This window comes from Sporocytophaga myxococcoides DSM 11118, assembly GCF_000426725.1.
In the GTDB taxonomy this organism is placed as follows: Bacteria; Bacteroidota; Bacteroidia; order Cytophagales; family Cytophagaceae; genus Sporocytophaga; species Sporocytophaga myxococcoides.
The window spans coordinates 1,264,357-1,313,047 of the sequence record NZ_KE384560.1; the positions used below are offsets into that span (position 1 = coordinate 1,264,357).

The 48,691-nt window shown below is 36.3% G+C and carries 38 protein-coding genes, 1 tRNA gene and 2 pseudogenes (1 of these 41 cut by a window edge); 13 read left to right on the plus strand and 28 right to left on the minus strand.

Going from position 1 to position 48,691, the window contains the following annotated elements:
* Together K350_RS0123745 and K350_RS32150 are read right to left on the minus strand one after the other, a co-directional pair.
* Positions 1-568, minus strand: partial view of a hypothetical protein gene (locus tag K350_RS0123745; RefSeq protein WP_028982043.1) — the 5' portion only. The gene continues 122 nt to the left of window position 1, outside the view; the window shows 568 of its 690 coding nt (coding positions 1-568); its start codon is at positions 566-568; its stop codon lies off the left edge, out of view.
* 2 nt (positions 569-570) lie between these two features.
* Positions 571-2,898, minus strand: a complete 2,328-nt coding sequence (locus tag K350_RS32150) for an Rv1355c family protein (protein ID WP_037576729.1) — start codon at positions 2,896-2,898, stop codon at positions 571-573.
* 145 nt (positions 2,899-3,043) lie between these two features.
* On the opposite strand from K350_RS32150, the gene K350_RS0123755 reads away from it, so the two are divergent.
* Positions 3,044-3,505 carry a response regulator gene (locus K350_RS0123755; RefSeq protein ID WP_037576732.1) on the plus strand — a complete coding sequence of 154 codons (462 nt, stop codon included), beginning with the start codon at positions 3,044-3,046 and terminating at the stop codon, positions 3,503-3,505.
* A 14-nt stretch (positions 3,506-3,519) separates the two neighbouring features.
* Here the strand turns inward: K350_RS0123755 and smc are convergent, their stop codons facing one another.
* The 5 genes from smc to K350_RS0123780 all read right to left on the minus strand — a co-directional run bounded on the left by smc (position 3,520) and on the right by K350_RS0123780 (position 11,414).
* Positions 3,520-7,044 (minus strand): chromosome segregation protein SMC, encoded by a 3,525-nt coding sequence (smc, locus tag K350_RS0123760; RefSeq protein ID WP_028982046.1) that lies wholly within the window; start codon positions 7,042-7,044, stop codon positions 3,520-3,522.
* Positions 7,045-7,347: 303 nt separating this feature from the next.
* Entirely contained in the window at positions 7,348-8,088 is a 741-nt protein-coding gene (locus K350_RS0123765; RefSeq protein WP_028982047.1) for an acyl-CoA desaturase, read from the minus strand.
* Between the two features lie 161 nt (positions 8,089-8,249).
* Positions 8,250-8,921, minus strand: coding sequence for a DUF4159 domain-containing protein (locus tag K350_RS0123770; RefSeq protein WP_028982048.1), 672 nt, complete (start codon positions 8,919-8,921; stop codon positions 8,250-8,252).
* A 4-nt stretch (positions 8,922-8,925) separates the two neighbouring features.
* Positions 8,926-9,627 (minus strand): 16S rRNA (uracil(1498)-N(3))-methyltransferase, encoded by a 702-nt coding sequence (locus K350_RS0123775; RefSeq protein ID WP_028982049.1) that lies wholly within the window; start codon positions 9,625-9,627, stop codon positions 8,926-8,928.
* 2 nt (positions 9,628-9,629) lie between these two features.
* The gene (locus tag K350_RS0123780; protein ID WP_037576735.1) at positions 9,630-11,414 is read right to left on the minus strand and encodes a DEAD/DEAH box helicase; all 1,785 of its coding nucleotides are present in this window, start codon (positions 11,412-11,414) and stop codon (positions 9,630-9,632) included.
* A 290-nt stretch (positions 11,415-11,704) separates the two neighbouring features.
* Here K350_RS0123780 and K350_RS0123785 point away from each other — a divergent pair, with 290 nt between their 5' ends.
* The gene (locus tag K350_RS0123785) at positions 11,705-12,184 is read left to right on the plus strand and encodes a DUF892 family protein (RefSeq protein WP_028982051.1); all 480 of its coding nucleotides are present in this window, start codon (positions 11,705-11,707) and stop codon (positions 12,182-12,184) included.
* Between the two features lie 26 nt (positions 12,185-12,210).
* On the opposite strand, the gene K350_RS0123790 is transcribed toward K350_RS0123785, so the two are convergent.
* On the minus strand, positions 12,211-12,543 hold the full coding sequence (locus tag K350_RS0123790) for a phage holin family protein (protein ID WP_028982052.1): 333 nt from the start codon (positions 12,541-12,543) through the stop codon (positions 12,211-12,213).
* Positions 12,544-12,735: 192 nt separating this feature from the next.
* Here K350_RS0123790 and K350_RS0123795 point away from each other — a divergent pair, with 192 nt between their 5' ends.
* Positions 12,736-14,085 carry a POT family MFS transporter gene (locus tag K350_RS0123795; RefSeq protein WP_028982053.1) on the plus strand — a complete coding sequence of 450 codons (1,350 nt, stop codon included), beginning with the start codon at positions 12,736-12,738 and terminating at the stop codon, positions 14,083-14,085.
* Between the two features lie 245 nt (positions 14,086-14,330).
* Here K350_RS0123795 and K350_RS0123800 read toward each other — a convergent pair whose 3' ends face one another.
* The 3 genes from K350_RS0123800 to K350_RS0123810 all read right to left on the minus strand — a co-directional run bounded on the left by K350_RS0123800 (position 14,331) and on the right by K350_RS0123810 (position 16,785).
* Complete coding sequence (locus K350_RS0123800) at positions 14,331-14,705, minus strand: hypothetical protein (protein WP_028982054.1); 375 nt, start codon at positions 14,703-14,705, stop codon at positions 14,331-14,333.
* Between the two features lie 108 nt (positions 14,706-14,813).
* The gene (gene groL / locus K350_RS0123805; RefSeq protein ID WP_028982055.1) at positions 14,814-16,448 is read right to left on the minus strand and encodes a chaperonin GroEL; all 1,635 of its coding nucleotides are present in this window, start codon (positions 16,446-16,448) and stop codon (positions 14,814-14,816) included.
* Between the two features lie 55 nt (positions 16,449-16,503).
* Entirely contained in the window at positions 16,504-16,785 is a 282-nt protein-coding gene (locus K350_RS0123810; RefSeq protein WP_028982056.1) for a co-chaperone GroES, read from the minus strand.
* A gap of 255 nt (positions 16,786-17,040) precedes the next feature.
* Between K350_RS0123810 and K350_RS0123820 the strand changes: the two genes are divergently transcribed.
* Complete coding sequence (locus K350_RS0123820; protein ID WP_028982057.1) at positions 17,041-17,760, plus strand: hypothetical protein; 720 nt, start codon at positions 17,041-17,043, stop codon at positions 17,758-17,760.
* 80 nt (positions 17,761-17,840) lie between these two features.
* Here the strand turns inward: K350_RS0123820 and secG are convergent, their stop codons facing one another.
* The 7 genes from secG to K350_RS30175 all read right to left on the minus strand — a co-directional run bounded on the left by secG (position 17,841) and on the right by K350_RS30175 (position 26,222).
* A complete protein-coding gene (gene secG, locus K350_RS0123825) occupies positions 17,841-18,197 on the minus strand; it encodes a preprotein translocase subunit SecG (RefSeq protein ID WP_028982058.1) in 357 nt (118 codons plus the stop codon).
* Between the two features lie 6 nt (positions 18,198-18,203).
* Positions 18,204-19,412, minus strand: coding sequence for a hypothetical protein (locus tag K350_RS31665; protein WP_051313584.1), 1,209 nt, complete (start codon positions 19,410-19,412; stop codon positions 18,204-18,206).
* Positions 19,413-19,433: 21 nt separating this feature from the next.
* On the minus strand, positions 19,434-19,979 hold the full coding sequence (lptE, locus tag K350_RS0123835; protein WP_051313586.1) for an LPS assembly lipoprotein LptE: 546 nt from the start codon (positions 19,977-19,979) through the stop codon (positions 19,434-19,436).
* Between the two features lie 35 nt (positions 19,980-20,014).
* Complete coding sequence (locus K350_RS0123840) at positions 20,015-21,286, minus strand: sigma-54 interaction domain-containing protein (protein ID WP_028982060.1); 1,272 nt, start codon at positions 21,284-21,286, stop codon at positions 20,015-20,017.
* Between the two features lie 21 nt (positions 21,287-21,307).
* Positions 21,308-22,762, minus strand: a complete 1,455-nt coding sequence (gene miaB / locus K350_RS0123845; protein WP_028982061.1) for a tRNA (N6-isopentenyl adenosine(37)-C2)-methylthiotransferase MiaB — start codon at positions 22,760-22,762, stop codon at positions 21,308-21,310.
* Positions 22,763-22,848: 86 nt separating this feature from the next.
* The gene (locus K350_RS0123850; protein ID WP_156027169.1) at positions 22,849-24,507 is read right to left on the minus strand and encodes a L,D-transpeptidase family protein; all 1,659 of its coding nucleotides are present in this window, start codon (positions 24,505-24,507) and stop codon (positions 22,849-22,851) included.
* A gap of 44 nt (positions 24,508-24,551) precedes the next feature.
* A complete protein-coding gene (locus K350_RS30175) occupies positions 24,552-26,222 on the minus strand; it encodes a L,D-transpeptidase family protein (RefSeq protein ID WP_028982063.1) in 1,671 nt (556 codons plus the stop codon).
* Between the two features lie 304 nt (positions 26,223-26,526).
* Here K350_RS30175 and K350_RS0123860 point away from each other — a divergent pair, with 304 nt between their 5' ends.
* On the plus strand, positions 26,527-27,180 hold the full coding sequence (locus tag K350_RS0123860; RefSeq protein WP_028982064.1) for a PAS domain-containing protein: 654 nt from the start codon (positions 26,527-26,529) through the stop codon (positions 27,178-27,180).
* A 102-nt stretch (positions 27,181-27,282) separates the two neighbouring features.
* Here K350_RS0123860 and K350_RS0123865 read toward each other — a convergent pair whose 3' ends face one another.
* Complete coding sequence (locus K350_RS0123865) at positions 27,283-29,691, minus strand: aminotransferase class I/II-fold pyridoxal phosphate-dependent enzyme (protein ID WP_037576739.1); 2,409 nt, start codon at positions 29,689-29,691, stop codon at positions 27,283-27,285.
* Positions 29,692-29,761: 70 nt separating this feature from the next.
* Between K350_RS0123865 and K350_RS0123870 the strand changes: the two genes are divergently transcribed.
* Complete coding sequence (locus K350_RS0123870) at positions 29,762-30,151, plus strand: DUF7793 family protein (protein ID WP_156027170.1); 390 nt, start codon at positions 29,762-29,764, stop codon at positions 30,149-30,151.
* A gap of 262 nt (positions 30,152-30,413) precedes the next feature.
* Here the strand turns inward: K350_RS0123870 and K350_RS0123875 are convergent, their stop codons facing one another.
* From K350_RS0123875 to K350_RS0123895, 7 genes and pseudogenes are all read right to left on the minus strand, one after another.
* Positions 30,414-30,986 carry a DUF7010 family protein gene (locus K350_RS0123875; protein WP_028982067.1) on the minus strand — a complete coding sequence of 191 codons (573 nt, stop codon included), beginning with the start codon at positions 30,984-30,986 and terminating at the stop codon, positions 30,414-30,416.
* Between the two features lie 155 nt (positions 30,987-31,141).
* On the minus strand, positions 31,142-32,923 hold the full coding sequence (locus tag K350_RS0123880; protein ID WP_028982068.1) for a glycoside hydrolase family 9 protein: 1,782 nt from the start codon (positions 32,921-32,923) through the stop codon (positions 31,142-31,144).
* Positions 32,924-33,087: 164 nt separating this feature from the next.
* Positions 33,088-33,537 carry an ATP-binding cassette domain-containing protein gene (locus K350_RS33135; protein WP_425423921.1) on the minus strand — a complete coding sequence of 150 codons (450 nt, stop codon included), beginning with the start codon at positions 33,535-33,537 and terminating at the stop codon, positions 33,088-33,090.
* Positions 33,538-33,591: 54 nt separating this feature from the next.
* A pseudogene (locus tag K350_RS33140) lies at positions 33,592-34,110 on the minus strand (ATP-binding cassette domain-containing protein); the annotation flags it as partial.
* Positions 34,087-34,965, minus strand: a pseudogene (locus K350_RS33145) (ABC-F family ATP-binding cassette domain-containing protein); the annotation flags it as partial. The pseudogenes K350_RS33140 and K350_RS33145, both read right to left, overlap by 24 nt.
* An 85-nt stretch (positions 34,966-35,050) precedes the next feature.
* Positions 35,051-36,256 carry a glycoside hydrolase family 57 protein gene (locus tag K350_RS0123890; protein WP_028982070.1) on the minus strand — a complete coding sequence of 402 codons (1,206 nt, stop codon included), beginning with the start codon at positions 36,254-36,256 and terminating at the stop codon, positions 35,051-35,053.
* 24 nt (positions 36,257-36,280) lie between these two features.
* Positions 36,281-37,555: a glycosyltransferase family 4 protein gene (locus K350_RS0123895; RefSeq protein ID WP_028982071.1), complete on the minus strand. Its 1,275-nt coding sequence runs from the start codon at positions 37,553-37,555 to the stop codon at positions 36,281-36,283.
* Positions 37,556-37,909: 354 nt separating this feature from the next.
* Between K350_RS0123895 and K350_RS0123900 the strand changes: the two genes are divergently transcribed.
* The 6 genes from K350_RS0123900 (at position 37,910) to K350_RS0123925 (ending at position 45,401) form a co-directional block, all read left to right on the plus strand.
* The gene (locus K350_RS0123900; RefSeq protein WP_081671132.1) at positions 37,910-40,306 is read left to right on the plus strand and encodes a glycoside hydrolase family 31 protein; all 2,397 of its coding nucleotides are present in this window, start codon (positions 37,910-37,912) and stop codon (positions 40,304-40,306) included.
* Position 40,307: 1 nt separating this feature from the next.
* Positions 40,308-40,967, plus strand: coding sequence for a deoxyribose-phosphate aldolase (gene deoC, locus K350_RS0123905; protein WP_028982073.1), 660 nt, complete (start codon positions 40,308-40,310; stop codon positions 40,965-40,967).
* Between the two features lie 56 nt (positions 40,968-41,023).
* Complete coding sequence (locus tag K350_RS0123910; RefSeq protein WP_028982074.1) at positions 41,024-43,144, plus strand: hypothetical protein; 2,121 nt, start codon at positions 41,024-41,026, stop codon at positions 43,142-43,144.
* A 395-nt stretch (positions 43,145-43,539) separates the two neighbouring features.
* On the plus strand, positions 43,540-44,574 hold the full coding sequence (locus K350_RS0123915; RefSeq protein ID WP_028982075.1) for an aldo/keto reductase: 1,035 nt from the start codon (positions 43,540-43,542) through the stop codon (positions 44,572-44,574).
* Positions 44,575-44,637: 63 nt separating this feature from the next.
* Positions 44,638-44,719: transfer RNA gene (locus K350_RS0123920), tRNA-Leu, on the plus strand.
* Between the two features lie 214 nt (positions 44,720-44,933).
* Entirely contained in the window at positions 44,934-45,401 is a 468-nt protein-coding gene (locus tag K350_RS0123925; protein ID WP_037576747.1) for a DUF4265 domain-containing protein, read from the plus strand.
* 178 nt (positions 45,402-45,579) lie between these two features.
* On the opposite strand, the gene K350_RS30185 is transcribed toward K350_RS0123925, so the two are convergent.
* Both K350_RS30185 and K350_RS0123935 read right to left on the minus strand, forming a co-directional pair.
* Positions 45,580-46,842, minus strand: a complete 1,263-nt coding sequence (locus tag K350_RS30185; protein ID WP_051313588.1) for an alpha/beta hydrolase family protein — start codon at positions 46,840-46,842, stop codon at positions 45,580-45,582.
* 620 nt (positions 46,843-47,462) lie between these two features.
* A complete protein-coding gene (locus K350_RS0123935; protein WP_028982077.1) occupies positions 47,463-48,167 on the minus strand; it encodes a hypothetical protein in 705 nt (234 codons plus the stop codon).
* Positions 48,168-48,422: 255 nt separating this feature from the next.
* Here K350_RS0123935 and K350_RS0123940 point away from each other — a divergent pair.
* Positions 48,423-48,691: transposase (locus K350_RS0123940; RefSeq protein ID WP_028982078.1), on the plus strand; the 269-nt coding region annotated here is incomplete at its 3' end.

The following is a 48,691-nucleotide window of genomic DNA, read 5'->3' on the forward strand; positions in this document are numbered from 1 at the left end:
GAGCAGTATCCAATGTTATAGCGTTCATTCTTCTAAGCACTCGTGCAATATAGTTCTCATTGGGATAAATAAATTCACCTTTATTGCCGAGTTGGTCCTCAACAATGAAACCGACTCGGTTTACCATGGGCATTGTATAATCTGCACAAATGGTAAATAAGGAACTTAAATTAACTTGATTGACGATAGAAATACCAGCTCGTATTAGTAAAAGACTAATTCCTAGCCCTGCTACTGCTTTAGAATTCCACAAACCACATAATTCTCCAGTACCGCTAAGAGAGAATTCCCTAACCATGTCAAATATTTTAGGATCCATTTCGCCGATAGCTTCTTCAACAGGAAGTAAATGATCTTTGTCAGCTATATGAACTCTGATACCACCTTGTACCACCCCTTGATTGTCTTCAGCAACAATTGCATATACATTAGGGTTAAACATCCAGTCATCATTGTTGGTGGTAATGTTCGTTATTCCATAGTCACTTAGAACCTTTACATGACCCTCTCTAAATCTAACGCAAGTCTCGTGATCGTTTATCGCTCTAAATGCTCTAAAAATGAACATAATTAAATATTGTTAATCAAAAGCAATTTTTCCAGTGGTAATCTTAAAGACCTTGCAGAGGGCGGTTCTGCAAAAGCTAATCTAAATAAGAAAATTTCTGCAATATTTTCATCAATATTAAGAAGCTTTAAATATTTTTCTCTAGCATCACGGAGCTCCATCAGCAAATGTTCTGGCAAGCCCGCTAAATCTTTGTGCTTTAATTTTAAAAACATAAGTATTGGCGCCATTAATGGTTGTAAGGAAAGTTGGTGTTTAGTTGCTGATAACCATAGCCTTTCGACTAGCCTTCCACCTTGAAGGTAAGATGAAGCAGAATGTTTTGGAAGGGTTATGAAACCAATAGCAGAAGCGGCCTCCAGATTTTTGCCAGAAATCTTTTCAAACCCTTTTCCTTTTTTCCATTTATTTAGCAGGGTAATTGCTTCTACCTCTTTTGCCACTCTCATTCCTGCCTGTTCTGTTGCAGACAATTCCAGGGTTCTAATATCCATGCCATCCTTGCTTGATTCGACAGACTGGTTATTCCATCGAATTTCTTTTTCAAAAAAATCAGCATGTAGTTCGGGATGAAGGAATCTGATACGTTCACACGTTTTGATTACTTCATTTAATTCTTTAAGCTTAGTGGGATCATCAATGATTTTTATAATAGCTCCTGGAGTTGAATGTTGTAATGAAGTCAGATCGTCAATGACGGAGGGAGTTATCTTTTCTTTGTTCCCTCCATTACGATTCGAACATCTTACATCTATATATTTACTGAGGTCTTTGTAATCTCTGTTTTCGGCAGTATCGAGATGAGGAGTATAGAAATTGAATTTAGCAACAAGCGGACTACTTTTGCCTGATGGAAATTCATCTACACAAACATCCAACCCTTTTTCCTGTGCCTTTAAAATAAGGTTCTCCATAGAAGCTCCAAGGCTTATGAAGGAGAATAGATTATCAAAATCAGAACTTGCACTTGATTTCTTCTTATTTAAAAATAAATACAAGTTTCCCTTGTCATAATACCATTGCCAAGGTTGATTATTTCCTGGAGAAGGCGCCAGTAAAGCCGAAGAAACAATTTCCTTTATTTCCGATTCTTCGATAAATTTCTGTTTATTATTTAAAGAAAGGGGAGAAGAGGTGATAATTCCTATTATTTCATCTTTAGTTAAATATGCATCTTCAAATCCTTGGGATTCAATAAGAGTTGGCTTTTTCTTATCCTTATTTCCGACGATCTGCTCAACGTCCATATAATATCTTCCGGATTCTGAAAACTCATTGATGAAGATTCTTCTGCATACATCTGCTGTGAGGCCTCCACCTAAGGTAACAGCAGATGCTAATTGGGGCCATGTTGTAATAGTTTGTTCAATTTCAAACATAGATGCTTTCAATCTGCTTGAAATAGTATCTATCCCAATCATCGCAAGTAGGTATGGAACTTTCTCTTCATTTGTTCTAAGTGATTTTAATTTTTGGATATCTAATCCATCGATAAGTCCGTGTAACAGAGGTCTGTCTGGCTCAAGATCAAAACGTTCTACATCAAGCATGCATCTGTCGCTTGCTTCCATTACTACGGGTATTTTTAATTCTTTTGCTTTTATTCTGGCTAAAATTTTTATATCGAGTCCATCGCATTCGTCGATGAGCAGGTCAAGATTTCCTCCCTCGCAAAAAAAGCTATCCATGTTTCCTTCATGAAGACCATCGGGAAAACACTTAACATTGATATAGGGGTCAATCTCTGCAATCTCTCTTGCCACTGATATGGCTTTAGAAACTCCAAGATTGGATAATGGAGTTCTTATTCTGTTATAATTACTCAATTCCAGTATATCAAAGTCTGCAAGTCTTATTTCACCGAAACTTCTTTCCATGGCCATAGTAACTGAGACAGACTGCCCAACAGATAATCCAATAATTCCCACTTTTTTCTCAGCGAGTATATCTTTTTCTTCAGGAGTAATTTTATAAAAATTTCTATTCGTTCTTACTTCTACAAATTCCTCTTCATCAAGAAGATGTACTATTTTATTTGCCCATGGGTAATATGCCCAAACACCTAGTTTATCCGGATCTTTTTTATCGAAATAATTATTTATTTCACGATCCATCTCTGCCGCTGTCAGGTTCTTCTTAGGATTTCGTAACTTGATCAGCTCTTTTACCTGGCCACGCAACTCGTCAAATACTAACAGATTAGACTCGGATTTAAGGAGATCATTAAATTTAACAAACTCTTCTTCTTTTTTAAGTCTGAATAACAGAGGTTTATATGTAGCTCTCAGGTTCTCCGTTTTTTCAATCAGTATATTTAGTTTGTTATGCATCTGAGTATTTTTTAGCTAAGATTACGTTTACGATAAAAAGTTAATTATTGGTTATATTTTTACTTCGATTCAATTTAAGATATCTTTAATAAGGAAATTTTCAACAAATACGTTTGTTTTTGCGTAAAATCTTTTCAAAAAAATTATGGAAGATAAGATACGGATTCTATATATAGATGATGAAAAAAATAATCTGACAGCCTTCAAGGCTACATTCAGACCGTATTTTAAAATATTTATCGCTGAATCTGCGGAAGAGGGAAGGAAAATTCTTGAATCTGAAAAAGTTGAGATTATTATTACCGATCAGAGGATGCCGGTAATGACCGGTGTTGAATTTCTTTCATCAATAATTGAGACCTATCCTGACCCTATCAGAATTTTGTTAACAGGATATTCGGATCTTCAGGCTGTTATAGATGCGGTAAATAAAGGCCATATCTATCAATATATCAGCAAACCCTGGGAAGAGCAGCATTTGAAAATTATAATAGAGAAAGCTTACGAAGTATATCGTTTAAAAATGGAAAACAAGGAGTTGGTTAAAAGCCTTTTAAGAGCCAATCAGCAACTTGAATTTTACCTTCGTCAGAAGCTGATTTCTTAAAAGACTTTTACTGTTTAGGCTAAAGATCTCAAATCCACCGGTACTAGCCTTGATACGCCTTGCTCCACCATCGTAATTCCATAAATAATATCTGTACTTGACATTGTCCTCTTGTTGTGTGTCACAATTATAAACTGTGATTCTTGTGAGAACTTTCTGATGATATTGTTGAACTTGTCAATATTGGCATCATCCAAAGGTGCATCTACCTCATCGAAAATACAGAATGGTGCAGGTTTAATCAGGTAAATCGCAAACAATAGAGAAATTGCTGTAAGTGTTTTTTCCCCTCCAGACAATTGGTTGATTGTTAATGGTCTCTTACCTTTTGGTTTTGCTATAATATCTATAGATGATTCAAGCGGATTGTCAGGTTGCTCCAGCTTAAGATCGCAGCTGTCTTCTTCTGAAAATAAAGACCTGAATACGCGTACGAAGTTCTCTCTGATTTTATCGTAAGCTTCCATAAAAGTATCTTTTGCTACTGAATCAATTTCATTGATTGTTTGCAATAAAGAATCTTTAGCTTTTGTAAGATCGTCTTTCTGTTCACTAATAAACTTATGTCTCTCCTGAATTTCCTGATATGCTTCCATAGCCATAGGGTTTATTGGCCCCATTTTATCAAGAGAGTTTTTTATTTGTACAACTTTTTGTTTCAGCTCTTCTTCACTGGCTTCAACATTACTATCCTGAGAAAGAAGTTCATCTATATCTATGTTAAATTCAACAGACAGCCTTTCTTTGATTGAGCTCAAACTTAGTTTATTATCGTTTAATCTTGTCTGAAGTTCCAAAAGAAGAGCATCACAGTTGTCACGCAGTCTCCTTAAATCTCTGGATTCTTTTTCTAATTCGTCAATGAATGCTCTAGCTCCGTAATATTCTTTTTCAGCTTCATTAACGCCTTGTTCTATAGCTTCTTTTTCCTTGTAAAACTCAACAAGCTCATCATCGCTGACATCTGCTCTTTCAAGGAGTATACTTATCTCTTCTTCTGTTTTCTGGGCATCTTCAAGGTTTTTTTCTATCCTTTGTTTGCTATTATCGTAAGCAGCCTGCTTGTATTCAATTTCCTGAAGAAGGCTTGAAATTTTATTTTTTTGCTGATGGTAAATAATATTTTCCTGATTGAATATTGCACTCTTATTAGTGAGTTGTTCATTCTGGATAATCAAATCTTCATTCAGCTCTTGTTGCCTGCTTTCAAGGTCTCTCAGAAGCGATTTTTCTTCTTCTGCTCTTGGTTTTGCATCTTGTATATCATCTTCCAGTTTTTCTATTTTGTCAATAATATCATCTCTCTTCAGAGCATTGCTATTGATCATTTCTGTAAACTGTTCAAGCTTTGTTTTTACAGAGATATAATTCTGACTGGTAAGGTTAATTTCTTTTTTAAGCTCTTCTATACTTGCTTTTAAAGTACTTTCCTTGAATTTGAAAAGTTCTCTTTGCTTTTTCTCCAGACTAAGTTTTAAGTCATCCAATTCTGCAGAAAGCTCTTTGATTTCCTGTTGAAGTTTTTCAAGGTTTTTGGCACGTCCGATTCTTTTTCCTTCAAATAAACCTACAGAACCTCCGGAAATACTGAATTTTCTCTTGGTAAGTTTACCATTCTGAGTAATGAAGATTGCATCACTATCACTAGGAAGCTCTTCCTGATTATTTGTAATGATATAGACATTGTCCAGTATAAATGATACCAGGTGTTTGTATTTCGGATCAAATTCAATAATGTCTTTGGCAGCTTTGCAATGGTCAAAAGACTTGGCAGGAGCAGAGTTGAAATTTTCAAAAGTTGAAAGCACAAAGAAATTAGCTCTCCCTTTTGCCGAATCACTAAGAAGATTTACAGCTTGAACAGCCTGTGCTTCATTTTCAACTACATAGTAGTTCATGAACGGCTCCAGGTAGTTTTCTATAGAAACTCTGTATTGATCTTCACAGGTAAGAATATCAGAAAGGAGGGGAGCTTCTTTTCCCCAATGAGAGTTCTTCTTCAGGAACTTTATTGCTTCAGGAAAACCTTCAAGATTATCAACAAGAGATTTAGTAAGGCTATATTCGTTCTGCTTGGAATCCAGCTTCCTGTTGATCTGCGTGATTTGATCCTTTATGGTTTCAATTTCCTTTTCAAGTTGGGCGATTTCTTCCTGAAGCGTTTTTTCTTGATTTTCAAGTTTCTCCAGTTTCAGGTTTTTGGATTCAAGTTCCTCTGAAATCTCTTGAACTTTGCCTTCAAAATCTGCAAGGCTGGCGGAATGTGCCGATGAGTCAGAGGTAGTTTTCTCAAGTTCCTGCTTCAATGAACTTGCCTGAATCTGATATATCTCAATGTTTTTATTCAGATGAAATACCTCTTCTTGTTTTTTTCTTAGCTGTCCGCTCAATACAGAAAGCTCTTCCTGCAGTCGGCTTGTACTGGCCTTCTGGTTTTCATATTCTTCTTTATATGCCTGAACTTTAACCTCGATTTCAGCCATTATTTTCTCTGCTGTTTCGGCTTCTGCCTGCAGACTGGAAATGCTGAATTCTGCTCTTTCATTACTTTTCTTATCCTGCTCTATTTGCTCACGAAGGTTATTATTTTTGTCGTTCAGGAAAGAAAGTCTTTCATGTTTTATTTTTTTGTCGCTTTCGTAATTTCTAATTTTGTTCACATGCTCATTCAGTGTCTTTTGTCTGGAAGCAAGTGTTTTTTCTCTGTTTACAAGCTCAGCTTTTTCTTTTTCAACCCCACCTTCTTTTTCTGCTATTTGGGTATTGTATCCAATTCTCTTGTCTGTTTCTTCTTCAAGTTGTTTCTGAAGAGATAAGAAATCTTCTCTTTGGCCTTGAATGGTGACCTTTGCAAGATCGATACTAACTTGCTTATATTGTTCTTTTACTTGAAAGTACTTTTCCGTCTGTTTAGCCTGCTTTTCTAAAGATTTCAGGTTCTTATTGATCTCAAAAAGTAGATCTTCTACACGTTCAAGATCTTTGTCCGTATCTTCAAGTTTTTTAAGGCTTTGTTTTTTCCTTACTTTAAACTTTGATATACCCGCAGCTTCTTCAAATAATGTCCTTCTGGAGTTGTCTTTGTCATTAAGGATATCATCCACCATTTTTAGCTCAATGATGGCATAACTATCAGAACCGATACCAGTATCAAGGAAAAGGTTGGTAATATCTTTCAGGCGGCAGGTAACGCCATTCAGTAAATATTCGCTTTCACCGGATCTGTAATATCTTCTGGTAATAGTAACGTGAGAATATTCAGTAGGAAGGAGATTTTTTGTATTATTAAAAGTTAGGGAAACTTCAGCCATTTGCAGTGGCTTACGGGTTTTGGTGCCGTTAAAGATCACATTCTCCATTTTTTCAGAGCGGAGAGCTTTTGTCTTTTGTTCACCCAAAACCCATCTTATAGCATCAACAACATTGGATTTCCCACAGCCATTTGGCCCAACTATACCTGTAATACCTTCATCAAAATTGATGGTAACTTTATCACCAAAACTCTTGAATCCTTTGATCTCTAATTTGCTTAACTGCATGAATTAACCCCTTTTTTGGAATTATGGAAGTTTAAAATTACAGGATACTAACGGATATATAGTAGTGCGGAGAACCGTTTTTCTCAACAGGATTATCAACAAAAACGTTCATTGACTGGGGATAAGTAGTGAATATTTCTCCGTCAAAATGTCTTTGAAAATTTAGGCAAGATTATACTATTGTTAAATTTTGAGATAAAAATCTTGTTATTAAATAGTTAATGGAAGTCCTGTAAAATGTAAAAACTCCCGAAGTTATGAACTCCGGGAGTTTTTGCATTTATAACTTTTAAAAGATTAAGTTTAAGCCAATGCTGTTTTACTTAATTTTATTATTCTGCAGAAGGACAAGATTCTGATAACTGGATATGTAGGATCAAATTCAAACCATTTCATTGCAAAATTTGCTCTTCCTGCATATTTGTGGTGGTTATTCTGAAATAACTCGCCTCCAAGAAGGAAATCTATAAAAAGGCTGTTTTTTGATTTATCGTTGTTGTCAAAATTCGAGTAACCGTATTTGTGACCGCTCCAGTTTACAATAGCACCATGAACAGGGCCCATCAAAAAGTGAATTGGCAATAAAAGGAACATGAACCATGGAGGAGAAATCCAGATATAAAATAATGCATAAGCAACTCCCCAGCCAATTCTAGAGGCCCACATGTCACCTAAAGTATCTATGAAGTTCCATGTAGGTACATCTTTCTGAAATTTTTCTTCAATGTTGCCTCTATGATTAAGGACGTCATTGTAAGTATCTTTAGTCTTAACCATCATAGTCAAAAGGTTTTTGGTATGATGTGGAGAGTGAGGATCTTGCGGAGTGTCACTATATGCATGATGCATACGGTGTAACACTGCATATGCTCTTGGGTTCAGGTAAGAAGAACCTTGAGATAGATAAGTTAGAAAATAGAAGAATTTCTCCCAGAAAGCTGACATGGTAAACATCTTATGTGCACTATATCTGTGCAGGAAGAATGTCTGGCTAAACAAAGAAAGATACCAGTGAATGATAAAGAATGTGAGAACTATATACATTATCGAATTGAATTGTTTTGTAAATCACTATTTAATAAGATCCCATTAGTAAAATGGGAGTTATTGAATACAGTGCAAGTTAAGCAAAAAATCTATAAAGAAGGATAATTTGTTTGCCTAATTATGCGATGAATTCGTTTTGGGTATAATTAACTAATTAATTAAAAGGTTGTTAATGCAAATGAGATAATATTTGCTCCCATTTGAAGTGCTTTTTGCCTTTTTTCTTCCGGATCATTGTAAATAGTTTGGTCTTCCCAACCATTGCCAAGATCTGTTTCATAGGTATAAAAGCAGACAAGTTTTCCTTCAAAAATTATACCGTAGCCTTTGGGAGGCTTGTTGTCATGCTCATGGATTTTGGGCAGACCGTTATTGAATTCAAACTTCTGATGATAAATAGGATGATTAAAAGGTAATTCCACAAAATCCAGCTCTGGAAATACTTTTTTCATTTCCAGTCTTATAAATTTATCCATACCATAATTGTCATCAATGTGAAGAAAACCTCCTCCAGTGAGATAGGTTCTGAGGTTTTCAGCTTCCTGTCTTGAAAAGACTACGTTGCCGTGTCCCGTCATGTGTATAAAAGGGTAGGAGAAAAGCTCTGGACTCCCTACTTCAACTACATCTTCTTCCTGGTAAAGATTTAATTTTAACTGCTGATTACAAAATTTTATAAGATTTGGCAGAGAAGTTTTGTTGGCATACCAATCGCCACCTCCGTTATACTTAAGTTTTGCTATTTTAAATGATGGCTGTTGGGCGAAAGTATAATTGAAAAAGAGTGTGAATGAAAGGAGTATAATTGAGAATTGAAATATCTTTTTCATTGTGTTAGCTGTTGATGATGTTAAAAATGTGACAAGCTGCAATTCCTGCTGTTTCTGTTCTTAACCTGCTGTTTCCTAAAGATGCAGGTTTAAAATTATTTTTAAAAGCAAGTGCGACTTCATCGTTTGTAAAATCGCCTTCTGGTCCAATTAAAACGCAGTACCTTGAACTGGCCGGAGCTGCTTTTTGAAGGAGTTCTTTGTGCTCTTCAGAAAGGTATCCTATAAACTTATAATCTTCTTTGCAATTTTCAATAAAGGATTTAATAGAAGTCAAAGGATTCAATACCGGAAATAATGTTGTCTGTGACTGTTTCATGGCACTGACTGCAATTTTTTCAATTCTATCCAGATTGATATTTTTTCTTTCAGAACGGGAACATTGAATAAAGCTTATTTCATCTATGCCTATTTCTATACATTTTTCTACAAACCACTCTATCCTGTCTGCATTCTTGGTGGGAGCAATTGCCACGTGGATATAAAAGTCTTTGGGTTTGCTGGTGGTTTGTGAAAGGATTTTAAAGCGACACGCTTTATTTCCAGGATTTGTAACCTCGGCAAGGTATAATGTGCCCTTACCGTCAGTTACTTCAATCTTATCACCGGAAGATAGTCGCAATACTTTTAAAGCATGTTTTGACTCATCTTCCGGTAATTCATTTATTTCTCCGGGGATAAATCCGGGCAAATAAAATAAATGCATTATTAAGCTCTCCTTTTACTTGCTAGTTCAAGGTTTACTGTTTTGCCTTTGATTTTATTGTTGTCCATTGAACTCATCACAACGTCAACTTTAGCTTCTGGAACTTCAATAAAAGAATAACTATCATAGATATCGATACTTCCTATTGATTTTCCCTGAATAGATGAGTTTGAGGCAAAGGCGCCTACGATATCACCAGGACTGATTCTGTCTTTTTTTCCAAGATTGATGAAAAGTCTTACCATTTTCTCTCCGTTATTTCTATCTTCTCTTGGACCTCTTTCAGATCTTTCGCCTCTAGAGCCTCTTTCGAATCTATCTCTTGAACCTCTTTCAAATCTGTCTCCTCTAGAACCTCTGTCTCTGTCTCTATCACCTCTTGGTCCTCTATCTCTATCTCTATCACCTCTGAAACCTCTGTCAGATCTATCTCTATCACCTCTTGAGTTTCTGTCTGATCGACCATCTCTTCTGCGATCGTCTTTTAGTTCTTCAACAGTTCCTAAAGCAATTCTCACAAGAGCTGCTGAAAGCATTTCGTTTGAAATACCAGTTCCATTAAACTCTTCAGCTACTGATGAATAAAAATCAGGAACACCTTGAGTTAATAGGGAAGAGATCTGATCGAACAAATTCTGTTTTTTCAATTTCAGAATTTCTTCTCCTGTAGGAAGTGCACCTCTTGCTATTTTAACTTTACAGTAGTTCTGAATGTCTTTTAGCCTTAAAAAGTCTTTACCACTGGATACAAAAGTGAATGACTTGCCGGTGTTACCGGCTCTACCAGTTCTCCCTATTCTGTGAACATAAAATTCATTATCAAGAGGAACGTCATAGTTAAATACAGCATCAACACCATTAACATCTATACCTCTAGCTGCAACGTCTGTAGCTACAAGGAGATTTAGTGTGTAATTTCTGAATTTTCCCATTACATGGTTACGCTGATTCTGGCTAAGGTCGCCGTGAAGTCCTTCAGCTTTCAGACCATGTTTCTGCATTTCTTCAACCAATTCATCAACAGCTCTCTTCGTATTGCAGAAAACAAGAGCAAGTTTTACCTGGTGGATTTCTACAAGATGCTTAAGCAATAATACTTTTTGATTGTCAGAGATATCGTAGAAAAATTGCTCAATAGAATCGACAGTAAGTTCTTTTCCAACAACTTTTACAAGTTCAGGATTAGTCTGATACTTTCTTGTCAGTTTCATGATAGGTTCTGCCATTGTAGCAGAGAACAGGATTGTTTGTCTTTCTTTTGGAATAGAAGATAAGATTCTTTCCAAATCTTCAACAAAACCCATGTTTAGCATTTCATCAGCTTCGTCAAGGATTACTTGCTTAACATTCTGAAGTGACAATGTTTTTCTTGTTAAGTGGTCGATCACTCTACCTGGAGTTCCGACTACAATCTGTACGCCTCTTTTTAGAGCAGTAGCCTGTCTTTCAAAAGACTCTCCGCCGAAAATCGGCAATACGTTAATACCTTTCTTGAACTTGGCAATTTTCTTTAACTCATTGCTAACCTGTACGGCAAGTTCACGTGTAGGACATAGGACGATTGTCTGTGGGGTTTTAATTGCAGGGTCGCAAAGCTCGATGGCCGGTATGCCGAAAGCTGCTGTTTTCCCTGTCCCCGTTTGCGCCTGCCCGATTACGTCTTTTCCCTGAAGTACGACTGGAATAGCAAGCGATTGGATTGGTGATGCCTCTTCAAAGCCCATTTCTGTTAATGCCTTGAGTGTCTCTTCTGAAAGAGGCAGCGAATCAAATTTGATTTTTGTCATTGAAAATTGAAACAAAATAAAAGAAAGAAATATTCAAAATATCCCAAAGAAATTTGGAATAACTGCAAAGATACAATTAAAAATCGGATTTTAACGATTATTCTTTTAATTGAAAGGGCCGCTATCCTGTAACTACTGATGATCTGACTGTTACCTTTAGATGATTCTCAGTAGATTAATTGGAGGGTATTTGAATAAGCTAAATAAAACATGAATATATTACAAATAACAAAAACCTTCTCTCAATGGTTTAATTGTTAATTCTAGATAAACGGAATTGGATTGGTACCATGGAAAAAGGATTGGAGAAAGTTTACTTGACTCGTCTCACTGAGCTGTATGCAATGGAAAAAAAACAGTCTCAGCTATTACCGGTTCTTCTCAAACATACCACTCATAAAGAATTAAGAGAAGCCATAAAGGAACACTTGTACTATACTCAAAAGCATTTTTCCAGGTGTATAGAGATCATGAGAAGATTTGGGAAATCAAAAGTAGTAGCTTCTGTTTCCGAACCAATGGAAAAACTTTTTGAAGAAGCATGTGCTTTGGTCATGCAGAAGAAAGAAGATAATGCCGCAAACCTCACAATGATTTTACAAAAAATTGAACATCTTGAGATTGCTTCATATTCAAGTGCTCTTACCTGTGCTAAGATTCTGGATTATAAAAACGATTGTGAAACTCTTCAAAAATGCCTGGATGAGGAATATGATCAGGACAACAGACTTGATAAAATCTCAGAGGAAATATTTATGGCACTTGTTTAAAGTGCCATTTTTGTTTTTTGCTTAATTCAGAAGATCCAGAATATAATATTATTCACAACTGAGATCAGAATGGCGAATATTACGGCCCACCAAAAGCTTTTGATTTCAAAACCCTTAACGAGTTTGTCTACGAGCATAATCATAAATACGCTAATGATAAAATTGACAAGACCTAATGTCAGCCAGTTGAGTGGAAAGGCAAGAATTTTGAGAATCCAGCCCAATGTAGCATTGATGATGCCTATCAATATAGCTACCCAAATAGCAGTGCTGAAACTTTTTACCGATACGCCTGGCAATATTGCAGAAACTAGCCAGACAGCAAATGAATCTACTAAAAGATGTATGATGAATTTCATGAGTGTATTGTTTTATGCAAATTAAACAAGCAGGATAATCAAATGTTAAAAGAGGATAAACTTAATAATAGAGACTCGGTAAGAGTGATTTTTAAATTCTTTAAAGTTTGTATATTTAAATCTTTAAGTATAAAATACAATTAAAAAATCATACATCACATTAAACATAGTTTTTGAACTATTCGATTTTTTATGAGCAGTAAAGAAGTTAGAAGGAAAGGAATGCCAGCGAGTATACCTTACATTATAGGTAATGAGTTGGCTGAGAGATTTAGTTATTATGGTATGAAAACCATTCTTACTGTTTTCATGACCAAATACTTAATGGATAGTACAGGAAACCTTGATGTGATGTCTGGGGAGGAAAGTAAATTTTGGTATCACATGTTTGTGAGTGCTAACTATTTTTTTCCAATTCTTGGAGCTTTACTTTCTGATATTTTATGGGGAAAGTATAAAACCATCATCTCTCTTTCCATCATATACTGCTTAGGTCATTTAGCCTTATCTCTGGATGAAACGAGGCTTGGACTTTCTTTTGGTTTGACAATGATTGCAATTGGTTCTGGAGGAATTAAGCCATGTGTATCAGCGAATGTTGGAGATCAATTTACAGAGGAGAATAAAGACTTATTGCCCAAAATATTTAACTATTTTTATTTATCAGTAAATATGGGTGCCTTTGTTTCAACTATTTTTACACCCATCCTTCTGAGAAGATTTGGTCCTTCCGTAGCCTTCGGTGTTCCTGGGGCTTTAATGCTTTTAGCTACTATTATATTCTGGTTAGGTAGATCAAAATATGCAGTTATTCCACCAGTTGGCTGGAAAAAATATAAAGAAGAAATACTTAGTAAAGAAGGGATGAAGGCTTTGGGTGGACTTGTAATTATATATCTCTTTATTGCGGTCTTTTGGTCTCTATATGAGCAGACTGGCTCTTCATGGGTGATTCAGGCTATGAATCCACATATGATAAAATCATTTGATGTATTTGGATTTAAATTTGAAATTCTACCTGATCAGGTTCAGGCTTTAAACCCGATTTTCGTTTTAATTCTGGTTCCTTTATTTGATTTGGTTGTATACCCTTTTCTTGGAAAGTTTATGAATTTAACTTCTTTAAGAAAAATTACGATCGGAATGTTTGTGTGCGCATCCTCTTTTGCTATTGTGGCTTATATGGAAACAAGTCTTTATGCTGGGAAGGATATTTCGATTTTGTGGCAGTGTTTTGCTTATCTGATACTGACAATATCAGAAGTAATGATTTACGGAACCGGGCTGGAATTTTCGTATACTCAAGCTCCAAATGATATGAAATCACTTATCATGGGCTTTTTTCTTCTTTCGGTTTCTCTGGGAAGTTTGTTTACAGCTTTAATAAATTGGTTTATTCAAAATCCTGATAAAACTTCAAAATTAGCAGGTCCTGCATACTTCTGGTTTTTTTCCGGACTTATGCTGATTACAGCTGTTGTATTTATTTTTGTGGGCCTTAAGTATAAAGAACAATCACACGTTCGAAAAGCGATGAGTTAGAATAAGAAAAAGATATTTTAATTTTAAGCTTACAATAAGTTTACATTACCATTCTACCTTTGTGATACTAAAAACAAAGTGGAAAAGGAATGAACTTTAATTTCTTAAAATCAAATTTACCCGATTTTGATCTGCTGACACTATTAATGGTTGTCAGTGCGGTAATACTTTTAAGTATCAGATCACTATAATAAACCTTTACTCCCAAATAGGAGGGGTTACTTTAATTGAATAGGGAGAGTGATTTATTTACAATTGTTGATCACCTTCCTGATATATCTGAACATGATATATTCTTCACTTTCCTCGTCTTTTTGATGGACGGCGTCTTCTAAATCGACTATTACTCTGTTTTTTATGGAATCTGTGCGGAGAAATTTGGAGACATTTTCCCTGATATAAGCCCTCTTTTCTTCTTCTGTGTGAGAAAGAAATTCTATATAGACCTCTTTTACAAGCTTTAAGCCTCTGTCTGGGCTTAGATTTTTAAGAAGAGTGAAACATGAAAGGTTGTTCAGCTCTTTTTGGGATACGATACAATCACAGTCCGCAATGCTTAAATGCAAATAAGCAAGGAAGTGTTCGTAAACCCAATTCATCGTCACATTTTGATGAACCATAAACTTAAAAGGTTTAACATTGTAAATTTAATCCTTTTGTAAATAACAAAAAAATACCTCTGTTAATTTAACAGAGGTATTTTTGTTATTGTTTTGTAAAACAGGCTATTACATCATTCCACCCATTCCTCCGCCCATTGGAGGCATATGGCTGTGAGCAGCTTTTTCTTCTGGCTGATCTGCAACTACACATTCCGTAGTAAGAAGAAGAGCAGCAATAGAAGCAGCATTTTCAAGAGCTAGTCTTGTAACTTTTGTAGGATCTAAGATACCAGCGGCAAACATGTTTTCATATCTGTCATCACGCGCATTGTATCCATAATCACCTTGTCCTTCTTTTACTTTCTGAACGATTACAGAACCTTCAAGACCTGCGTTGAATACGATAGTTCTCAATGGAGCTTCGATAGCAGTTCTGATGATTTGTACACCTGTGATTTGATCTTCGTGAGATAGTTTTAAATTATCAAGTGCTGCACTAGCTCTGATAAGAGCTACACCGCCACCAGGGATAACACCTTCTTCAACAGCAGCTCTTGTTGCATGTAATGCATCATCAACTCTGTCTTTTTTCTCTTTCATTTCAACTTCAGTAGCAGCGCCAACATAAAGGATAGCTACACCACCTGAAAGCTTAGCTAGTCTTTCCTGAAGTTTTTCTTTATCGTAGTCAGAAGTAGTAGATTCAATCTGAGCTTTGATCTGATTAATTCTCGCTTTAATTTCTTCTTTTTGACCAGCACCGTTAACAATAGTAGTGTTGTCTTTGTCAACAATGATTTTTTCAGCAGTACCTAAGAAATCAAGGGTAGCGTTGTCAAGTTTGAATCCTCTTTCTTCAGAGATTACAGTTCCGCCAGTTAATGCAGCGATATCTTCAAGCATTGCTTTTCTTCTGTCTCCGAAGCCTGGAGCTTTTACAGCAGCAATTTTCAAAGCACCTCTTATTTTGTTTACAACAAGAGTAGCAAGAGCTTCGCCATCTAGATCCTCAGAAATGATCAACAATGGTTTTCCTGTTTGAACTACTTGCTCCAATACTGGAAGAAGTTCTTTCATTGAAGAGATCTTCTTGTCATAGATAAGGATGAAAGGATTGTCAAGATCAGCTTCCATTTTATCTGCATTGGTTACAAAGTAAGGAGAAAGGTATCCTCTATCGAATTGCATACCTTCAACGATCTTTACTTCAGTCTCAGTTCCTTTTGCTTCTTCTACAGTGATTACACCATCTTTACCAACTTTGTCCATAGCATTGGCAATCATTTTACCAATTTCCTCATCGTTGTTGGCAGAGATTGTAGCAACCTGAGCTACTTCCTGAGAGCTCTCGATTTTTTTAGATTGTCTTTTAAGATCAGCAACGATAGCTTCTACAGCTTTATCGATACCTCTCTTAAGGTCCATCGGGTTTGCACCTGCCGCAACGTTTTTAATACCAGCATTGAAAATAGCCTGAGCAAGAACAGTAGCAGTAGTAGTACCATCACCGGCAGCATCAGCGGTTTTAGATGCAACTTCTTTTACAAGTTGTGCACCCATATTTTCGATTGGTTCTTTTAATTCAATGTCTTTCGCAACAGAAACACCGTCTTTAGTAACTGTTGGAGCACCGAATTTTTTGTCAAGGATTACATTTCTTCCTTTTGGTCCTAATGTCACCTTTACAGCATCAGCCAATGCATCTACACCTTTTTTCAGTTTTTCTCTGGCTTCTGTATCGAAAAATATATTTTTTGCCATGGTATTTTTAATTTTTTTTGTTTTGTAATTGATTTGCTTTTAGACAATTAAGTTATTAAAGAACTGCGAATATATCAGCTTCGCGCATCATAAGATACTCTTTCCCATCAATGGTGATCTCAGTGCCTGAGTATTTACCATAAAGAACAGTGTCGCCTACTTTTACAGTCAGAGGCTCATCTTTTTTTCCTGTTCCAATTGCAACAACAGATCCTCTTTGAGGTTTTTCTTTAGCTGTATCAGGAATAATGATACCAGAAGCGGTTCTTTCTTCAGCAGGAGCAGGTTGGATCAAAACTCTGTCTGCTAGTGGTCTGATATGTAGATTGTTACTCATTTTGTTAAAGCGTTTAATTTTATAAGGTTAAAAGTTTTTAATTTTCTTCGATACTGCAGCTCTGCATTTCCTGTGCCAGAGGTAAAAAGCTGAAGATTTGTCAGTGAACGGTGAGGCATAGAAACCCAGATCTGCCTTTTTTGTTTTAAAACCTGTCATTTTTTCATTTGTTTTTTTAGGGTGAATTGGATAAATTATGTGAGGGCTAACAAAATGGCATTGAAATCGTATATCTAGTATAACTTTTTTGAGATTATGAAAGAGTTAAATAAAAACTGGCTGACAGAAGGACTTATAGATTTTGAGTATAAAAAATATATGCTCCTCGCTTACCTTCACGATGTAAAGGGAAGCTTTAATGAAAAGAAACTTTATCCATTTCTTTCCGATTTACTTTTTCACTATCAGAATCTTGTGCGTTTAAAGGAAAATAAACAGCTTCTGAAAGAACATTTCCCTAAACAAATTTCCAGTGCTGATTTCGAAAAGTTAGAAGTCATCTATGAGGAATTGGTCAATGATGACAAGGTTATGCGGGAACTGGAGGAAATAGTAATGTTCGCATTGCCTAAACTTAAAGATCAGTTGGTGGAGGGAAAAGAGATTTATGAAGAGATAGAAGACAAGCTGTCAATAAGTCCGATAGGACTGTCTCCTCTTAATTTAGATGCGGGATACCTTTTATTTCATACTAATAACAGAACTGAAACACAGGTTTATGAATATCAGGTGACTTTATTTCAAACAGCAGAAGCTAAATACAGAGGAATTCATACACACTTTGTCGAAAGTATAAGTAAGACCATAGGGAATACTTTTGAAAACATAAAATTGGAGTTGATTAAGAAGTATAAAAAGTTACCAAATCCTGCTACTTTTTTGGTGAATTCAAAAATAAACTATCCTTTTGAAGAAACTGTAATGCCTATAACCAAGAGGTTGCTGGTGAAAAAGCTTTATTCAGAAACTCAATAGACTATAGTAAATACTATTACGGTAGGGATAAAAAAAACGCCTCTAATTAGAGGCGTTTTTTTTTATCTTTTATAACAACATTATTCAGCTGTATCATTTTTAGCAGGAGCTTTTTCCTGACCTTCACCTGGAGCTTTAGGCATCAGCTTATTTCCTTCCTGAGCTCTTTCAACGTTCACACTGTTTATACCTGCGTCATTATCTTCAACATTGTTTTTATAAAGAAGATTAATGCCAAGGCAAAGAACAACTAGAGCAATTGCAAATCCCCAGGTTAATTTTTCTAGTAAATCTCCGGTTTTTTTCACACCCATGAATTGAGTAGAACCACCTGCAAAGTTTCCGGAAAGACCACCACCTTTAGAATTTTGCGCAAGTACCAGAACAACAAGGAAAAAACAGGCTATAAATATTAAAACCGTGACTAAAATTTCCATTATAAATTATTTTTCGTTTTTTAATTCATTAATAAGGCCTGCAAAGTAAGTACTTTTTTCAGGATTTTTCAAACTTAATTGTGTGTAAATATCAATAGCTTTCTGAATTTTACCTTGTTTTATCAAAATCTTAGCAAAGTTTTCAGATACCAATCCTTTGGATTCTACACCGGATTTTGCAGAAAGGTCTTCTTGGTCCTCGGCAACAGTCCTTGGATTTAATGGAGGAATTGTTGGATCCTCTTTTATAAATTTGTCTATTATATTTTCAACTTGCTTTTTATCAAGCTGTTTTCTTCCTCTATCAAGGAATTCTAGGTATTGAATGTGCAAATCAGCATCATTATTACTGATTTCCTCGTTGTCAATATTTTTTTCTATGATTTTTTTCTCGAGAAAAGCGTTTTTCTCTTCTTCTTTCTTTAAAAAGATTTCAACCTTTTCCCAAGGAAATTTTTCAATATTGATTTTGTTTTTGCCCTTAAATGCTTCTTTCTGAGAAAGTTCTTCTAGTATTTTATCTTCAGGAAAAGCGTATTTTTTTTCCGGCATTACCGCCGGTAGGATGACTGGAGGAGGAACAGTAGAAGGATTTTCTGCGTCGGATTCTGGATCGGTAATTTTATCTTTGGCTGCTTCTTCTTTCAGTTTTCTGAGTTCTTGCAGGTTTTTCTGAAGATCTTCAAAAAATTCTTTTGAATTGGTTATGACCTGCCCAGTAGGAGGGGAATATTTTTCAGCTTCTGACGGATCATCTTTTTGAGGAAGAATTTCTTTTTCCTCCTGAACTTTAATTTCGTCTCTTTTTTCTGGTTCAGAAATTAGCTTAGTATTTTTCTCTTCAGCAATGCTGGCAGTTTCACTTATGGCAATGTTTTCTTCTTCAATTTCTTCAATGAGAACTTTTTCTTCAAGAAGATTTTCAGGAGCAGGAGCCTGTATTAAATGATTGATTGATTTATTTTCTGATTTAAAAGAATACCTCGAATGGTGGATTATCTTTTTAAGATTTTTCCTGTCAAAAGAATAGGCTGCTGCTTTTCGTATTCTTTTTTCAGCAAGCATATTATCTGTTTCATAGGAAGCCTTGGCAAACAGGATATGTGCTGCCTGGCAGTAAGGGAAAATCTTCACGACTTCTTCCAGATCTTTAAGATCTGTAGAAGAAACTTCCGCGGAGTTTGTAATTAAGTCTATGAAACGTTGCTTATTCAATATTTATCCGGTTTTTAGGATTTACCAGTTGGAAGTTGTTTTTGTAAAGATATCCAAAACCATCTGGTCCAGCATCTTATTTACTAAGGTCCCTTCTACTTGTGATAAAGCCTGATTGGCAGGGAAGTCACCGCTTGTAGGCGGACTGGTAAAGACATTGGTAAAGCTGGCTTTTTCATCGAGTGTATTAATAAATTTTACTTCAATCTTTATGACCAATCTGTTGATACCAGCAATCTCATTGGCTTGAACACCCGTACTCGTTATATTATAACCAACTATTCTTCCCTCAAGTTGCCAGTCTCCATTACTTTTTACTAGTACCAGGTTGGAGTTTTGCTGGTAGTAACTTCTTAGTTTTTCAGTGAAATTCTGCGAAAGGGTAGGAGGGCCATTACCTGCGTCATTAGGAAAATTGAGAATAGAAATGTTTTTTACTTCCGGAGGAATTCTTCCATCGGTAAATGAATATACACCACATCCTGTTAGGAAAGAAAGAATAAATACCAGAATAAGTGCATTAATGCTTAATCTAAACAAGTTTCTGGCGGGGCTAAATTTATTCATGATACTATATTCAAAATTCTTTTATTAAATCAAAATTATTCTTCGATTTCATACTGCTTTAATTTCCTGTACAGTGTACGTTCAGAAATGCCAAGGTCGCGAGCAGCATTTTTTCTTTTATTATGATTTCTCTTCAGGGCCTTTAAAATCATTTCTTTTTCCTTGTCTTCAAGAGAAAGCGATTCTTCTTCGGGCTCCTGAATTGCATCCTCTATTTTTTCTATTTCAATAGGGGCATGTTCGTGTATATGCTCTTCGGAAGGAGGAGGCAGCAAAAACTTAGCCGGACGTTGGTCTCTGGGATAAATTTCTTCGGTAATTCCAGTAAAAAGGTCAGGATGATCTTTGATCATCTGTGAGCCATAATTTTCGTTTTGAAGAAGGTCAAAAACGAGTTTTTTTAACTCTGTCATATCTTTCTTCATGTCAAAAAGAATTTTATACAGAATATCTCTTTCTGAAAAATCTTCTGTTTTGTTCTTGTCTTTATTAAAGACAGCCGGAATGCCACTGTGAGGCTCAGGAAGGTATTTTAATAAAGTCTCTTTAGTGATATCTCTGTTGGTTTCCAGAACAGAGACCTGCTCAACGATATTTTTAAGCTGACGAATATTTCCAGGAAAACGAAAATTGTTTAGACTAACCTTTGCTTCGTCATTGAGTCTAATCGGCTGTACTTTGTATTTATCAGCAAAATCGGCAGCGAATTTTCTAAAAAGTAATTCTTTGTCGCCTTCACGATCTCTCAGCGGAGGCACGAAGATAGGCACGGTATTCAATCTGTAATAAAGATCTTCACGAAACTTCCCTTTCTCAACTGCCTGGTAAAGATCTACGTTAGTTGCAGCTACAACTCTTACATTTGTCTTTTGAACTTTGGAAGAGCCAACCTTTATAAATTCTCCGTTTTCAAGTACTCTTAAGAGTCTGGCCTGTGTTCCTATCGGCATTTCACCTATTTCATCAAGAAATATTGTCCCACCATTAGTCACTTCGAAATATCCTTTTCTCGCTTCATGCGCTCCTGTAAATGAGCCTTTCTCATGACCAAACAGTTCAGAGTCTATAGTTCCCTCTGGAATTGCACCGCAGTTAATAGCAATAAATTGCCCATGTTTACGGGAGCTTAAAGAATGTATTATTTTGGAAAAGGATTCTTTTCCGCTACCGCTTTCTCCGGTAATTAAAACTGTCATATCAGTCGGTGCTACCTGAATAGCAACCTGAATTGCATGATTTAAAACAGGAGCATTGCCAATAATCCCAAATCTTTGCTTTACGCTTTGTATTTCTTCATTCAGATTCACGGATTCTCCCTTCGATTTTAATTAACTGATTTTTGTTGAAGAAGGAATTATTTCAATAATCTCTCCAAAAAGAGTGGCAAGCGAACAGTCTGTCACAAGTACATTCACATAATCCCCAATTTTGCTGTTCCCTTTAGGAAATACTACAACTGTATTTTCTGAGTTTCTGCCTTTATATTCCTGATCTGATTTTTTAGATTCTCCTTCAACAAGCACTTTATGTACTTTGCCCAACGCTTCCTTATTTCTGTATAGGGAATGCTCTTGCTGAAGGTTGATTACCTCAGTAAGGCGTCTCATTTTGGTCTCTTCCGGAATATCATCAGCATACTTTTTCTGTGCAAGAGTTCCCGGTCTTTCAGAGTAGGCAAACATATATGCAAAGTGGAACTTTGCCTCTTCCATGAGAGACAGGGTCTCCTGATGCTCTTCTTCTGTTTCGGTGCAGAAGCCTGTGATCATATCTGATGATATACCACAGTCTTCCCCAATAATATTTCTTATAGCCTTTACTCTGTCCAGGTACCACTCTCTTGTGTAAGTTCGGTTCATCAAGTCCAGTATTCTGCTGTTGCCGCTTTGAACAGGTAGGTGTATGTAGTTACAGATGTTCTCATACTTTTTGATTGTGTAAAGGACCTCATCTGTAATGTCTTTTGGATGTGAGGTTGAGAACCTGACTCTCAGGTCAGGGCTGACAAGTGCTACTTTTTCAAGTAACTGAGCGAAATTTACTTTTTCGCTTCCGTCTTCTGATTGCCACTTATAAGAATCTACATTCTGACCAAGAAGGGTTACTTCTTTATAACCCTGTTCTACAAGTTCTAGGGTTTCTTTTAGAATAGACTGAGGGTCTCTGCTACGTTCGCGGCCTCTCGTAAAAGGAACAACACAAAATGAACACATGTTGTCACAGCCCCTCATAATGGATACGAACGCACTGACTCCATTTGAATTTAACCTTACCGGACTGATATCCGCATATGTTTCTTCTTTGGATAAAAAGACATTAACGGCTTTATTTCCTTCATCTGCTTCAGCCATTAGATTTGGCAGGTCTCTATAGGCATCAGGTCCTATTACGAGGTCAACAATTTTCTCCTCTTCAAGAAATTTTGCTTTTAACCTTTCTGCCATGCACCCTAAAACTCCGATGGTTAGAGAGCGCTTTCTTTTTTTCAAAGTGTTAAACTGAGCAAGGCGGTTTCTTACCTTTTGTTCGGCATTTTCCCTGATCGAACAGGTATTGATAAAAATTACATCAGCAAGTTCCATGCTGTTAGTTGTGTCAAAACCATTCTTATGCATAATAGAAGTCACGATTTCGCTGTCAGAAAAATTCATCTGACAACCGTAGCTCTCTATATATAATTTTCTCTTATTACCTGTATTTTGTTCAGTGCTAATTCTAGGTAAATCACAGGCGGCTTTTTCCTCTGCTGTCATTGATTCCTTATGATTGATCCTGTCTTCCATTTAATAAATTCTTTTTGCAAAGATAAGAAATTTATTTAAAACTGACAGATTGGCAGATTTAATATTTATTAACCTAAAAATCAGGTTTAAAAGTTCAATTCGTCAATAAGTTTTTGGTCCAGCCCATAAATGTCCCTTCTAAAATGAAGATTTTCTTTGCTATCCATCCAGGTTGTGAAGTACACAATGTAAACCGGTACTTTTTTCTTGAGTTTCATAAATACTTCCTTCTCCATTCCCAGTAGTTTGTTAATTTCTTTTTCTTTCCACATACCTTGCTGCTCTAAAAGATATTGAGCAAGTTTCATAGGTTCTTCCAAACGAATACATCCATGGCTAAATCCTCTTTCTTTCTGTGTGAAAAGGTGCTTGGAAGGAGTATCATGAAGGTAAACATCGAAGGTATTAGGGAATAAAAATTTCACTTTGCCTAATGGGTTTTCAGGACCAGGTGTTTGTATGAAGGTTAAATTGAAGTTTTGTTCGTTGATAGAATGCCATACAATGCTATCAGGATGTACAGGGTTGTTCAGTTTATTGCCAAGGAAGATCTGCATGTGATGGCTCGATAAATAAGCAGGATCCTTCTTTTGCATTGGAAGTAACTCCTTAACGGCAATACTTTTCGGTACATTCCAGGAAGGGTTAAATACGAGAAATTGAATTTCATTTGAAAATATTGGAGTATGCGATAAGGTCTTTCCTACGATGACATTCATCTGCCAGGCATGCTTATTATTTTCATATACATGCAGTGCATATTCCGGAATATTAATGGCCAGATAAAGATCTCCGCCTTTTTCCGGAAGCCATCTCCATCTCTCCATATTTGCAGAAATTTGTAAGATCCTTTTTTCAACTGGAATATTCAGTTCATCTGTTGTTAGAGGGTCTAGAATTCCAGTTGTATCAAGACCATGGCAGAACTGAAATTTTTTTAGAGCAGCAACAAGAGTTGAATCAAAATAAGCACTAGTATCTGTTTTTAATGTTTTACTTTCAAATGAAAGGCGATGTCTTAGTTGTTTGATAATCTCAGAAGTGTCACCGGATTTTATGTTAATGGTTCCCTTGTCTACATTTCCCCATCCGCCTTGCTTGGCAATTTTCCTGTATTGAATAAGGGTTTTCTTTAATAAATTATATTGCCTATGTAAAGGATGGAATTTAGATGCAGAAAAGGTGCTGTCCAAATTCGCTTTAAGAATTGAGGCTAGCAGCTCTCTTTCGTTGATTGTTTTTTTAGTGATAAACCAATCATACTTTTCCGGATTATTGATACCTGCCCAGATTTTCCGCGCATATTTAAAAAAAGTTATGGAAAGAAAAATATCAAATTCTTCTCTGGCCTTTATGTGTTCAGGATGTGTAGACTTCTGGTAGTCGGAGAGCTGAATGTAGTGATGCCATATATCATTAGTAGGAAAGCATTCCATAGAGAATCCTTCCTCATCAATATGTTTGATCATATTGATAGTATAATTAGCCTGTGGGATGAACTTCCCTTTATATGACCAGGCAAGTTTATAATTTCGTTTTTTATAAAAAGAAAGAACATCTTCCTTCCATATACTGTCTTCTGGTTGGTTGTGAAAATAGACATTTATAAGATTTTCATCTGTTTTTTCAATTCCCGGAAGTTTTACGGTATGGGCTTTTTTTTGAGAATTTACTTTTCCTTTACAGGAAAATAAAATGATACTATATAAAGAGACAAGTAGAAGAAGGAGGTGCTTTGATTTCACAAATGTCAATAGGTTAATGAATTTTCCGGCATCAATTTATGAAATTATTCTTTTGATTCCAGAATAGATTTGAGTTGTTTGTCATGGTCATAGATATCTTTAAGGAAGTGGATAGCTCCTTTTTCATCAACCCATGTAGTAAAGTAAAGGATGAAGACCGGTAGTTTTTTCTTTAACAAAATTGTTTTTTCCTCCTGTCTGTATATTGCCTGATATAGTTTCTTTTTATTCCAATCGGGTTCATCTTTCAAAAGGTAAGATGCAAGCCAAACAGGATCTTCAATTCGAATGCATCCATGACTAAAGTTTCTTTCACTTTCTTCAAAAAGATAATCCGATGGAGTATCATGCAGGTATATATCGTATTCGTTAGGAAATAAAAACTTGATGTTACCTAATGGATTATAGTAGTTTGGTTTTTGTTTTAATACATAATTAAATTTGCGGCTGTCAAGATTGAGCCAGTCTATGGTGTCAGGCCTGACCATTGTGTTGAACGAATAATCTGTAAATATTTCTATATTTTGTTTAGAAAGTATGCTAGTATCTCTTTTGATCATTGGAACAAGCTCTGTTACCGCGATATTAGCAGGAACAATCCAGGATGGATTGATAACTATTTTTTCTATCTGATCACTGAAAATCGGAGTGTAAGCTCCACTTTTTCCGACGATCACTTTCATATTAAAAATTTCAGAGTCTTTTTCGAAAACATGCATTTTAAATTCAGGTATGTTTACTAGTATGTATTTTTCCGAAGGTTCTTCAGGTACCCATCTCCAGCGTTCCATATTGATCGTGATCTGCTCTATTCTATCTTCAATCGGGACATTCATTTCTTTGAGAGTTTCACCTTTGACAATGCCATCTTCTTTCAGTTTGTGTCTATATTGAAAGTGCATAACAGCCTGTTCAAGTTCCTGATCAAATGTTTGGTTATCCTCAAAATGACTAAGATCTGAAGAGAGATAAAGCCGTTTTCTCAAAGTTATAATTTCAGGATCAATATCCCCCTTGATTAACACCTTGCCTTTTGGGTTAATAGTGGGCCATCCGCCTTTTCTGGCAATTTCTGTGTATTTATTTAATACAACCTTGAGTTCTTTATAATCTTTATGTAGTGGTTCGAATTCAGAGAAAGGGTCCTTGGTTCCAGAAGACAGAATGGAATCAAGGGTTTTTCCATACTTAACTTTTTTGTGTTTGATTTTCCATAAGTTTTCCAAGTCGTCATTTTTGAAGTGGCCTCTCCAGATTTTTTTAGAGTCTTTGAAAAAAGAAGCCGAAAGCAGGATATCCGTATAGGTAAAGATTTCCTGCTTTTCTTTCAATCTGAACCATTGCGTGTCATTACTTTTTTTAATGGCCTCTTTTAAAGCAATCACATTGGTACTGTCCGTTGGTAATCCATGTTTATTCATATGGTAAAGGTAATTTACCAGCATTTGAGCTTGAGGTATGAATTCGTAATCTTTTGACCAGGCCAGCTGGAAGTTTCTTCTTATATAGAACTTCTCCAGTTTGTTTTGAACCTGTTGGTATTCGGGATGTTTTTTTATGAATTTTTTTATTTCAGCATCAGAGATTTTGACCTGTTCAGGCATTATAATGTTGAAATTCACGCTATCATTGTATTCCCTTTGAAAAGTATTTGTTTTTTTAGAATCACATGAATTCAAAAAAAGTAACAGAAATGCAATTAATAATACCTTCATCAGAAATATATATTCTAGTCAACACAGATACCATGGACAGCTGAATAAATGCCCTTCAAATAAATAACTGCAATAGGGGAAAATGAGTTTTCAATAAGTAAGGAGAATAAATGGTAAAATCTAAATGAATAAAAATACCATATATTTTTACTCTGTTTTTTTCAGTGAATTTTAATCGGATATTTGGTGTAAAATAGTGGGAATCGTTTGGTTTTAAGGAATTAACGTTTTATACTTGTCTTTTAAAAGGGCCCTGTTTATCTTCTAGTTTATATTTTTAATCAGTACTTAACTATTAATTGAAATGAAGGATAACATTTTTGATTCGGACAAAGCATTTACAATTGAAACTTTAAAAGAGTTAAAAAAGCTGATCCTTGAAGAACAAAACATCAAACCAGAGAATAAAACAAAAATTTTTGAAATGCTTCAGGAAGTAGATTTTATTCTGGGGAAATATGATACTATTTATGAGGAAATGGTAGATGTGTTTGCTTCTATGGCTTTACATGATTTCAGTAAACGACTTCCTACTGATATTGGCTTTAAACATGATTTTTTAAGCTTCCTGACTTTAGGGATAAATATGATTAATGAGCAGCTTGCTGAAAATTCCCTATCAAAACAAGGAGTTCACAAGGTTATTGATGTAATGGAAAATAAAGACAGGGTTATTTTCATTACAGGAATAAATGGAAACATATTTTTTGCCAATTCAACTGCAAAGGATCTGAATGATTTTAAAGAGGAGACTTTGATAGGACAAAAGATTGAGACTTTAATTGAAAATTATTGCAATATAGAAGAGTTGATGTTATGGGATGGAAGCCTTAATAATATTCCAATTCAGTTTCGCTGGAATGGAAGTTTAATATCTTCTGTATTGAATGTTTCTTTGATTATGCATTCAGGGAAAGTTGAGAATATTATTTATTTGATAAAGTTAAATCAGCGATAAGCATAAAGCGAAAAGCTAAAAGATGCCAATCTAAAAATTAAAAGCTAAAAGTTGAAAAATCCCTTTCGAGACTTTCAACTTTTAGCTTTAAGCTTTCCGCATTTAAGCTGCTTTTCCGCCACCTGCGAGTGTATTAATGAATGATACAGAGAAACTGTCTTTCATCTGAACAAAACCAATTTTTTCAATCACATTAGCGTTAAATTTCCTTTTATTCTGTGAAGCAGTAAATCCAAGAGAAACACTAGGAACATTCAGCTCACCAGCTCTTTTAACTATTTGCCAAAGTATCTGTGGATATAAATTATGGGTGTCAACAAACTCATAGTTCATTCCTGTAAGCAAGAAGCAGTACTCTGAAGCCGATTTATGGCAAATTGCTATACCTGAAGGATGATTTGTTCCTTTAATGGACAATTCGATAAATTCCCAAGAATTTTTCTTTGCTATATTCAGGAATAGTTTTTTAGGGAGTAAAAAAGTATTTAAAACGAAACTTTTAGCGGCTACATTTTTATACAGCTCATAGTATTCGTCAATCTTATTTTCAGAAGGATTAGTAATAATATTTACATCGTATAAAGATTCAAAATTTTGGGCCCTTTTCTTAATATAGTAACGTTTCTCACTGGTTACCTGCTCAATAAAATTATCAGCGGATTTCCAATTGAAATTTTCAATAACATGTGTGTCGGGAAGAGGAACAGGAATAAATCCCTGGTCTTTAAAGAAATTATATAGATCTGTATTTTTTTTGTAAAAATCTCTTAAGTTTAAAACCACGGCTTTCTCTGTGTCCTGAAGCTTCCAAACGGTGTCGAGCAACAACATTAATGCTTTCTGCCATTCATTATGATTTTGATTAAGGTACATATGTTTACCTTCCGTAAGCAGTGTGCCCATAATCAAAGATTTTGAGGTCAGGAAATATTTATTTTTTTGCCTTCCTGACTCAATAATTTTTGATGATTCAGGGGGAGCAAGCATATCATCTTTAGTGAGAGCAGTTGTAAAAAAAGTTGCAAGTACTGGTATGCCTATCTTGTCTCTTATGATATAATAGTGGAAGTTCCAATTGTTTTCAGGTTCAAAGTTTTGAGAAAAACTTTTTTCCATTATTTCAAGACTCTCATGATCTATAATTCCCTCTGTACCTAAAAGTTTATTCCAAAGATTTTTGTCAATTTTAGAGATGGATTGCTCATATTGAATTGAAAACCCTGAGGTTGATGTAGGAATTGAAATTTCATCTTTCTCTTTAAAATTAGCTATTCTTCTAAATGCCCTGTAGACATCATTTACAGTTCTGCCTTCCTCTTCTAGGGCCTTTGGGAAATGGTATGCCAGTCCTTTTACTAGTTTTTCTATATCTTCTTTAGTATGGTGTAATGTAATAGTGAATCTAACTCCAGTGCAGGTTTCTGGTACCGCAGGAAAGGCCGAGATATTTACAAAACAACCTTCTCCCAGCATTCTCTTTACCAAATTGTAGCCTACTCTAACCAATCCTAATCCTATAAAGAATATTGGAGTATTCGGGTTGGATACTACAGGTAAGTTGTGAGCCTCCAAAAGTTCATGACAGTATGCAATCTTCTCAGCAAGTGCAGCTTGTTTTTCGTAAATTTCATCTGAGAGCAAAATTTTAGCAGATGCTATTCCTGCTCCCAAAACCGGAATCTGGTGCGGTCCTGAAAAAATAAACGCACCTCCACAGTTTCTCACTTTCTGGCAGAGTTCTTCATCCGGAATTACAAATGCACCTCCTCCAGCTGCAAATGCTTTATTAAGAGAAGTAGCAACAATCATTTTAGGGTGTAGGAGCATCTGATTGAGCACATATCCGCGTCCATGTTGCCCCATCCAACCTAATCCATGAGCATCATCTGCATAAATATGGAATTTTTTGTGGTTCTTTAACATCTCCGAGATCTGATCCATGGGAGCGAAGTCGCCATACATACTATAAACTCCATCCATCATATACCAAACCTTATTATATGATTGGCTAAGTTCGGTTACTTTTTTTCTCAATTCATCCATGTCATTATGCCTAACAATTGTGACAAAGACTCCTTTCGCTTTCATTTTAATAGCTGCATCTTGAACACTCGCATGAACCTGTTGGTCCATTATTATAGCGTCATTTTCTCCTACTACTACAGGAATCACTGCATGATGTCCGAGAGAAACAGAAGTTGATAGCACTACAGGGGCATCAAAAATCTTTCTGACCAGACTTTCAAGTTCTCTATAAAGTGTACATGACATATATGTACGGGAACATGAAAATTGTACACCAAATTTTTTTATCGCTTCAATAGCTCCGTCTTTAAGTCTTTGATCTAGTTCAAGACCAAGGTAACTACAAGAACCAAAGTTAATTAGCTTATTTCCCTCAACGGTTATAATTCTTCCGTCATAAAATTCATCTTCTGTAGTAAATTGCCCAACCCCACGATTTTTTCCATTTGTTACAATCTCATTAATGAGTTCTAGAACATTTTTCATAATTTAGATTTTAGTTTTAGTTAGGTGTAAGGTTTTATCAAAAGTTTATACGGATATGGTTGAAAAAAAGATGATTAAAAATTCATATTTTGAAAATGAATTTGCAGAATTCTGGATTGAGGATGGAATATTAATGGAAGTTTTTAAACCCGACATTACATCTCTTACACCACAAGTAGCTAAGAGGGTAATAGAAGATAGGTTGAAAGTTTCCAATGGCGTTACAATGCCTTTATTTGTTGACTTTGCAAATCTTAAGTCTGTAGATAATGAGACAAGGAGATTGTTTTCAAGTCCTCATTCCTTACAGTTTATAAGCGCTTCAGCATTTTTAATGCATAGTTATGTGGCATTTTATGGTGGACGTCTGTATTTATTGCTTGATAAACCAAAGGTTAGAACTGAGTTATTTAGAACAAAGTCAAGAGCGATAGAATGGTTGAATAGCTATAAAAAATAGCGTTTGTGTGATAAATACTACATTTGGTCTGTAGTATTGAAGTGTTCAGGCTTTTTGGGAAGCATTATATGTTAAATTTCTGACAATTAGTTAATTGTGTTTTATTTAGATTGTCTTGAGTTATTCAGGGATTATTTTAGGTTTTAGTGTATTTTTTGAAGTAATATTGGTGGGCTTTTTTAATGATTTTAATTAGACTATAGCTAGCGGTAGGATTTTTATGCCTTTTTGATACTATAAAAAAAGCCCTTTCGGGCCCTTTTTAATTTCCCTGAGGGATTTTAATTTTCTTCTTTAATGAAATAAATCTCAAGTCAATTTCTCCATATATTTTGCCTGCGCTTGCAGTTGCCAGGAGTAAAATACCTGTAAACAGGCCGGCAAAGGCAAAGTGGTCAAAATAGAAGTGAGAAATGTAGACATTTCCGGCCATGTTGGTTAATCCAAGAATGATAAATGATTTTATCTTATATATATATCCGATAATACCAAAGATCATTGCAAATAGCAGGCTGAAAGCCGGAAAAAACAAGTTCATGTTTTCTTTGAAAGGGAAAAAACCGACAGTTACTCCAAGTGGCATTCCTATAGCCAGAAGGGTTGTGAGCATCCTTAAAGGATGGTCTGTTTTAGTTTGTTTTATTCCAAAGGCCTTCCGTACAACTCTATATATTGGCTGAAATAATGTAGCACCACCCAGCAATGCAAGCATAGCCAAATGAGGGTAGTTATATGCACCTAAACATCCTGCTAAAAGCCACACGAGTCCCATTGTTGAGAAAAGCAGGTAATAGTTATTGTAATTGTTTCTAACATCCGCTGTAAATCTATCCATACCCAAAAAAGATTAAATTTGAAGAATATACACCTATTCAAAAAAGTAACAGATAAATTGGATTGGTTGTTGAAGGATTAAAAAAATAAGAGGCTAAAGATTTGATCTTTAGCCTCTTATGTGGTTTGTTGAACCTTTGGTAATATTTGAAGTATCTATTTGCCTCTTAAAGCTTCTAATGCAAAGCTTAAATAGACAAATGGAGCATTCCAATTAATTGCAATCTCATTAGAAGCATAGCTGCATTTATGATCGATATAAGATTTTGCGTGAGCTGTGGATGTATATACAGATCCGGGACAGTCAGCCTTATCTTCCTGACCTGGATTTGGACCACCAGCAAGAAGACCTGGAACCGGATCTTCTATACCGTCAGCTTCTGAAGGTCTTGTGTGAGGATGCATAACTTTTTTGCTTCCAAATCCTGTTAGGAAGCAATAGCCAGTTGCATTTCTTCCAAGCAGATAGTCCATGTTAGATTGAGCTGCATCCAAATAGTTTTTGTCTTTAGTAAGAAGGTAAGCCTGGATTAGAAGGACCCCCTGATTAGCTGCAATACTGTTGCTTCCCCATCTAAAATCACCTCCTGAAGTTCCCATTGCAGTTCCATATGCAGATTTTTCTGCGTTTTCTTTGTATTTATTTGCAAGGCTTACGATTTTTCCAGTAATAACATCGGGGTTAATGTTTTCAAATTCAGCAAGCTTGGATTTGTTTTGCGCGATTGTGTAAAGACCTAAAGTTGAGACACTAGCCCAGTCAGGTATTGATGGGGTCTGAGCAAGTGAGTATTCTAATTTAGACTCTTCGAAATACGCACCTTTACCTGTAGTTACAAAGAGCTCAATTGCAGCCCACTGAAATTCATCTTCAAATTTGGTGTCGCCATATTCACCTGTTCTAATACCTGGCTGAAATTTTTGATTTAATGTAGTTTGTCTGTATTCAATGTTTGGATTCTTTTTAGCCCAAGCATATGCTTTAACAGCTGCATTTTTAAGAGAGTCAGAAAGACCAGGGAACTCTTTTTTGTATTTGGCAAATACTCTTGATGCTTGCGCGGTTACTGCAGCAAAATCAAGAGAAGCAGCGGTTCCTTTCTGCACGACATATCGAGGAGCTTTTGCATCTGCTGGCATGATGTAACCGTCAAAGCTTGGGTTAGTAAGTTTATGGTAAACACCACCGTCTTCATCTTGCATAGTAAGCATCCATCTTACGTTCCACAAAATTTCGTCAAGAAGGTCAGGAACATTGTTCTTGCTTTCCGGGATGTTAAGCTTTACAGTATCTGCGAATTTTGGAAATTGCTCATAAATGAAAAGCAATGTATAAGTACTGATACCTGAGTTTACAATATATTTATTATAATCACCTGCATCGTACCAACCTCTAGGAGAAGAGATTTCAAATTTTTCAGGACGTGTAGCTGTAGCTGCAGATCCGTGAACCATTACTTTATTGTCAGGATGTCCTGCTGGTCTTGCCCATTTTCCTGCATGTTCAGGAGTCAGGTCAATAGAAGCTCTTTGATAGTAGTAACCTCTGATACTTCCTTTGGCCACGGGAAGTAAAACCTTTTCTTGAATTTCAAAAGGGAATGAATATCCCAATTTGGGCACAAAAACGCGGTAAGTTCCCGGAGTTTTAAATTTGGAAAAATCAGCCTTGCTAACATTTTCTTTTGAATGTTCCCATATAACCCCAGGGGTTAACTGTCCTGTGAAGACTGTATCTTTCAGATTTTCTTTTATTACATAAAATTTATCTGAAGGTGCATCAACAACGACTGCCGTTTTAGGGCCAGATGGATAAAATCCTACCTGATTCAGGCGGATATCCTCCGTAAGTTTTGATTGAGATTGCGCTTCCGGAGTAAGTAATAGAATTGGAAGAGAAAAAAGTGCTAACTTTTTGATATTTACCAATTTAATCATAGTTTTTTACCGTGTTTGGATAAAATATTTAATAATTTATAAATATAGTTCAAAAATTTCTGTCTTTTACCTTTAAAAGTACTTTTGTAAGGGAAAAAATATACTAATTTTCAACTCTTTCCTGTAAATGTACAAATTCAAAAACAAATCTTAAATTCTGAATGTTAAGCTTTTTCAGATAGTTCTAACCAACGTAAAGTTTTTTCTTCCAAGGTGGAATTTACATTTTCAAACTCCTTGGAAAGTTTAGTAAGCTCATCATGACTTATAGAGGAAGAAGATAACTTATCTGTCAATTCGGTCTTTTTCTTTTCTAGCTTTTCTATTTCTTTCTCTAAAGTCTCAAATTCTTGTTTCTCTTTAAAAGATAGTTTTTTCTTTTCCTCTACAGGTTTGGAAGGCGCTGTTTGCTCTATCGGTTTTTCTTTCGGTTTTTCTTTTGATTTACCATCTGACTGCTTTTCCAACTCTTCCACATGATTACGATAGTCAGTATAGTTTCCTGGGAAATCTTTGATAGTGGCCGAACCATCAAAGATGAAAACATGGTCTATCAGTTTATCCATGAAGTATCTATCGTGTGAAACAATTACCAAAGATCCTTCATAGCCCATCAAGAAAGATTCGAGCACATTGAGAGTAGGGATGTCAAGATCGTTGGTCGGTTCATCAAGAATCAGGAAATTAGGATTGCTGATCAAAACTCTTAGCAACTGAAGTCGTTTTTTCTCTCCTCCGCTAAGTTTATTGACGTAGGTGTATTGAACAGCAGGAGGGAAGAGGAATTTCTGAAGAAACTGAGAAGCGCTGAGAGTTTCTCCATTTCCGATAGGTATATGTTCTGCAACCTCTTTTACAATATCTATCACACGCTGATCTTCTTTAAAATCAAGACCTGTTTGTGAAAAGTACCCAATCTTGGTTGTTGATCCAGGATCAATTTTTCCGCTGTCCGGTTGTATTTTTCCAGTAATGATATTCAGGAATGTAGATTTTCCTGATCCGTTTTTACCTATGATCCCGATTCTGTCTTTCTTTTTAAAGACATAAGAAAAATCATTGATAATAGGCTTGGCAAATGATTTACTTATATGGTCAATTTCGATAACCTTATTTCCTTGTCTGGAAGTCTCAACCTTTAATTCAAGAGCCTGATCGTTTCTGGTTTTGCCAGCCTTTTCTTCCAGTTCATAAAAAGCATCTACTCTGGATTTAGCTTTAGTCCCTCTGGCTTTTGGCTGTCTGCGCATCCATTCAAGCTCTTTACGTAAAAGGTTATTGGCTTTGTCTGTCTCTGCCTGTTCTATGGAAAGACGCTCAGCCTTTTTCTCCAGGAAGAAGCTATAATTACCTTTGTACCGGTATATTTTACCTCCATCCAGTTCCACGATTTCATTGGTTACTCTGTCGAGGAAATATCTGTCGTGGGTTACAAGCAGGAGTGTTGTATTGCTGGTGGAAAGAAATCCTTCTAGCCATTCAACAGTATCAAGGTCAAGGTGGTTGGTAGGTTCATCGAGAATCAACAAGTCAGGACTTTCTATTAATAACCTTGCAAGGGCAATTCTTTTCTTCTGACCTCCTGAAAGGTCCTTTATTTTCTGGTCAAGAATGGTGATGCCCATTTTGCCGATGATCTGCTTTACTTTACTTTCATAATCCCAGGCATTCAGAGCATCCATCTTTTCCATTGCCTTTTGCAGGGCATTCGAATCTTCACTATTGTTTAGGGCATCTTCATATTCTTTGATAGCTAGTAAAGACGCACTTTCTGAGGAGAATAATGCTTCCATCACATTAATGCCTTCTGGGAATTCAGGGTCCTGATCAAGGAAGCCCACGGTTATTCCAGAAGAAACAGCGACATGGCCGCGGTCAGGACTTAATTTGCCCGATAAAATCTGAAACAGAGTAGATTTTCCAGCACCATTTGCACCGACCAGTCCTATTTTTTCACCTTTACTAATACCAAAGTTTAAATCCTGGAATAACCATTTTTCATTGTATGATTTTCCGAGAGATTCGCCTGAAAGATAATTCATTGAGTTGATTTCTTGTAAAATAAAAAGCCTTATTGCATACTTAGAAAGCTTGCAATAAGGCAAAGTAAATGAATATAAGGCAAACTTAAAACACTCTTGCTGTAGCTAGTGAATGTTTATTTACCTCCACTTCCAGATCTGCAAGTGCATTAATGAAGTAAATGTATGAATCGTAAGGGGAGTTATAAGGACTGAAGTATTTATGTACTACTCCATCTGACCAATATTTTGTACACATATAATAGAAAAGATCTGAGGTTTGTAGTCTCGCCCATCTTTCTATCAGGTCTTTATCTCCGGAGTTTTTTACATCCTCTTCCATAGCATATAATTTGGAAAGAGATTCAGATTGCATTGAGTTGCTCAACCAGGCGCTAAGATCTCTTTCTGAATCTGCCCAGGATGTAGTTGCATGTGCATCATAAACATCTTTGATTTGATAATCATCAGCAACTTCTCCAACAGTTTTGAATGAAAAATCTTTATTCTTTAAAATTTCTTCCGGCAGGTGCGCCATAAATTCAAAAATGCCAGTTTCTTTCCATTGGTGTTCACCAAAGGTTTCATAATCCATAAACAGATTAATAGTATCTGCAGATTGAGCATTGTGAAGCCATGAAGCAAATTTTTGCGCAGTAAGCGGATATTCAGGCCAGTCGCTGTTTGAAAATCTGAAAGCAATGTCATCTGATAGTCTGAAGTTTTTAAGAAGACATTTAATTTTCTTGTTGTTGGGAGCAGTATAAACCTGATTGGGTGTTCTACCTTGAAGAAGGCCATCAACACCTTCACAGAGTATTGCTTTGTAGCCCATCTTCTGAATAAAATCAGCCAGATCGTTGTTGTAAATCAATTCTGTGTTTCTGAAAACAACTGGCTCCTGATTAAAGTAATGTTTGATTTTCTTTTCATGAAGTTCTATCTGTCTCACAAATTCATCTTTGGAATAAAGATAGCTTAGTGAGTGGTGATAAGTTTCTCCAAGAAACTCCACACAGCCCGTTCTAGCAAGGTCAATAAAAGACTCCAATACATCAGGTCTGTATTTTTCGAATTGTTCCAGAGCTATTCCACTGATGGAATATGATATTCTGAACTGCTTATTGAACTTTTTGATAAGTTCAAGCATCAGCTTGTTTGCTGGTAAATAGCATTTATCTGATACTTTATTCAGAATTTCTTTGTTTAGTCTTTCGTCCGAGTAATTATGATCATTACCTATATTGAAGAACGAATACTGTTTTAGCCGGTATGGTTGATGTACCTGAAAATAAAAACAAACTGCTGGCATAATCCGAATGATTTTTAAATATTTTTAAAGTACTCTTTTATAAACATCTGCTACTTTATCAGCAGCTTTATCCCATGTTAGATTTTCCAGATCACGGAATGCATCTTTAACTACGGATTCTCTTAGGGAATCGTTCTGAAGCAAAGATATTATATGTCCTGCCATTTTATCAACATCCCAGAAATCAGCTTTCAGTGCCCCGTACAATACTTCTGATACTCCTGACTGCTTAGATATCACGCAGGGAATTCCAAACTGAGCGGCTTCCAAAGCAGATAGTCCGAAAGGCTCTGATACTGATGGCATCACATATACATCAGCAATTGAAAGCAGCTTATGAACTTTCTCTTTATTTAAGAACCCTGTGAAATGGAATTTATTTCCAATTTGTCTGTAAGCACCTGATTCTATGAGTCCTCTTAGTTTATCTCCTGTTCCTGCCATTACAAATCTTGAATTGGGTGCATGCTCTATTACTTTAGAAGCTATGTCAAGAAAATACTCAGGTCCTTTTTGACCTGTAACTCTTCCTAAAAACAGAACAAGTTTTTCAGGAAAATCCTTCGTATCATGAAATACATGAACAGGATCTGCTCCATTGTGAACAGGGTAGATTTTTCTTTCATCTACATCATAATGGTTCTTAGCAATAGAACCTGTGTAACGGCTTACTGGAATTATGGCATCTGCATAGTGCATACCCCATCTTTCGATATCGTAAACCCAGCCTCTGCTATCAGGTCCACCTCTGTCATAGTCCAAAGAATGAACATGAAGCACCAACGGTTTCCCTGACAGGGCTTTGATCTCAATGCCTGCAAGAAAAGTCATCCAATCATGACAATGAATAATATCAAAATCTTTTGTCATTGCAAGACGAGCGCAAAACTTAGCGTATTCAATCACTTTGTTGATAACATCATCTCCGTAAAGGTCGCCTACTTTGAAGACATTCACATTGGTATCCAACTTGAAGTCTATAGACTTTCCTCTAATGATATCAAAATCTGATTCAGCAGTTTCGTAAGGAAAAATATTGGCCTCTACAGTAGTGACATGGGCAAATTCTTTATAGTATTTGCTGGTGCGGATCTTTTTAAGATTCTCTACTTCGACGTTATTCAGCCCTATCAGTTCCACATTGTTAACCATGTAATTAGGATCTGATTTTGGGATGATCATGGACAGCTCTACATGTTGGGATAAAGCTTTGCACAACCCGAGACAGGCAACCCCAAGGCCGCCATTTATAATGGGAGGGAACTCCCATCCGAGCATTAGTACTCTTGGTTTTCTCATATTAGTCTTTCCTTGAAAAATCTACTTTATAACCAGATAATCAGCGTAGTGTTTTTCTTTTTTTTAAATAAACTTAATTGAACAAAATCAGTTTATCAATAACTCAACATTATAAAAATAGTTTTAGTTGAGACTTTTGAAACCATTGGAAAGTTGCTCAAAGAGAGTATAAACGAATAAAAAAAAAGAGATGTTTTCTATCTTTCTTTTTTAATTGTTAAAAAAAGTTTTTACTCTTAGTAAAGCAAGAAGAACTTTATAGGAAAGTGTTAATAAACGAATTTAAAATTGTACTATGTCTTTTTTATGCAACCTTTTGCCAGGTTTTGCATAAAGGGCTTTAAAATTGTTCTTATGGAAAGTTACATGAATCTAGGGCAGAATCAGATATCTGTTCAACAGTTTCCCGATACAGTTCAAAGCTGGAAACGCGATGGTTATACATTTTATTTCTATTGTACGGAATCTGCGTTAGAGGTGAGTGTTAAAAGCGATAAGGTTATTCGCTTCAGGTATTCTCCCGAGAGCATTTTTCAAAGAGATTTTTCCTATTCAGGTGCTCATAATTATGAGGGAAAGGTGAAAGCCCTGGATATTAAAGAAGATGGAGAGAAGTTTACAATCGGCACTGCCTTTCTTGATGTCGTAATTACCAAACATCGTCTTCTTATTACAATCTTTGATAAAGAAGGTAAAGTTGTGATCGACGATGAAAAGGGGTTTCACTGGGAAGAGCATAAAGACTATGGCGGGGAGATTGTGATGATGAGTAAGAAGGTTCAAAGTGGGGAACATTTTTTCGGCCTTGGAGATAAGCCTACTGATCTGAATCTGAGAGGTAAGAGGTTTGAACTCTGGGGTAAAGATACCTATGGGTTTATGAAAAATGCAGATCCTTTATATAAGAACATTCCGTTTTTTATGGGGCTCCACCACAAGATCGGATATGGAGTTCTTTTTGATAATTCTTTCAGAACTTTTTTTGACTTCGGGTTTGAAAGAAAGAATGTATATAGTTACTGGGCACATGGTGGAGAAATGAACTATTATTTCATCTATGGACCTGAGCTTATGGATGTAGTAGAAACCTACACCAATATGACAGGCAAGCCTGAACTTCCTCCATTATGGTCTCTTGGGTATCATCAATGTAAATGGAGTTACTATCCTGAAAAGGTTGTAAAGAATATTGCTTCGGAGTTCAGAAAAAGAAGTATACCATGCGATGCCCTTTATCTTGATATTGACTATATGGATGGCTTCAGGTGCTTCACCTGGAATAAAGATTATTTCCCTGATCCTAAAGGGTTGACGAACGAATTAGCAAAAGATGGTTATAAGCTTGTAGTCATTATAGATCCGGGAATTAAGATTGATAAAAATTACTGGGTATATCAAGAGGCAATAGAAAAGGATTATTTCTGTAAAAGACAAGATGGCCCGCTTATGCGAGGATCCGTATGGCCTGGAAAATGTAACTTTCCTGATTTTACAAATCCTGAGGTGAGAGAATGGTGGTCAGGCTTGTTTAAAGGCCTTATTGAAACAGGAGTTCGAGGTGTATGGAACGATATGAACGAACCTGCTGTGTTTGAGATTGAAACATTCCCTAATGATGTAAGGCACAACTATGATGGCGATCCTTGCAGTCATAGAAAAGCTCACAACGTATTTGGCATGCAAATGGCCAAAGCCACTTATGATGGTATCAAAAGGTTTCTTGCTCCAAACTATCGTCCTTTCAATATTACAAGATCTGCTTATTCCGGGATACAAAAATATTCAAGTGTATGGACAGGTGATAACGTAGCTTCATGGGAGCATTTGTGGCTTGCGAATGTAATGTGTCAGAGATTAGCTATTTCAGGTATTTCTTTCTGTGGTTCTGACATAGGTGGATTTATTGAAACTCCTTCTGGTGAAATGTATATCCGTTGGCTGCAACTTGGTATATTTCATGCATTCTGCAGAACGCACTCATCTGGTGATCACGGAGATCAGGAACCATGGTCATTCGGGGAAGAGTATGCTGAGTTAGCTAAAAAGACCATTGAATTAAGATACAAACTGTTGCCTTATCTGTATACTACCTTCTGGCAGTATTCAAAATTCGGTACACCATTCTTAAGGCCATTGACATTCCTAGATCAGAGCGATACCGAAACGTATTTCCGCCAAGATGAATTTGGAGTAGGAGATAATCTGCTTGTAATTCCTGTTACTCAGGCTGAAGCCGATGGTCGTTGGTTGTATCTGCCTTCAGGAGTATGGTATTACTTCTGGGACGATGAACGCTTCCACGGAAACATGGAAGTATGGGCAGAAGCAGATCTTAACAGAGTACCTATTTTTGTAAGAGCAGGTTCTATTATTCCGATGTATCCAGTGATGCAATATGTCGGAGAGGTTGAACTGAAAGAATTAATCCTTCATGCTTATTACTATACCAAATCTCATACATCTGTTGTATATGAAGATTCAGGTGATGGGTATGGATATGAACAGGGGCAGTATAATGTAAGAACTTTCAATACCAGTGGTTCCGATAATCAGTTTGTAATTGAGCAATCTGCTCAAGGAGAATTTACTCCAACTTACCATAGTTTTGCTGTTAATGTACACGGTCTGTCATTTGAGCCTAGAAAGTGCGAAGTTGATGGGCAGGAGGTAGCGTTTACTATGGAGAATCAGGATAAAAATGAAATTAAGGTAATGGTTCCGATTCACTTCGGTAAATTAGTGATATCATAAAATGAGTGAAATAAATTTATACCTTGAGCACACTAATTTAAAACCAGTTATTACAGATAAAGACATAGATAAGTTGGTAGCAGAGGCCAAAGAGTTTAGACTCTTTGGCATTTGTGTTCCAACTTTTTGGCTTAAAAGGGCAAAGAGAGAAGTAGGTGATGCGGATATCAGTTTGGTTACAGTAATTGGGTTTCCATTAGGATATCAACTCACAGAAACCAGGCTTGAAGAAATTAAGCATGCCATTGCAATGGGAGCAGATGAACTTGATCTGGTGATGAATATTTCTGCTTTTAAATCCGGAATGGAGTGGTTTAAGATTGATATTGCCAAAGCTGCTAAATGTTGTCACGAGCAACAAAAGATTCTGAAAGTGATAATTGAAACAGCATATCTTACTGATGAAGAGATTGTGAAGGCAAGTAAAGCGGCAGCTGATGCCGGTGCTGACTTTATAAAAACATCAACAGGACTTGCCCCTGCTGGTGCTACTCCTGAGCATATTAAGCTTATAAAACAAAATATTCCTTCAACTACTGGAATAAAAGCTTCCGGAGGAATAAAAACACTAACAGATGTTAAAGCAATGATTGATGCGGGAGCTGATCGCATTGGAACTTCTTCTTCTGTTGCTATAATGAAGGATTATCTTTCATCCTGATTTTTTATACTTATCTTTTCAGGATTAAGGAATCATAATTTTGTGTATTGTTATTCATGAGAGCATTTCTGTTTATTATATTTCTATTGATTGTTGTATCTGCTCAAGCACAACAATCCAATTTTTTTAAGAAAATAGATTTTCGTATCGATATTGCTCAGTACCAATACCCCGAAGATTCAAGAGTTTATAAAGATGAAAAGACTTTGTTTTTTAAAGCGGAAAACAAAGATGAGATCATGGAAATTACTCTATATCCTGAAGAGGGGATTAAGATAAAGCGATTACATGTTGCAGGATCTGCAGACTATATGGTACTTGACTCTTTAAAGGAAATTGGAAATAAATATTTCAGGGGAAAGATAAGATTATTGAATCTTCCGGATATCAGATTCCTCAGATTGGTAATGATTGCAGAGACAGATGCAGGCTTGATCACGGATGAAATTAAGATGAGTCCTTTCTTTGAGACCTTTGTGGGGGCTCCTGTCGAGGCGCAGGATCTTTATATAGGTGAAGACAGGACTATCGAGCTTCCTGCAAAAAATATCTTTAATATCAGAATTCCTTCTGATTGGCAGGTCGCGGGGCCTCTAAAGTTCAGATTGCAAAAAGGAGATAATAATACTATTAAATTTTTTGTTCATCCAGAAAGTGTGGGTTATAAAGACCTGGTTTTAAATCTGAAAACAGTATCTCCTTTTCTGAAAGATAATAATGAACTAAGTTTTGATCTGCCGCCTGTAAAATTAAAATTTAATATCAAGCCCAGTCGCATTGGGTATGTAAATCTTGACAGGAGTGAATTCTTCCTTGATCCTGCTTCTCTCCAAACTGAAGAAGTACAGGTTGATTTTCATAGAAATTTTGAACTTGGAAAAACTTACAGGATAGAAAATCAACAGAAGCCAGGAGGTCGCCTTGTGGCAGAATTGTACACCGTTTCTGTGGTGGGAAACAGTAATAAAATTCTTGCTGTATTGAGACCTTATACACTTCATAAAATGTCAGAAGGTTATCTCTTCATTAAAGACGGTGATGAACTTGAGTTTATTACCAATTTTAATGTATTGGAAAAACCTACAGTGGAGAATATATCTGTACTCAGAGAGGGCCAGGACTGGACAAGCAGCACGGTAGTATATCCTGGGGAAAGGGTAGAAGTGAAGATAGAAGGACGAGGACTTTACAAAGCTGATTTTTATTTTGACGGTGTAAAAGATGTCAGCTATGATACGACAAGAACTTCTGATAACGTTAAATTTTATCTTATTAAAATTCCTACTGATATTATTAAAAGGAGAATTTCTCTTTATATGAATGGCATCATTACTAAGTATGACCTTCAGTTAAGAGAGTTTCAGGTTCCTAAAGCTTTAGGATTTGTAGGGGTGAGTTATGATAAAGAAGTAATACCGCTTTCCGGAAATGTATTTAATAAACCAGTATTAACAAGAGCACCGATTAAAGATGTCAATATTGTGTTTTTTGAAAATAATATTGATACGAAAACAAGATTTTATGGTAAGCAGTATCTGAACATAGAGGTAAGGATCTACAATACTAAAAGTGATCTTATTGAATTTCAGAAGATAGATAATGTAGTAGTATGTCCTGGTGAAGCATCTCCAAGATATTTTTTCTATGATGTAAAAGACTGTAAAAAAGGAGAGATTAATATTAATGATTATCTGCTGCATAAAACCTATGACATGGAGGGTTGGTGGAGGCTGGAGATTACTATAAAACATAATGATCAGAAATATAGTGTCCCCGGATATTCACAGAAAATCACTTTTATTAAAGAAATGATAACAGCCCTGGATCTTCAGGTTTCCTTTCCCACAGGACTCTTAGTGAAGAAATTTTCACAATCAGGTTTTGGTAATTTAACAGGTATAAGTATTGCCTTTCTTGCTCAATTCAGTTTTTATGATCAACAAAAGGTAGGTAAGTTAAAGCCATATAAGATAGGTGCGGGATTTATTGCTTTGGATATATTTAACCTAAGCGAAAATAACAAACAAAGAGATCTTGGATTTGTAGTGCTTGGTTCACTGTTTCCGGTTAGAAAAGAATCTAAGTTTAGTTTCCCTTTGTATGCAGGCTGTGGGTATCTCTTAAAGAATAATACATTCTTTGCTGTATTTGGCCCTGGTGTGACATTCAATTTCTAGATTTATTAAGAGAAAAATAGTTTTTAACAAAACACTTTTACCTTGAATTGAGTTATGCAGCGATGCAAAAGAATACCTCATCCCTAACCCTTCTCCTGAAGGAGAAGGGGACAGTCTACGAAATAAAATATATGATTTTAAAACCGATATATAGCTAATAACATATACATTAAAGTCCCTATCCTTCAGGAGAGGGATTTAGGGTGAGGTCTTTGTGGATATGCAACACACAATCTGTTGAAGGGAAGCAAAAGAGTCAAAGAGATTGGATTGTTTGCTAAATTTTAGCAAAGATGACTTTATGACAAATGAGAATTAACCTAATTTATATAAATCATTTGAATCTGTTGCATACTTTTTCAAATCAGAATCAGTAACTTCTTAATTATTGCAAAATGAAATATAAACTTTTTGGAAAGAGCGGCCTCAGAGTGTCTGAGCTTTGTCTGGGAACTATGACTTTCGGTGGAGACTGGGGATACGGAGCTGATAAAGATGAATGTCAGAAGATGTTTGACATCTTTACAAAAGCGGGAGGAAATTTTATAGATACAGCAAATCGCTATACAGAAGGAACCAGTGAGAAGTTTGTGGGGGACTTTATAGCCACTGAACGTTCTACATTTGTTGTTGCTACAAAGTATTCACTTTATAACAGAATGCATGATGTAAACGCCTCTGGTAACCATAGAAAGAATCTTGTTCAGTCTTTGGAAGGAAGTCTTAAGAGGCTTAAAACAGATTATGTTGATGTTCTGTATCTTCATGCGTGGGATTTCACAACACCTGTAGAAGAGGTATTAAGAGCATTGGATGATCTGGTAAGGGCTGGCAAGGTATTTTATATTGCCATAAGTGATACCCCTGCTTGGATTATATCTATGTCCAATGCTATTGCAGAGTTAAGAGGCTGGTCTTCATTTGCAGGAATGCAGGTAGAATATAGTCTGCTTCAACGTACACCTGAGCGTGAGTTTTTACCAATGGCAAAGCATCTGGATATAGCAGTGACTGCATGGGCGCCAATAGCAGGAGGTGCATTGACAGGAAAATACCTTGGTGGTGGAGGAGATGGCAACAGACTTAAAGCTGACAGTGTAAGATTAAATGCCAGAAATCAGGAAATCGTATCATCTGTAAGAGAAATAGCAGAAGAAGCAGGTTGCTCTTGTGCTCAGGTGGCACTAAACTGGCTGAGACAGAAGAATCAAATTGTGATACCGGTGATAGGCGCAAGAAAAGAAAATCAAATGCGGGAAAACATGGCCTGTCTTAATTTTAAACTCACTCATGATCAGATAAAAAGATTGGATGAGGCAAGTAAAATTGAGCTAGGATTTCCTCATGATTTCCTTGTGAATGACGGTATGAGAAATAATTTGTATGGTGGCATGAGGCATGCTTTGGAAAATCACCGGGAAAAATGGTAATATTTGATTTATGATTTTGGAATTATCTTTAAATACTCATAAGTTTGTAAAACCAATAAGGATGCCCAGGTGGTGAAACTGGTAGACATATACGTTTGAGGTGCGTATGCCGTAAGGCGTGGGGGTTCAAATCCCCCCTTGGGTACTTGGAAAGCAAGAGTGGGGAGCAAGAGCTCACACTCTTGCTTCTTTTTTTATATACAGCTGTTCGACTTTGAAAAACTCACCGTTTATTTAAAAGCAAAAAGTTATAACCTGGAGGTTAATAAACTTTTAAAACAAATTGCTTTTGATTCAGCCATAGAAATACTCTTTAATCTGCCCACTTTAATAAACCAACCGTTTTAGCCAATTTTAAAATGATGACACTGGACGACAATTACGTTAAAATATTATTCCGTTTTCACAGTAATATCTTTGATGAAGAAATGGTCGAAACAATGTGGGCTGCAATTGTTGACAGAGACAAAGGACTTTACAAGCTGGATAGCATTCCGTTTTATGCACCGCTCGTTGCTTCAGATGACGTTGTGTTCGCAGAGTTTGACGACCAAGAACAAATGCTAACTTATCGCAAGACAGTAGAATATTCAGGGAACTCGACAATCCAAATTGTGTTAATGGACAAGTTTACGGACATCAATACAATTCGCGATATGTTTCGGGAACTTGGCTGTGTCTCTGAAAAAGTAAACGAAGGTTATTTTTCAATGGAAATTCCATTTTCTGTTGACTATAAAAATATAAAGCAAAAGCTGGACGAGATGGAAACAAAGGAAATAATTGTATATGCAGAACCATGTTTAGCAGACGGACACAGATATTGAAAACAACTGGCTTATATGGCCTTTTGAAATATGTTTGGAGTGAAGGGGGATTTCTTTTTGAGGTTTTGCAGTGACGATGCAATCGCTATTCTTGTGAATCCTCGTTAATATTATTCTACCAGCCGGTGAGCAATATTGTATTTCGTTTTACAGTTTTTGGCCAATTAACAAAAGCATCCTATAGTTTCAATATATCATCTAATGAGTCTAACACTCTTTGTTCCCAGAGCACTCTGGCTTTAGGCTCACAATGAAAGTTGGCGCCCTCGGTGGCTGTAAATACGATCATTTGTTTCGGGGCTCTGATCATGTCGTATAGTTGCTGTGATTGGCCGGGCCAGAATGATTCATTTTCAGGAGAAGTAATAATTACAGGACAACTAATTTTTTCTGCAATACCAGTCAGGTTATATTTCTGTACCTCTTTATAGGTATCGTAAGGATTGTTGAAACCATAGGGCCTTGCCCGAAAGTTAAACATTATTTCAGCCTCAGGCATTTGTTTAAATCCTTCCAGCATATATTTATTAAACATATCCTTATTGTCAGACTGTAGGAGGTCATGCATTTCTTTGGGGAGATGGGCGGTCCATGAACTGCTTACATCACATACACCAGGGTCTGTCACAATTGCTTTCAAACGTTTTTCATATGCAGCGGCACGAGATACCCAGTACCCGGCTTGACTTATTCCAAGCAATACAATTTTATTGTTATCTACCTCTGGTCTATCGATAATACTATTTATTACTGGCGTTATCACTTTTTCCCAATCGTACCTTAAATGAAGATTTTTTTCGAAGAGCGAACTTCCTTGTCCCGGTCCGTCAAATGTTACCAGGTTATAACCTCTTTCAAACATTCCCGCTCCGCCCATAGTCCACCAGTCGAGTATTGGCCCGTCGCTGCCATTATTAAAAATACATAGAGGGCGTGGTGACTTATCAGATCGGTGGCCTATGAAAAATCCTTGTAGTGTAGTGTCTTCGTATGGAATATCAAATTCTTCATATCTGAAGTCCATCAGCTTCGCCGCTGATTGCCAGCAGAACCGGTGAGTTTTGAAAAGGGACAGAAACTTTTCTGGATGTCCTGCTTCATCCAGGTAATCTGTGGCAGCATAATAATAAGTACTCGCACGCAGAAAGGCATCTCTCGCACTCTCACGGTGTCCTTTCTTTTGGCAATCCTCTGCAGTCATTTTACAGGCATCTGCAAATTTTACATAGGAATTCACAAAACTGATGGCATTGTTTTCGTCGGTAAGATTTTTTATTGCCAGCAATTCCCCTAAGTCGGCAAACTTATAATGAGCTTTTCCCAGTACATTAATAAATTTAAATTCGTTGCTCTCTGTTTTATAAAAATTATGTGTGGGAGGGAGGGAGGGTTCCTGAGCGCTTTTCAGGTCCGCACCTTTTATAGAGTTTCTTCTTTCCATAAATGATGTTTAAAGCCGAATAAACGGAACGAATGAACTGCAAAGATGTTCATTTCGCTATTATATACTTATATTGAATTTAATATGAAAATACTCTAAGCTGGGACATTGAGCTAAAGGATATGAAGATTGTTATGTATGCATGTAAAACCTGTTGAAGCAGGTATTGTCTGATGTCTGGAGGATTATATGTATTCAAGTGCAATCAATTGTTCAGGAAAGATGGGACTAATAGACGTTGAATTTATCGGGAGTATACAGCAAGTTATTAAACTTACTTTCGTTGCAGGCTGAATATACAAGGGGCGTCTGGAAAGCTTGTGTCTTATGTTGGGCTGGTTAGCACTAATGAATAGTGATGCAATCGCTATTATCATGAATCCACGTTAGTTTTATTTTAATTAGCATAGTTTGTGGAAAGGCAAACGAGGACTATTGGGGACATTGATAAGAGGAGGATGAGTATTGAAGGATAATCCTGTATATCAATCCCAGTTCAGACAATTCAGAATTAATCCTGTCTATCTCCTCATCCCATAAATCCCTGTTTAAAAAGAAAACCCTCCGGACTACTTAAAGCCTCGGAGGGTATGGATCTATTCAAAACAGAAAATCCTTTTTTACACCTCTATCTGTCTGGTGACAGTAATGTTGATGATGTTGGAGAATTCACCTACCTGTTCATCTTGAATCTTGTAGATTCCTTTGTAAGACCAGATAGCAGTATCCGAGCCAGAAGACAGAGGATGTGTGTCTATGTAGTCCGGAGTGGAATCGTTGGCGAGGAACACAAACCCTTTACCATCTTTGCGGTCTACATAGATGTCTATAGAATCCGCAGTTCCTTTTTTCCACTTGATGAGCGGACGATGAGCATCAAGACCACCGCTGATTTCAGGCTTCATGGTAATTCTGTCCAGAGTATATTCTGCCCCGATAACGCCGAGATCCTTACCAATGGATTCGTTGTAGTTAGGGTGATTTTTGATTCTCTGCACCAGTTTACCTGTCCTCTTGAAGATACCGGCTTTTACCAATGCAGGTTGATTAAGAGCGGGGATTGAAGCCGGATACGTAAGCGCAACAGCTTCCGAACCATCTGCAAGCAGGTTTTTGAAAGCGACCTTCTGAGCCGCTTCATTCTTTGAATTTTCCACCATTTCGAGGGCATACAAAAACGCTAATGCGTCATTGGAGACACCGATTACCTCTTCCGAGGCGATGCCCACGTTTGCTGCATGGATTTGAAGTTTACCAGAGAAATTTTTAAGCCAGATTGCTTTTTCTTTATCTGCCTTTGGCAGATATCCATTGTTGATTGTCATAGCTGTAATTAAAAGTTTAGGTTTAGATAAAAGTATTAACAGCTTCAATATTAGAGTTTTAATTATTGTTGTGCAACTTTTTTTCTAAGTTATTGCTCCTGGAAGAATAAGAAGCACTCCTGACTCTTCCAAAAGTGTTTCTGAAGCTTCCAGGCTTACTTCTGGAAGCTCCGGAAGTAAGCCTGGAGCGTTCGGGCTTTAGCCCGGAGGTTGTCTCGTCCTGAAATAGGTTTACAGGTTTAAACCCTGTAAAAGATGACAGAAATTAAATTTTTAAAGAAAAGAGGCAGAGGAAAAAGAAAGAATACTCAGCCCTATGATATTGGATTAAAGTTGCAAATTATCCAGGAATATCAGTCTGGAGGCATTACCTTTAAAATGCTTTCAAAGAAATACAACATCAACAAGTCGGTGATAAGTTATTGGGTACGAAAATCTGAAGGCAGACTCAGTGCATTAAAATCAATTACATTTAAAAAAGTGGAATTGAATCAAGAGGAAAAGAAAGATCAAAATCAAGAAAT

Excerpts from the sequence above, each read along its gene's own strand:
- K350_RS32150 (WP_037576729.1), bottom strand. The coding sequence starts at position 2,898 with ATGCATAACAAACTAAATATACTGATTGAAAAAACGGAGAACCTGAGA.
- K350_RS0123755 (WP_037576732.1), top strand. The coding sequence starts at position 3,044 with ATGGAAGATAAGATACGGATTCTATATATAGATGATGAAAAAAATAAT.
- smc (WP_028982046.1), bottom strand. The coding sequence starts at position 7,044 with ATGCAGTTAAGCAAATTAGAGATCAAAGGATTCAAGAGTTTTGGTGAT.
- K350_RS0123765 (WP_028982047.1), bottom strand. The coding sequence starts at position 8,088 with ATGTATATAGTTCTCACATTCTTTATCATTCACTGGTATCTTTCTTTG.
- K350_RS0123770 (WP_028982048.1), bottom strand. The coding sequence starts at position 8,921 with ATGAAAAAGATATTTCAATTCTCAATTATACTCCTTTCATTCACACTC.
- K350_RS0123775 (WP_028982049.1), bottom strand. The coding sequence starts at position 9,627 with ATGCATTTATTTTATTTGCCCGGATTTATCCCCGGAGAAATAAATGAA.
- K350_RS0123780 (WP_037576735.1), bottom strand. The coding sequence starts at position 11,414 with ATGACAAAAATCAAATTTGATTCGCTGCCTCTTTCAGAAGAGACACTC.
- K350_RS0123785 (WP_028982051.1), top strand. The coding sequence starts at position 11,705 with ATGGAAAAAGGATTGGAGAAAGTTTACTTGACTCGTCTCACTGAGCTG.
- K350_RS0123790 (WP_028982052.1), bottom strand. The coding sequence starts at position 12,543 with ATGAAATTCATCATACATCTTTTAGTAGATTCATTTGCTGTCTGGCTA.
- K350_RS0123795 (WP_028982053.1), top strand. The coding sequence starts at position 12,736 with ATGAGCAGTAAAGAAGTTAGAAGGAAAGGAATGCCAGCGAGTATACCT.
- K350_RS0123800 (WP_028982054.1), bottom strand. The coding sequence starts at position 14,705 with ATGGTTCATCAAAATGTGACGATGAATTGGGTTTACGAACACTTCCTT.
- groL (WP_028982055.1), bottom strand. The coding sequence starts at position 16,448 with ATGGCAAAAAATATATTTTTCGATACAGAAGCCAGAGAAAAACTGAAA.
- K350_RS0123810 (WP_028982056.1), bottom strand. The coding sequence starts at position 16,785 with ATGAGTAACAATCTACATATCAGACCACTAGCAGACAGAGTTTTGATC.
- K350_RS0123820 (WP_028982057.1), top strand. The coding sequence starts at position 17,041 with ATGAAAGAGTTAAATAAAAACTGGCTGACAGAAGGACTTATAGATTTT.
- secG (WP_028982058.1), bottom strand. The coding sequence starts at position 18,197 with ATGGAAATTTTAGTCACGGTTTTAATATTTATAGCCTGTTTTTTCCTT.
- lptE (WP_051313586.1), bottom strand. The coding sequence starts at position 19,979 with ATGAATAAATTTAGCCCCGCCAGAAACTTGTTTAGATTAAGCATTAAT.
- miaB (WP_028982061.1), bottom strand. The coding sequence starts at position 22,762 with ATGGAAGACAGGATCAATCATAAGGAATCAATGACAGCAGAGGAAAAA.
- K350_RS30175 (WP_028982063.1), bottom strand. The coding sequence starts at position 26,222 with ATGAAGGTATTATTAATTGCATTTCTGTTACTTTTTTTGAATTCATGT.
- K350_RS0123860 (WP_028982064.1), top strand. The coding sequence starts at position 26,527 with ATGAAGGATAACATTTTTGATTCGGACAAAGCATTTACAATTGAAACT.
- K350_RS0123865 (WP_037576739.1), bottom strand. The coding sequence starts at position 29,691 with ATGAAAAATGTTCTAGAACTCATTAATGAGATTGTAACAAATGGAAAA.
- K350_RS0123870 (WP_156027170.1), top strand. The coding sequence starts at position 29,762 with ATGATTAAAAATTCATATTTTGAAAATGAATTTGCAGAATTCTGGATT.
- K350_RS0123875 (WP_028982067.1), bottom strand. The coding sequence starts at position 30,986 with ATGGATAGATTTACAGCGGATGTTAGAAACAATTACAATAACTATTAC.
- K350_RS0123880 (WP_028982068.1), bottom strand. The coding sequence starts at position 32,923 with ATGATTAAATTGGTAAATATCAAAAAGTTAGCACTTTTTTCTCTTCCA.
- K350_RS33135 (WP_425423921.1), bottom strand. The coding sequence starts at position 33,537 with ATGGGCTATGAAGGATCTTTGGTAATTGTTTCACACGATAGATACTTC.
- K350_RS0123890 (WP_028982070.1), bottom strand. The coding sequence starts at position 36,256 with ATGCCAGCAGTTTGTTTTTATTTTCAGGTACATCAACCATACCGGCTA.
- K350_RS0123895 (WP_028982071.1), bottom strand. The coding sequence starts at position 37,555 with ATGAGAAAACCAAGAGTACTAATGCTCGGATGGGAGTTCCCTCCCATT.
- K350_RS0123900 (WP_081671132.1), top strand. The coding sequence starts at position 37,910 with ATGGAAAGTTACATGAATCTAGGGCAGAATCAGATATCTGTTCAACAG.
- deoC (WP_028982073.1), top strand. The coding sequence starts at position 40,308 with ATGAGTGAAATAAATTTATACCTTGAGCACACTAATTTAAAACCAGTT.
- K350_RS0123910 (WP_028982074.1), top strand. The coding sequence starts at position 41,024 with ATGAGAGCATTTCTGTTTATTATATTTCTATTGATTGTTGTATCTGCT.
- K350_RS0123915 (WP_028982075.1), top strand. The coding sequence starts at position 43,540 with ATGAAATATAAACTTTTTGGAAAGAGCGGCCTCAGAGTGTCTGAGCTT.
- K350_RS0123925 (WP_037576747.1), top strand. The coding sequence starts at position 44,934 with ATGATGACACTGGACGACAATTACGTTAAAATATTATTCCGTTTTCAC.
- K350_RS30185 (WP_051313588.1), bottom strand. The coding sequence starts at position 46,842 with ATGGAAAGAAGAAACTCTATAAAAGGTGCGGACCTGAAAAGCGCTCAG.
- K350_RS0123935 (WP_028982077.1), bottom strand. The coding sequence starts at position 48,167 with ATGACAATCAACAATGGATATCTGCCAAAGGCAGATAAAGAAAAAGCA.